The sequence below is a fragment of the Amphritea atlantica genome, assembly GCF_900111095.1.
Taxonomy (GTDB): Bacteria; Pseudomonadota; Gammaproteobacteria; order Pseudomonadales; family Balneatricaceae; genus Amphritea; species Amphritea atlantica.
This window is the reverse complement of record NZ_FOGB01000009.1, coordinates 99012-156682: the sequence shown is the minus strand read 5'-3', so window position 1 is coordinate 156682 and position 57671 is coordinate 99012. Positions and strand designations below refer to the sequence as shown.

The window sequence follows — 57671 nt, the reverse complement described above, 5'->3', positions numbered from 1 at the left end:
GCCAGCAAAGTGGCCTGCGGTGCCGCTGAAGTCATCCCCTATGTGCTGGTGACCAACCTGGCCCGCACCCTGAAAGATCTTCAACAGCGGGGAGTCTGGATTACCGGCACCGCTGGCGAAGCGGACACCCTGATCTACGATGCCGACCTGAAAGGCCCAATGGCCCTGGTGATGGGCGCCGAAGGCCAGGGGATGCGCCGCCTCACCCGTGAACACTGCGATTTCCTGGTAAAAATCGATATGGCAGGGGAGGTCTCCTCGCTGAACGTATCGGTGGCGACAGGGGTGTGTCTGTTTGAAGCGGTAAGACAAAGAAAAGCGTAGCTTTTCTTTGTCCAGAACGCTGCGCTTGCTAGTTGTTAGACGTGGCTTCGCCACTTGCCAGAACGTCACTGCGTGACTCGCTAGAAAAAGCGGGGAGGTTTTGTAGGAGGCGCGATGGCATGCCCTCTGGGTACCTCACGGCGATAAACCGCGCAGAGCGCAAGACCCGCATCGCTTGGCGATACGAGTTGTCACTTGCAAGAATATCGCTCCCTCTGGTACGTTATCGAATCAGTGAATTTTAGTGACAGGATGTCAAAAGTTGATCTCTCTTTTTTTAAAGTCTGTTTTTCAGTTTCTTGTGATTGTTGCTCTCTGCGGTCCATGGATATATACGCTATGGATGAAAATACCGGCAGATTATGATGAAAGCGACCTGGACTATAAAAACTATACGTTAATCGATATTCAGGAGGAACGTCGCCATAGAGCTGTAAATTTAGTTAAACTAAAGTTGGTTAATAGTGATGGTAATACTGTTTATCGAACTGAGTATGATCATTGGTTACCGCATAATACTATATGGAGATTGAAATATCGGCACTTGGGAGAAGAGATCCGAGTTGGTATTAATTATAGAGATCAGATCTGCAAAATAGAGACGTTAACAGATGGAAGCTATATAGAAATATTGAAGCCGTCGGAGTTAATGCTTAACTATCGAGAGGGTATCAACTATGATTATTTTTTATTAACACTTTTTCTCTTAATGTTTTTTGTTGGTGTTTATCATGTCTATATTGATTTTAAGAATAAGATTTTTATTAGTGGATATTTGGATGATATAAATGGTGATGTATTTTTGGTTAAGGCTAGTCGGATTGATTTTTTATATTTAATGGCTATGGTTTTTTTGGTGTGTGGCTTGGGATACATTTTTTTATTTAATAAGTTTGGCCTTATCTTGGCTGTAACATTTTCCCCACTGATATTTCTTGGTCTCTTAAAGACTTATAAATATGCATATAAATTAAAGTCTATTTTTAATGACATCGCTAAAGTTAGTAAAGATGGGATTATTGTTTATAAATATTCAAATGAGCCGATTAGATGGTCTGAGATAGAGCAGATTTATTTTAGCCTTAATGGGAGATTTAGTTCAGCAAAGGAACCTATTGTATTGATCATATCGGGGCGTGATAATTGTGAAATTGCCTCAGGTTCAACTCAGATAAAGACTTTAGATTTATATAATGTGCTGAAAGCGATGAAAGAAAAATATTCTTGAAATTCTTTGTGTTTATAGATCGAGTGAGAAGGCTATTCGATGCATGATTTTCCAGATGCGGTTACATCGGAAGAATGTACTCAAAGATATCAACTTAACCGAACCTTAAGAGGGCTACTGAGCAGCTTGCAAGACCATTAATCGCTTCCCTTGCTAGGAAAAAAGACGCGTCTGCGTCGCTTGCCAGAACGTCACTTCGTGACTCGCTAGGAAAAGCGGCGCGCAGAGCGTAAGACCCTATCGCTTCGCGACACTAGCTAGAACGTCACTGCGTGACTCGCTAGAAAAAGCGGGCGCAGATTTGTGGGAGACGTGTTGGCATGCCCACTGGATCCCCCGCGGCGATAAGCGACTTATTCTGTCAACTGCGCCACAGACTGTTCTCAGGTTGATCTCACTGCTATCTGTATCATTACCGGAACGACAATGCAGGCAATCCAGAATGCTAGCTTAAGGTGATGCTTGGCAGGTGAGATCAGTGTTTTATAAGTGCCCGCTATGCCGAGTAGGGCAACAGGGTAGGAGAGTATAACCGGCAGTGTGAAGATATCTCTGTCACTATCCAGATAAGCAACTGAGTAGAGTCCAAAGCAGGTCGCTGCAGGCAGGGCAACCATGATAATAAGCTTAATGACCCACTCTGGAAAGTCCGGCTTATTCACTGATCAGAACCTTTTTGATAATACGTGATCTTTTTTTGTATTCTGGCAACGAGATTATCCATTATGAATAAGTAAGGCTTTGAAAAAAGGAAAAATAATATTTCCGTAGTTTGTCGATAGTAAAGAGTACAGAGTGGAGTGTTCAACACTCGACAAGTGTGTGCCCATAAACCTTACCATAACATCTGCAGGTGTTGTGTCCTTCAACGCATCAAGCTTATTGGGAATACAGTGGTAGGTAGTAGCGTCACCTAAAAGAACGCCCCATTGCTAGCTTGCCCACCGCTATTTCAGCGAATTAGTGGAAGAATCGCGGTTTTTTGACTAAAAAGTTAATAGCCATAGTGGTAAGAACGACAATGAACTGAGAAACCGACAGGAGGTACTTCAAATGTTAGGTGAAGAGCACTCTTTAGCACATGATTTCCCTGATTATGAGGATGTTATCGATCAACTGAAAGAGTCTGACGAACGTTTTGCTAAAGAGAACCGTTATTACCAATCCCTCGATAAGCAGATCCGGGTGCTGGAGATGAATAACTCCCCTATCGATGATCTGTCAATGCATCAGCTGAAGCAGGAACGATCTGAGCTCAAGGATGCCCTCTACCGACGGCTGGTTGAAGCGCGGCATTAACGGCGATAGCGCTAAGAACGCTGCTTCGCAGCTGCCAGACCGTATCGCTTCGCGATACTCGCTAGACGTGGCTACGCCACTTGCCAGAACGTCACTTCGTGACTCGCTAGAAAAAGCGGGTGCTTTTGTACGAGCAGCGTTGGCATGCCCTCTGGGAACCTCACGGCGATTGCTCTTATTTCCTAAACCGGCTCAGCAATTGCCTTGCACAGCACTTTGTTGCACACTCAGTTTATAGAACGTTTAGCCAAGGCTAGATAAACACGCTGATCAATGAGCCTACTCATAATCAGAGACGAGAATGCAGTAGCTGCCGTTTTTATCACAGCAGAACTTGTAAAACGATCAGGCTTGCAAGCTACAGAGCGTTGTAAGGTCGTATCAATGAAGTTGTTTTGGATCTTGAGGGAACATGGTCTTTTTAACTTTCTGGGCAGTTGGCATATTATTCGTAGTCATTGGTTTTCACTTTCATTGTAAATTTTTAGCGCGCCTGAAAAATAATCACACTCAACTATATAGCGATCTCGGGAAACCTGGAGTGTTCACGAAGTATCCTATATCTACCAAATTAATTATCCGTGATCTTAGCCCAAATAACTTAGCTACGAAGTACTCTGAGTTTATGGCAAAGAAGCAATGGGAAGAGTTAAGTGATAGTGAGCTTAATAAATACGCGTCTTACAGAAGATATACGCAGTATATTCTTGGGGCTTTGTTCTTTGTCGCAATTATCAGCGCTGGAACTAAGCTATAACAAGCGTAGGCTTTCGGAACTCCTTTCTGCTCACGTCGTCCGTAGATACGGGCGTTATTTATCATAAGGACACAAAATGGTTCGATGGCCTGCGATCATTAAATACGAAGGCGACAGTGAGCTTACGTTCGTCTCTGGTTTATCAGAATGGGAATGTGATGCAGATCTTCACTTCTTCTCTTATGAAGAGGGTGATGCTCTGATCGACTCTGAAGGGGTGATATATGCCCTGGATAAAAGGGAGGCGGATTGCATCAAACCCAGGGCTACCGGCGGAAGCTTTAACAAAGAAGAGATCCTCGAAATTATTAAAGAACATTTTTCAGCCATCGGAGAGTGTTGTGTTTCTAAATTTTCTATCAGCACCATTTCTGAAGGTGTTGCTGTTGTTGGTAAGTTCGAGGAAAAGTAACAAGTGTGTTAATAAATACCCCTCTCAAGCAGTGACCAAATGCTTTCTTGCTCTTGTCTTTTCTAGCAAGGAAAACGAAGTTTTCCGTCTAGCCACTCGCTAGCCGCGAAGCGGCGGTCTAGCCACTGCTCTTTTCCATCAACCGCCGAAACTCTTCCTCCGGCACCGGCCTGGAAAACAGATACCCCTGCAGTTCCTCGCACTGTTCCTCTTTGAGAAATTGCAGTTGGTTTTCAGTTTCAACACCTTCGGCAATCACGGTCATTTTCAGGCTTTTGCCCAGGGCTATGATCGCGCGGGTGATCGCTCTGTCGTTTTCGTCGACCTCAAGATCACGAATGAATGCGCGGTCAATTTTCAGTTTGCTGATGGGGAACTGTTTCAGATAACTCAGAGAGGAGTACCCCTGTCCGAAGTCGTCAATTGACAGGCTGATGCCCATCTGATGGAGTGCCTGCAACACTTTACGTGATAGCTCCGGGTTTTCCATCAGCGCGCTTTCTGTAATTTCAAACTCGATACTGGAGGCATCGGCGTCGGAACACTGGAGTATTTCAGCCACTTCAGCCACGATCAGATCGCTGATCTGCTGCGTTGAAAAGTTAACCGCGACCTTTGGCAGGGTGTAGCCCATTGCGTGCCAGCGGCTTATATCCCGGAGGGCCTGTTCGATTACCCATCGGCCGATAGGGGCGATGAGGCCACTTTCTTCGGCGTAGGGGATGAACTGATCGGGTGCTAGTAGCCCCCTTTCTGGGTGATTCCAGCGAATCAGGGCTTCAGCCGCGACAATCCTGCCTGTTTCAGTGTTTACCTGTGGTTGATAATAGAGTTCAAACTGATCGTTTTTGAGTGCCTGATTCAGCTGCTCCAGGAGATTAAATCGCTTGGAGGCGGCTTCGGTCATCGATGAGTCGTAGAAGCAGAAGCCATTTCTGCCGTTGCGTTTTGCCTGATACATGGCTGAATCGCCATTGCGCAGAATCATGTCAGGAGTGCTGGCATCTTTAGGGAACAGGCAGATACCTATACTGGCGGTAATACGAAACGCATGTGTCTGAATCTCAAAGGGACGCTGTAGCTCACCGAGTAGTTTACGGGCGATTGTTTCAGCTTCATCATCGCGTAACAGGCCGGTAATCACGGTAAACTCGTCGCCCCCCAGTCGCGCAACCAGATCATCGCTTCGTAGCACCTGAGTGAACCGTTCAGAGACCTGGCGTAATAACTCATCGCCTGCGCTATGTCCCAGGGTATCGTTAATCTCTTTAAAATGATCAAGGTCGATAAACATCAGTGCTGCATTCAGAGGCTGCCCCTGAGATCGGTCGAGCATCTCTTTTAACTGCTGCCAGACATAGCGCCGATTCGGCAGAGCGGTGAGGTGGTCATGCAGGGTGCTGTGGCGCAGTTCTGCCGATCGCTGGTTTAGTCCGGAGATCATTTTGTTGACACTGTCACTGACCAGCCTGAACTCATTAAAGTGGATCTCTTCAGGGTTCAGGTGGGTCAGGGTGTCGACGGATCTTTCAAGGTTGGAACGGAATACCTTTAGGTTCTGTGATAGCTTGCGCATCATGAAATAGAGCAGGAAGCCAATAATGGCCATGGTGACCAGGATAATTTTCAGCGTATCGAAGACTCCCTGTTCAAACTCTTTTTTACGGGCATCAACATGCAGGGCAATCTTGTTTTTGACTGTGTCGGTGTAAAAACCGGTGCCGATGAATATTTTCCACTCATCCACTCCCAGAATGAAAGATACTTTCTCTGACTCTTCGCCGCTGTTTTTCTCCCACACATAGGTACTGAAAGTGCCTTCCGGGTGCTGCTGGGCTAATCGGGAGTTCTCCTGAACAACTTTGGTTCCCCTGGCATCGACGGTATCCCAGATGTTTTTCTGGCCAGCATGATATTCACCATTGGTGACATAAAGGTCGCCATCGTAGGAGTTTATAAAATAGTAACCCTCTTTATCCGGCCCGAAAGAGATATTGGCAATGCGTTGATAAACTTCATCTTTAAGTTGTTTTTCGTACAGTTCCAGGTAATCACCGGTTCCGATCACGAGGTTATAAGGTTTGAATAGTCTGAGATAACTGTATTTGTTCAGCGACTTCTTGCCATCGGGTAATAGCCATTGGTAACTGACAAACCCCTCTTGTTGGTTGTGTAAAAGCGTGATTATCTGTCGAATTGAATCCTGGCCCTCCTGGGGGAATGCGTCGGTGTAATGTTTTGTTTCTAAGGAGGGATCGGGTGGATAGAGATTAACCACGCCGTCAAGTGTATAGATAAAGTAGTAGCCTCTGTCCTGATTAAATCTGAGATCGCGTAGCGCCGCGTAAATCATATTCTTAATATCAGCGTCAGAGTTTTTGCCCTGCTGGCTGAGGTAGATCGATTCAGCTATTTGATAGGCCTGGTCAACTCTCTGTTGCAGTTCTGTTTTGAGTTTATTATTCGCCAGCTTGTTCTCACTCTGCAGGTAGTGTTTTATCGAGTGAACCCGGGCTTCAATCTCCTGTTTCTGCAAAGCGAGATACTCTTGCGCAAAATGTTCGCCATCCCGCTCAAGGTATTGATATTGATTGCTGATCCACAGATAACCAATAAAGCCGCAGGCCAGAATAAACACCGCAATGGTTGCAAGAAAATAGCCAACGACGCTGAATGTAATCGGTTGTCTTAAGCGGCTATTATTCAACGTCCTATCCTTAATGATTTATCAGGGAAAAACAGGAGTGCAGGGAAAACCAACGATGAAAGAAGAGATCAAATTTACACAGGCTTCCCAGATTTAAATCTACAATATCAGAGACGTTTTGTCGCTTTGGGTGTGAGCATTTTGGTGAGACTGGCGAAATGTATTTTCGCGATAAAAAAAGAGAACCAAAGGCTCTCTTTTTTACGTTTTTTCTAGCCACTAACCACTAGCAAGTTGCGAAGCAACGTCTAGCTACTATCTAACCCAACACCTCCTGTGCATGCAGGGCGATCATCGCCTCTTCATTGGTGGGAATAACCCGAACAATAACTTTAGCGCTGGCCTTGCTGATAATCGCTTCGCCCTCTTTATTGGCGCTTTTGTTGAGTTTGACTCCCAGCCACTCCAACTGATCACAGATACGCTTGCGCAGTTTGCTGTCATTTTCACCCACACCGCCAGTGAAAACCAACTGATCTAAACCCTGTAGAGCAGCGCTCAGTCGACCGATCTCCAGGGCAGCACGATAGGCGAACATGGCGATCGCCTCTTCCGCTTCCGGTTTGCCGGATTGTTCCAGCGCTATCATATCGGAGCTGATACCAGAGACTCCCAGCCAGCCGCTCTCTTTGTAGAGGAAGTTTTCCAACTGGTCGGCATCCATTCCATAGTGGCGTTGCAGATAGAGCAGTACACCGGGATCGATATTGCCGGTACGGCTGCCCATCGGCAGGCCGTCTACCGCAGTAAAGCCCATAGAGGAGGCGATCGATCTGCCCTGTTTGACAGCGCACATGCTGGCACCCGCGCCGAGATGGCAGATAATGGTGTTGTCACTTTCCGCCCCTTTGCCGATTTTCTCCAGGGTGCGCTGAATATATTCGTAGGACAGACCATGAAAACCATATCGATGGATCCCGGCTTCAGTGTATTTGCGGGGAATGGCGTAGTGGCGTTCCACCTGTGGCTGGCCGATATGGAACATGGTGTCGAAGCAGGCGATCTGTGGCAGCTCCGGCTCCAGTTGCTGACAGGCACGGATCAGTTTCAGGTTATAGGGCTGATGCAGTGGAGCCAGCGGAATCAGTTCTTCCAGTGACTTCATGATGTCTGGCGTAATCATGACCGGATCGCTGAACGCCTCTGCGCCATGGACCACCCGGTGGCCAAAAGCGCTGATCTGGCTATCGGGTAACTGTTTACGCACCCACTGTATCACCAGATCGAGGCACGCCTGATGGCGATCATCAATCTCGATGGAGGTCATGTCGGGTTCGACCTTTTCCAGTGTTTTTCCCTCACTGGAGAATACTTTCATGACCGGCGTGTTAAGGATATTCCCCAGCTTGAACTGATACAGGGGTTCCACTTTCTTTTCGTGGCGGGCAAACAGCGCGCATTTCAGGCTGGAAGAACCGCCATTAACTGTCAGAACCAGACCCATCTTATTTCACTCCTTGAGGATGCAGAACCATGTGGGATGCCAGGGCACAGGATGCCAGGCGGGCCAGAGTCCCGTCAGAACGACTGTTAAGTATGATCGGTGCACGGGCACCCAGGGCGATACCCGCAGATTTGGCATCCGCAAGGTAAATAAGCTGCTTAGCGATCATATTGGCTGATTCCAGGTCGGGTGCCAGAAGAATATCAGCGTCGCCGGATACCGGCGATGAGATATGCTTATCAATAGCGGCCTGCAGGGATATCGCATTATCAAAGGCCAGCGGACCATCAAGAATAGCGCCGGTGATCTGTCCCCGGTCGGCCATTTTGCACAGTGCGGCAGCATCGATGGTGCTCTGCATTGTCGGCTTCACTTTCTCGACTGCTGCAAGAATGGCCACTTTAGGCTCCTTCATACCCAGTGCGTGGCAGAAGTCGATTGCGTTCTGCACGATATCCCGTTTGGTCAGCAGGTCCGGGGCAACATTGATAGCCGCATCGGTAATCATCAAGGGTTTATGATAGTTGGGAACGTCCAGTACAAAGATATGGCTTTGCCGCCGTTCAGTGCGTATCCCCAGAGTTTTGTGTATCACTGCACTGAGCAGCTCTGATGTACTCAGGTCTCCCTTCATCAGGGTTTCCGCCCGGGCTTCGCGTATCAGTCCAACGGCCTGCTCTGCTGCAGCGTGGCTGTGCTCAACATCGATCAGTTCATAGTCGTCAATATTCAGTTCATACTTATCAGCAGCCGCCTGTATTTTAGCCGCAGGTCCCACCAGAATAGGTACGATCAGACCGCGTTCAGCGGCCTCGATGGCGCCCATCAGGCCGTTATGTTCAACTGGGTGTACTACGGCAGTGATGACCGGACGAGCCTTAACCGCTTCATCAATAAAGAATTCCAGTTGGTTATGGATGGGGGGCTTTTCTGAAAGAATCATTATACTGCTCCAGCTATTCGGCGGTTGGAAACCCGGGGCACCGCGCTCTAACCTATATAACAGGCGCTATCGGCCTTAGCATTTACTCTATGATAAGAGTATGAACTTCTTATGACGCAGTGCAACATGCAGGTTAGTTAAAATGAGTAGTTTTTGTGTAAATCGATGATTAACTGATATATCGTACTTGCGAAATTTAATAGGGGCTAGAACGTCGCTGCGCGACTGCTAGTGGTTAGACGGAAACTTCGTTTCCTTGCTAGAAAAATCACAGAAAAACAGCAACTGTAGTCATTATTGGGCTATTAGGATAAAGTGAAGCTCGATGGGTGGGAGTACCCGAATCGTAGTCTGTGATTTTGATTGGCTGTGTAGTTCGGCCAGGCACTCAAGACAGTTCAGGTGGATATCAAGGATGAGTACCATTGATCCTTTTTCCCTCTCTGGCAGCCCTTGTCTTTGCATACTTAGTCACATACTCCTGGTATTGACGACTTCTACGATACATATTTTACCCGTCTCTGGATTATAACGTACCTTGTAAGGTTGCAGAGCTTGCAAGCTTTAGAACCTTGCAGGGCTTACGAATAAAGTTGTTAGCCTTACAAGGTACACAGCGGGCATGGATAGATTCAAGATTGAGGTCAACAAAAAGGGACATCCAGTAAGAAGAGAATCTTTCGATCTGGAGTTCAAGCAATCCTTCCATTACGGTGATTCCCTTCATTTCTATGTGCGCTCGTTGGTTGGTATGCCAATAACTGTAGTGGTCAAGTAAAACTGGCCACCGCTTTAGAGGCTTTTTGGAAAAAGGACGAGTTAGGCTTTATGTGCTTATCTTTGCTTTTTCTAGCAAGTAAAACGAAGTTTTACGTCTAACCACTAGCAAGACACGAAGTGTCGTCTAGTGAGTCGCTCAGCGACGTTCTGTTCCCGGATACTTGCTATCCGGGAAGCGCTGCGGTGTAATTCCTGAAACGTTGATAAGATGAAGGTGGGATGATGGACTGTCTGTTTTGTAAAATTCTGAATAACGAGATTCCAGCGGATATTATCTATGAGGATGATCGGGTTATCGCTTTTAATGATATCAACCCCCAGGCACCGACCCACGCCCTGATTATTCCCCGTAAACATATCGCTACGCTGAATGATATCAACACAGAAGACTGTGACCTGGTGGGGCATATGGTGATGGTGGCCGGGAAGATTGCGCAACAGCAAGGGTTTGATACGGACGGCTATCGTACCGTGTTTAACTGTAACAGCCACGGCGGTCAGACGGTTTACCATATCCACCTGCACTTGCTGGGGGGTAAACCGATGGGCTGGCCTCCCTATCAGGAAAAGCTCAAAACGCCGGTATGACGTTATAAAAAAAACCGCTCTTAATGAGCGGTTTTATCTATCTGGGGGACGTGTCAGGCCACTTCCTCAGCATGGGGCTTTGGTGGACAGTGGCGTTCGTTGACAATCTGTCCATCAGGTGAGACTGACTCCAGGTGAACGTCAAATCCCCATAGTTGATGGAGATGTTTCAACACTTCATCGGTGTCATCCCCCAGAGGCTGTTCATTATGCATATAGTGACGCAGGGTCAGTGAGCGGTCGCCTCTGATATTAACGTTATAGATCTGAATATTGGGTTCCCTATTGCCGATGTTATAGCTGGCAGCCAGGTTCTCCCGTACTTTCTGATACCCCTCATCATCATGGATAGCGCTGATCTGCAGGGTGCTCAGGGCCGAGTTGTCAGTAATAGTAAACAGCTTCAGCTCACGGATCATATGGGGTGAAAGGTATTGCAATATAAAGCTTTCATCCTTGTAGTTGCGCATCGCATGCTGCAGTGTCTCGTTCCAGTCGCTGCCGGCGATGTCGGGAAACCATTTGCGGTCTTCGTCGGTAGGGTTTTCACAGATTCGTCTGATATCCCGCATCATGCCGTAGCCCAGTGAGTAGGGGTTGATGCCGCTGAAGTAGGGGGAGTCAAACGGTGGCTGGTAGATGACACTGGTGTGTGAATGGAGAAACTCCATAATAAACCCATCGGTGACCAGACCTTCATCGTGCAGATGGTGTAGCAGGGTGTAATGCCAGAAGCAGGCCCACCCCTCATTCATCACCTGAGTCTGACGCTGGGGGTAATAGTATTGAGCGATCTTTCTGACGATGCGGACAATCTCCCGTTGCCAGGGCTCCAGCAGCGGCGCATTCTTCTCAATAAAGTAGAGCAGGTTCTCTTCCGGGTCTTTCGGGAAGCGCGGTGTTTTCTTCTCCTTTATCTCATCTTTTTTCGGGATAGTATTCCACAGCTGGTTAAGGTGACGCTGGATATACTCTTCGCGGTCCAGTAACCGGTTTTTCTCCTCTTCAGGGGTAATCGGCTGAGGGCGCAGGTAACGGTTAACGCCATAGTTCATCAGTGCGTGGCAGGCGTCCAGCATCTGTTCTACAGCATCCACGCCGTGGCGCTCTTCACACTTGGCAATATAATTTTTGGCAAACAGCAGATAATCGATAATAGCGGAGGCATCGGTCCAGGTGCGGAACAGGTAGTTGCCTTTGAAAAACGAGTTATGTCCGTAACAGGCGTGGGCGATGACCAGAGCCTGCATGGTCATGGTATTCTCTTCCATCAGATAAGAGATGCAGGGATTTGAGTTGATAACTATCTCGTAGGCCAGCCCCATCTGGCCCCGTTTGTATTGCTGTTCCGTGGAGACAAACTGTTTACCAAACGACCAGTGATTGTAATTCAGCGGCATGCCGACAGAGGAGTAGGCATCCATCATCTGTTCAGAGGTGATGATCTCTATCTGATTAGGGTAGGTATCCAGCCCGTAATGTTCCGCCACCCGGGCGATCTCCTGGTCATATCGCTGAATCAGTTCGAAAGTCCATTCTGACCCGGTAGAGATCGGTTGATGCTTTTTCATTGGGTCACTCCTTTTTCTCAAACAGCTTTCTGAACACCGGATAGATATCGGAGGGTTCAACGATGGTCTGCATAGCAAAGGTTTCGCCAAACTTTTCCCGAATCTGCTCGTACTCCAGCCAGAGATTCTGATGTGGCCCGGTGGTGATCTCAACATAGGCAAAATACTGCACCAGAGGCAGAATGCGTTGCTCCAGAATTTCCCGGCAGACATGGGAATCACCATCCCAGTTATCACCATCAGACGCCTGGGCAACATAGATATTCCAGTCACCGGGAGGGTAGCGTTCATGAATAATATCTGCGCTCAGGTTGAGCGCACTGGAGACGATTGTGCCACCGGTTTCACGGGAATAGAAAAACTCCTCCTCATCCACCTCCTTGGCATGGGTGTGATGACGGACAAACACCACCTCAATTTTTTTGTAGCTGCGGGTGAGAAACAGGTAGAGCAGAATAAAGAAGCGTTTGGCGATATCCTTGATCGACTGGGTCATCGATCCCGAGACATCCATCACGCAAAACATCACTGCTTTAGAACTGGGCACCGGGGTACGGATCAGGTTGTTGTATTTCAGATCAAACTCATCGATAAATGGCATCCGTTTGATGCGTCTGTTGAGCGCTTTGATCTCTTCATTCAGGGCCGCTATCTGCAGCACCGCTTCCTGGTTGGGCAGCAACCCCTCCAGGGTTTTGATCTCCGCTTTCAGTTCTCGGATTTTGCGGCGCTCTTTACCCGAAAGGGCGATACGCCGGGCGTTGGCGGCTCGTAATGATCGCACCACATTGAGTTTGTCCGGTGAGCCTACACTGGTAAAGCCAGCACGACGCACCTCAAAGCTGGTGGCGTCGCGCAGCTGTTTCTTAATCATGTTGGGCAGTTCAAGGTCTTCGAACATAAAGTCGAGGAACTCTTCCTGATTAATCTGAAAGGTGAAATCATCTTCACCTTCCCCCTGATTGCTGGCCTGCCCCTGGCCGGAGCCACCGCCGCCTCCGCCTTCGGGACGTTTAATTTCGTCGCCGACGACGAACTCTTTGTTACCTGGAAAAACCCGCTGACGGATGCCGCCATCACCGTGATGAAACACCGGTTCGGAAATATCCTTGTTCGGGATACTGACCTCGCCTCCCTGATCAATATCACGGATGCTACGGGAGTTTACCGCTTCCTCAACAGCCCGCTTAATATGCTTCTTATAGCGGCGAAGAAAACGCTGCCGGTTAACGGTGCTCTTTTTTTTCGCGTTTAGGCGGCGGTCGATGATATAGCTCATACAGCGCTCTCCTGCTCTGACCCGGCATAGGCAAACCCCCTTACTGGGATTTGCGCACCCTGATGTACCATTCAGACAGTAATCGAACCTGCTTCTCGGTATAACCGCGCTCGGTCATCCGTTTCACAAACTCACTGTGTTTTTTCTGGTCCTCAGTCGATGCTTTAGGGTTGAAGGAGATAACGGGCAGAAGATCTTCTGTGTTGGAGAACATCTTTTTCTCGATCACAGTGCGCATCTTCTCATAGCTGTTCCAGGCGGGGTTTTTACCGTCATTTTCTGCCCGGGCACGCAACACAAAGTTGACGATTTCGTGGCGGAAATCTTTCGGGTTGCTGATACCCGCTGGTTTTTCGATTTTTTCCAGCTCTTCGCTGATCGCCTGGCGGTTGAGAATATCGCCGGTGTCAGGGTCACGGTACTCCTGATCCTGAATCCAGAAATCGGCATAGGTGACATAGCGGTCAAAGATGTTCTGGCCATACTCAGAATAGGATTCCAGATAGGCGGTCTGAATCTCTTTACCCAGATACTCGATATATTTCGGAGCGATATACTCCTTCAGGAAACCGATCAGTCGGTCATGGGTTTCCTGTGGGAACTGCTGCTGTTCGATCTGCTGTTCCAGCACATACATCAGATGCACAGGGTTGGCGGCAACCTCCGTGGAGTCGAAGTTGAACACTTTGGACAGAATCTTAAAGGCGAACCGGGTTGAGATTCCGACCATCCCTTCATCGACCCCGGCGTTGTCCTTATACTCCTGCATCGACTTGGCTTTCGGGTCGGTATCTTTCAGGTTTTCACCGTTGTAGATACGCATCTTAGAGTAGATGTTGGAGTTTTCCGGTTCTTTGAGTCGCGACAGCACCGTAAACTGCGCCAGCATATTGAGCGTATCAGGTGCGCAGGGTGACTGGGCAAGGGAGCTGTTTTCCAACAGTTTTTCGTAGATTTTAACCTCTTCAGAAACCCGCATGCAGTACGGAACCTTGACGATATAGACCCGGTCGATAAAGGCTTCGTTGGTTTTGTTGTTCTTGAATGTCTGCCACTCCGATTCATTTGAGTGGGCCATGATGATGCCGTCAAAGGGAATGGCTGCCATCCCTTCGGTGCTGTTGTAGTTACCCTCCTGAGTGGCGGTCAGCAATGGGTGCAGCACCTTAATCGGCGCCTTAAACATCTCGACAAACTCCATCATGCCCTGGTTGGCATGGCAGAGTGCGCCGGAGAAACTGTAAGCATCCGGGTCATGCTGTGGAAACTCTTCCAGCATGCGGATATCAACTTTACCGACCAGGCTGGAGATATCCTGATTGTTTTCGTCGCCGGGTTCCGTTTTGGCCACCGCGATCTGATTGAGAATTGAGGGATAGAGTTTCACCACCCGGAACTGAGTGATATCCCCTCCGAATTCATGCAGCCGCTTGACCGCCCAGGGGGACATCAGACCTTTAAGGTAGCGCAACGGAATATTGTACTCCTCTTCGAGAATGGCACCGTCCTCGAGGGGGTTGAACAGCCCCAGTGGTGACTCATGGATCGGAGACCCTTTAATGGCGTAGAAAGGGATATGTTCCATCAGTGCTTTCAGACGTTCAGCCAGGGAGGACTTACCACCCCCCACCGGACCCAGCAGATAGAGAATCTGTTTACGTTCTTCGAGGCCCTGAGCCGCGTGTTTAAAGTAGTCTACGATCTGTTCGATCGCATTTTCCATGCCGTAGAACTCGAAGAAAGCCGGGTAGCGACGGATCATCTTGTTGGAGAAGATTCTGCTTAGCTGAGGGTTCCGAGAGGTATCGATCAGTTCCGGCTCACCGATTGCCGCAAGCAGCCGCTCGGCAGCACTGGCATAGGCCATCGGATCGTTTTTACAAATTTCGAGGTACTCCTGCAGGGAGTATTCCTCTTCCTGTTTGGAGTCGTAACGTGCCTTATATTTTTCGAAAATACTCATATGCCACCTTCCTGCTATAACTGACCCGGTTGGGCTACCTTCGCAAATAGCCCGAAACTCACTCAGGGCTCATAACATCATCTCACTTTATTTCTTAGATTCAGTTTAGTTCATGGATAACCAGCGTGTAGCAAATCTGATAAATTTTTTATCCTCGTTCTGAGGAATAAAAAATTTATTAACTGATTGATTCCTTGGCTAAATCGTTAATGACTGCTCGCATAAATCGCGCCGCTTCGCCACCGGTTGCTGCGCGATGGTCAAAGGTCAGAGAGAGCGGCATCACCCGTCGTATGGCGATCTCTCCTGCTACGGGCATTACCTGATCGCGGATCACCCCGGCCCCCAGAATGGCTACCGTGGGTGGCACCACAATCGGGCTGGCATAGCGTCCGGCAATGGTGCCGAAGTTGCTCAGGGTAATGCTGCCCCCCTGAAGTTCTGACGGCGGAATGGTCCGCTCAATAACATCCTGTCTCAGCCTGTTGAGCCCTTCACGGATATTGTCCAGGCTGCGATTGCCTATATCGCGTAGCACTGGAACAAATAGCCCCTTCTCTGTATCCACGGCAACACCCAGGTTTATCTGAGAAAGCACTCTTCGTGCCAGTTGCTGTCCGTCAAACCAGGTGTTGAGTGCTGGTTCTGCTTTACAGCCCGCCGCAATCGCGTGTATCAGACGCATGGTGATATCTTCCCCTGCTGCCCAGCCGTTGATATCGGCATCTTCATGCAGGGTTACCGGAACCACCTCGGCATGAGCCAGGGCCATATTTCGGGCCATCTGTTTACGGACTCCCCTTAATGGTGCAGCTTTACCATGAGTACGATCTGTTTTCGCCATGCGCTCAATATCATCGCTGGTCAGTTGACCGTTACGACCACTGCCCTTAAGGTTTTCGGTATCGACATTGAGGCGGTTTGCCAGTGAGCGTACTGCGGGTGTCATTTGCTGACTGTGTGCCCGGGTACTCGGGGCTGCGCCAATAAAGAAGTCATCATCAGCAGCGCTGCTGGTTTCCCGTTTCAGCTCACCGACCACGGTGCCGCTGTCATCCTCCTCACCGGCAAACTCAAGCAACGGCTCACCTGTGTGGATAGTATCGCCGGCCTGACCAAACAGATGGGCAATCACACCATCCTGGGGCGAAGGGATCTCGATAATCGCTTTTGCGGTTTCCACGGTGGCCAGAATCTGATCAGCTTTTACCTGGTCACCTTCGTTGATTTTCCATTCAACAATTTCAGCTTCGGGTAATCCTTCCCCAAGATCGGGTAGCTTGAAATATTTCATGAGAACTCCAGTGTCGCCGTCACCGCTTCGACAATATCCGCGGTATTAGGCAGGTAGTGATTTTCCATACGGTAATAAGGCATGATGGTGTCATATCCGGTCACCCGTGCGACTGGGGCTTGCAGACTGAGCAGCCCGCGCTCGCCGAGGGTGGCTGAAATCTCTGCACCCACGGCACAACTCTTAGGGGCTTCGTGAATGATCACGCAGCGTCCGGTTTTAGCTACCGATGCCAGAATAGTTTCATGATCGATCGGGTTCAGTGTGACCACATCGATCACCTCACAGCTGACGCCCTGTTGCGCCAGCAGGTCAGCGGCTTCGAGCGTTTCTTTGATCATTGCCCCCCAACTGACCAGGGTAATATCGGCACCCTCTCGCAGGGTGTAACAGCTGTCGAGCGGCAGGGCTTCACCATTGTCTTCAACAGTCTGAGCATTAAGCCGGTAGATCCGTTTGGGTTCCATGAAGATCACCGGATCAGGGTTGCGGATCGCGGCTAACAGTAATCCATAGGCGCGTTTCGGCGAAGAGGGAATGACGACTCTCAGCCCCGGTATATGGGCAAACAGCGCTTCAGTACTTTCAGAATGGTGTTCCGGCGCATGGATTCCGCCACCAAACGGCACCCGAAGCACCATCGGGCAGTGCAGACGGCCCCGGGTACGGTGGCGCAAGCGGGCAGCGTGACAGATAATCTGTTCCATGGTGGGAAATATAAATCCCATAAACTGAATCTCAGCCACCGGTTTAAGCCCTTGCGCGGCCATACCGACCGATAGTCCGGCAATCATCGTTTCTGCCAGTGGGGTGTCGAGCACCCGTTTGATACCAAAGGTTTCCCGTAATCCGACGGTGGCACGAAACACACCTCCATTGACGCCGACATCCTCGCCCAGAACAATCACTGAGTCGTCCCGTTGCATCTCAGAGCGCAGTGCAAGGTTAACCGCTTCGACCATAGTTATTGCATCACTCATGATGGTTTCCTCCTGGCTGGGCATTGCGGATCAGCCGTTCCCGCTGCTCCTTCAATGCATCGGGTAGCTCGGCATAGAGATAATCGATCAGATCTTCGACTGGCTGAGGAGGGCGTTGCAGAAAACTGTCCAGTCCCTGTTGAATGATCTGTGCCACCTCTTTCTGCCAGGCGGTCTCCTGTACTTCATCCCACCATCCCTGCGCATGCAGGAAGGTTTGCAGCCGCTTGATCGGTTCCCGCTCCCAGGCCGCTTTCAGCTCTTCGTTGCTACGATAACGGGTGGCATCATCAGCCGTTGTATGGTCTGAAAGGCGATAACTGATCGCTTCGATCAGTGTCGGTCCTTTGCCTTCACGGGCGTGTTTCAGCGCTTCGGTGACCGACTCATGCAGGGCGATGACATCGTTGCCATCCACCTGCTCACCGCGGATACCGGCACCGATCGCTTTCTGCGCCAGGGTGGCGGCTGCGGACTGAAGCGAACGGGGGACAGAGATTGCCCACTGGTTGTTGTTCACCACAAATACCACTGGCAACTGCCAGGCTCCGGCCACGTTCAGTGCTTCCAGAAAGTCACCTTTGGACGTGGCTCCATCACCACACACCGTGACCACTGCCCGTTTTTCTCCCCGAATCCTGATCGCCGTTGCGACTCCGGCAGCATGTAATGCCTGAGTGGCGATTGGCACGGCATTGGGAAAATCTTCCGCCATTGTTGCAGAGGCACTGCCCCGCTCATCGCCGCCCCAATAGCTGAGCATATCTTCCAGTGGTAAGCCTCTGAGCATCTGCAAACCGTGGTTGCGATAATAGGGCACCAGCACATCATCGCTCAGCATCAGCTCGCCGAGCACCACTTCAATCGCTTCTGCGCCCAGTAGCGATGCATAGGTGCCCATCTGACCTGTACGTTGCAGGGCGATAATTTTGTTGTCCAACTGACGCAACTGCACCATATTCCGATAGTAACGCACCAGGATATCGGGCTTTCCTGCCCATTCGGGCAGCGCTTGCAGTGGTGCGCCTGCGTCAGAAAGAAACTGGTTATAGCTGATCTGCGCCTGAAATACGGTTTCCATAGGAGTCTCCTTATGCAGCCTGATGAGTTGCCATGCTGGCCTGACGGATAATCGCTTCGGCTCTGAGGTCGGCAATATAGTTGGTGGGGCGGTGGTCTGCTTCAGCGTGTTTATAAAGCTCCAGCAGGGCATCATAGATGGACTCAACTTTCAGCCGGATCGCCTGTTCATGGTGGCGGGCGTGCTGCAGGGCAACGAAGATCAGTCCGCCGGCATTGATCAGGTAGTCCGGAGCATAAAGAATGCCCCGCCGGGCAAGGCTGTCTCCCTGACCATCATCAGCCAGCTGATTATTCGCCGAACCGGCGACAATGGCACAATTAAGACGCTTGACTGTATCGGCGTTGATAATGGCCCCCAGGCCACAGGGGCAGAAAATATCGGCGGCAGTATCGTAGATCGCATCCGCTTCGACCGCCGTGGCATTAAACTCAGCCGTAGCTCTGGCAACTTTCTGCGCATCGATATCGGTAACGGTTAACCGGGCTCCGGCGTGGTGCAGCAGTTTTGCCAGGGCATAACCGACATGGCCAAGCCCCTGAATAGCGATATGAACATTGTGCAGGTCATGGGTGCCAAAACGAAACTGAACACTGGCCCGGATGCCGGCAAAAACCCCTTGCGCGGTAGAAGGGGAGGGATCTCCCATATCCCGGGTACAGGTAACAAAGCGGGTGTTGAGGGCGATGTTGTCCATATCACTGATCTGGGTGCCGCTATCCATTGCCGTGATATAGCGGCCGCCTAAGCTATCGACAAAATGACCAAAGCTCTGCATCAACTGGTTGCGGTCATAGAGCCCAGCGGGCTTAATGATGACTGATTTGCCGCCGCCATGGGGCAGACCTGCCAGCGCTGCTTTATAGCTCATCCCCCTGGCCAGCCTGATGGCATCGGTGATCGCGGCTGCACTGTCCGGATAGTTAATGAAGCGGCAACCGCCAATAGCCGGGCCGCGGAAAGTATCGTGGATGGCGATAATCGCCTGCAAACCGGTATCTGGATCCTGCCAGAAGTGGAGATCCTGTAAACCGGCGCTTTCCATCTGTCTAAACATGACGGGATCCTCCGTACGCGTTTCAAACCTGGAACTGCCTGAAAATCTGTATGGGAAGGCTTGTTGTTGCACTTCCGCTCTGGATTGCTGCCGACCTTTTGGATCGTACCGCAATTCGGTTAAGCCTTATTCAGCTCTGTCTTTTGGATAGCACAGCTTGGCGGAAAGTTCAGCTCGCAAGGTTGCGGCAAAACTATTTTCAGGTAACGGCGGACGAGGTTGAAGTGTTTGCTGCAGTGCATTAACTGCAATAACAGCAAGGGGTCTGCGGTGCTCGGTCCATGCCGGAGAGAAAAATGAAGGCGGCAAAAATATTTTTAAATTTTTTTTGTTCTTGAATTAGCCCGAAATGTTGCTACTCAGGTGAATACGTGTGATGAATTGCGACTAACGTCGAGGAATAATGGTAAAAAACAGGGCTATATTCAACAAAAGAGCAGAAACTCTGACATGAATCAGCGATAAACCACCCGAAATAGGCCGCCGCTGCAAGAATACAGCTGCAAAAACCAGCTTTATCGGTATAATTCGGCTAACGTTCTGAATCTGTCGTAGTTTAAGGTTAGTTGCCAGAGTTATGAAAAGCCTCCCCGATCTGACTGTAGTAAAGCCGTGTAAGAGAGCGCTATTGATCTCTTTGTGCGTATTGCTGCCGTTTAATCTTCAGGCACAGGAGAGTGATTTAAATCTGGATCAGGAATCACTGCTGCTCGCCAGTCTGGGCGATCTGCAGCAGAATCAGATGAATGGTGCCATGACTAAGCTGCGGGCACTGATAAAAGAACAACCCGATTTCAAACTGGCGCAGTTAATCTATGCCGATCTGATGGCGGCTCAGGTAGGCACTATCAGTGCCATCGGCAATAATGGTCAGACCGACCCGAAGGCGTTACAAGGGCTGATATCCGAGGCCCGGGCGCGGATGAGCGTGGACCGTTATAAACCGCAGCCGGGCACTATTCCCGGCAGTCTGTTACAGATGTCTCCCGACCAGAAGCATGTCATTGTAGTGGACACCGGGCTGTCCCGGTTATACCTGTTTGAAAACCATGATGGAGTGCCACAGCTGATCAGGGATTACTATGTTTCCTATGGTCGTGGCGGGGTTGATAAACGTGCCCGGGGTGATCTGAAAACGCCCTTAGGTGTCTATTTTACAACCGGACGCCTGACCGATGAGCAGTTGCCTCCCCGCTATGGTTCCGGTGCCTTACCGATCAACTATCCGAACGCCTGGGATCAGCGCCTTGGTCATACGGGTAGTGGTATCTGGGTGCATGGTTCCCCTAAGGATACGTTTAGCCGTCCACCACAGGCCAGCGAAGGTTGTCTTTCTCTGAGTAATAACCACTTTACCGAGCTCGACAGTATCGTTGACCTGGCTGAAACCCCGGTGCTGATCGGCACCAGCTTTGAGTGGCTTGATCAGGCTAGCTGGAAGCAGAAGCAGAAGGCTTTTGCTCAGGTGGTTGATGGCTGGCGTAAAGACTGGGAAAGCCGTAATACCGACATCTATCTGAGTCATTATTCTAAGCAGTTTAATAATGGCGACGTTGGTTTTAAGGGGTTTGCTGAACACAAACGGCGGGTTAATAGCAGTAAGTCATTTATTAATGTGGACATCGAAAACCTGAGTATCTATCAGCATCCTGATAATCCGGATATGTTTATTGCCACCTTCACCCAGAACTACAAGAGTGATAACTACAGTAACCGTAGTGTTAAACGTCAATACTGGATTAATGAAGAGGGGCGTTGGCATATCGCCTACGAGGGTGAGCCGCAAAAGGGTAAGCCATAGGCTGACAGACGTTATGAATTGATATAAAAAAACCGCCATCCGGCGGTTTTTTTATCAGAACTCTGATTCAGAACTCTTTATCAGAGCTATTTTATTATCAGCGCTACAGGGTCGATTCTGTGGCGATCTTCCAGTGACCGTTTTCCTGGGTCAGGGTCAGAGTCTTATAAACCTCATCCTGATAGGTATCGGACTGGTACTTCTGGCGGAATACAGAACGTATTGTGCCGTTACCGGCTTCTGCCACTGAGATATCGGAGATATCGACTTTAATGAACGAGGGGGCAGTGAGGCGCTGTTTGCGTCCCCATACCCACTGCTTGTGGCTGATACCCGCCTCAGGAGTATACTCAGCGGTGTAGAAATCCAGATACGCCTGGACATCCTGTGCCGCCCAGGAGGCCGCCCAGTTGCTGATCATCTGCTGAATTTCAGCCTTCAGCGGTGTGCTGAGTTTTGCCGGAATGCTGGTGTTATCTGCGACAGTCCCCTGTTCAGCAGTATCCACGGTGCTAGCCAGTCCGGTAGCGGTTTGTTTTTCCTGGCCAGTTTGCCCGTTCTTGTCGCCAGCTGTGTCGGGCTCTGCGGCTTGCTGGGCTGGAACGATCCCTTCCGATTTATCCCGCTCCTCAATAACCAGCCCTGTTTTGGGTTGTGCACTAGCGACTACCTGAGCGGCTGGCTGTGACACAGATGCAGCCGGTTTAGCCGTTGCTTCTGATGCAGCTGCAACGCTTTGCTGTGCCGGTGCTGACGCCAGCAGTGTCGAAGAGGCTGGCTGGTAAACCTGATCCAGAACCCCCAGGTTGGCCCGTGGCGCCTTGTGGCTGGTGTCCAGATCCAGTGCCCGGTTGTAGGCCTGGGTGGCGAGAGCTGCGTATACCGCTTTCAGGTTGCTCTGCACCTGAGCATAGCTTGGATGGGTTTCAAATGCCTGCAGCAGCACATCGACCGCCTTTTCATTGTCACCTTTGCGGGCATAGACTACCGCCAGGTTGTTATAGGGCTCAGGCGAGTCAGGATAGAGGCGGATCAGTTTGCTGAAAATATCCGCCGCCTCATTCAGCTTATTTTGATTGATCAGCGAGATACCATAGAGCAGCCAGCCGTTAGGATCTTTAGGGTTTGTCACCAGATAGTCATTTACCCGGTCAAAAGCACCTTCCAGATCTCCTTTGCTCTGAAGCTTTTTCGCCTGTTTCAGTTCACCGGCCAACAGCTGGGCATTGAAGCGTATTTTTTCACGAAGCTTGTCTGATTCCGGCTGATCGGGGGTCACCAGTGTCTTGCCCTGGGCCTGTTGTTCATCCGTCATCCAGCGATTCAGTTCTTTCAGTTTGGCATCAATATCGGACTGTTTGGCCTGAAAGCTCTGGGCTTTGGCACAGTCATAGCCGTTCTGTTCTCCAGCGCTCTGACAATAACTGTCCGACTGTCCGGCGGCGGCAGCTGTAACCGAACCGGTGATTAGCCCTATGGCCAGAATCAGGGTCAGTTTGTGGTTTTTAACTGAACGTATTGGAGTGATACCGTTCTTTGTCATCGGGCGTTTCCGTTTGGATTAATCAGGCACGGTTATGGCGCGTGGCTGATGATTATAACTGGAAAAAGGTTACCAAAAAGCCTGTGCAGGTCACAGCTCTCAGATAAAAGCAGTCACTGTGGGCGACTGCTTTTATCCTGACCTGAGTATTTACTGCTGTTCCCGTGCGATTGCCCGGAAAGCAATATCATCACGGTAGTAGACACCGTTCCAGTCGATCTGTTTAACCAGTTCGTAGGCTCGCTGCTGTGCTTCAGTGACACTGTTGCCCATAGCGGTAGCACAGAGCACCCGGCCACCGCTGGTGACTATCTGATTATCTTTTGTTGCAGTACCTGCGTGGAACACCTTAGTGCCTTCGGCGACCTGTTGTGGCAGGGTGATCACGTCGCCTTTGGCGTAATCACCGGGATAGCCACCTGCCGCCAGAACAACGCCGACTGCACAGCGTGGGTCCCACTCTGCAGTAGTCTGATCCAGTTTGCCATCCAGTGCGGCATCGCACAGTTCAACAATGCTGGATTTCAGTCGCAACATGATCGGCTGGGTTTCCGGATCACCGAAACGGCAGTTGTATTCGATCACTTTCGGCGTGCCGTCAGACATAATCATCAGACCGGCGTAGAGGAAACCAACATAGGTATTGCCTTCCTCTGCCATCCCCTTAACGGTGGGCAGAATCACCTCATCCATAATGCGCTGATCGATCTCAGGTGTGACAACCGGAGCGGGAGAGTAAGCGCCCATTCCGCCGGTGTTCAGTCCGGTATCGCCGTTGCCTGCCCGTTTATGATCCTGGCTGGTTGCCATTGGCAGTACGTTGGTGCCGTCAACCATAACGATAAAACTGGCTTCTTCGCCATCGAGAAACTCCTCGATGACCACTCTGTGGCCCGCTTCACCAAAGGCATTACCCGCCAGCATATCCTGCACGGCATCTTCAGCTTCCTGCAGGGTCATTGCGACGATAACACCTTTGCCCGCCGCCAGGCCGTCAGCTTTGACAACGATAGGGGCGCCTTTTTCACGCAGATAAGCCAGTGCCGGTTCAATCTCGGTAAAGTTCTGGTACTCAGCGGTAGGGATTTGCTGACGCTCAAGAAAATCTTTAGTGAACGCTTTGGACCCTTCCAGTTGAGCGGCGCCTTTTGATGGACCAAAGCAGCGCAGACCTTCGCGGGTGAAACGGTCAACAATCCCTTCAACCAATGGCGCTTCAGGTCCGATGATCGTCAGGGCGATGTTGTTTGCTTTGGCGAATGCAACCAGGGCATCCTGATCCATCACATCGATGGCAACGTTTTCCAGCTTAGGCTCGATAGCGGTACCGGCGTTACCCGGTGCAACAAAGACTTTGTTTACCCTGCTGTCTTTGGCTGCCTGCCACGCCAGTGCGTGTTCGCGGCCACCAGAGCCAATCACTAATACGTTCATATCTTTACCTTAATTCTGAATCTTGTAATAACAGAAGAGCCAGTCAGACTGGCTCTTGTACTGTTGATACTCTTAGTGGCGGAAGTGGCGCATGCCGGTGAAGACCATCGCCATGCCGTGCTCGTTGGCGGCATCGATCACTTCCTGATCGCGCATTGAGCCACCCGGCTGAATGATCGCTTTGATACCTGCAGCGGCGGCGGCATCTATACCATCACGGAAGGGGAAGAAAGCATCTGATGCCATGACTGAGCCTTTCACTTCCAGTCCTTCGTCGGCGGCTTTGATGCCGGCGATACGGGCGCTGTATACACGGCTCATCTGACCGGCGCCAATACCGATGGTCTGACCATCTCTGGCATAGACAATGGCGTTGGACTTAACAAACTTGGCCACTTCCCAGCAGAACAACAGATCGCGGATCTCCTGCTCAGAAGGTTGCAGTTCGGTCACTACTTTGAGTTCGCTGACATCTACCATACCGAGATCCTGGTCCTGAACCAGCAAACCGCCGTTGACACGTTTGTAGTCGAAACGCTTTGAACGTTCAGCAGACCATTCGCCGCATGCCAGCAGGCGTACATTGGGCTTGGCAGCAACAATATCAGAGGCTTCCTGAGTGACTGTTGGTGCGATAATGACTTCGACAAACTGTCGTTCAACAATCGCCTGTGCGGTGTCGGCATCCAGCTCACGGTTGAAGGCGATGATACCGCCAAAGGCAGATGTCGGGTCGGTCTGGAACGCTTTGTTGTAGGCTTCCAGAATGTTCTGGCCGATTGCCACGCCACATGGGTTAGCGTGCTTAACGATAACACAGGCGGGCTCATGGAATGGCTTGACGCACTCCAGAGCGGCATCCGTATCAGCGACATTATTGAATGACAGGGCTTTGCCCTGCAGCTGACGGGCAGTGGAAACACTGGCTTCAGAAGGGTTGGCCTCAATGTAGAAGGCGGCCTTCTGGTGTGGGTTCTCGCCGTAACGCATCTCCTGCGCCTTAACAAACTGAGTGTTAAAGGTGCGGGGGAAGTCTGCAGGTTCATCCTCACTGCCATCGGTGATGGCGCCAAGGTAGTTAGCGATCATACCGTCATACGCGGCGGTGTGTTCGAACGCCTGAACCGCCAGATCAAAGCGGGTAGCATGGGTCAGCCCAAGACTCTCATCCAGTTCAGCGATGATCCGGTCATAGTTGTCAGCAGCCACAACGATGGCGACATCTTTATGGTTTTTCGCCGCTGAGCGAACCATGGTCGGGCCACCGATGTCGATGTTCTCAATGGCCATAGGCAGGTCGCAGTCCGGACGGGCGATGGTCTGTTCGAACGGATAGAGGTTAACCACTACCATATCGATCGGGGTGATACCGTGCTCGTTCATGATGGCATCATCAATACCACGACGGCCGAGAATACCCCCATGTACTTTCGGGTGCAGGGTCTTAACACGACCATCCATCATTTCCGGAAAACCGGTGTAGTCAGATACTTCAATAGCCGGAATATCGTTTTCTTTCAGCAGCTTGTATGTGCCACCGGTGGAAAGGATTTCAACACCGCGCTGGCTCAGTGCCTGGGCGAATTCAACGATACCGGTTTTATCAGACACGCTGATCAGGGCGCGACGGACCGGAGTGATTTTCTGCTCTGCCATGGTTTAGTCTTCTGAATTTAAGTTAAAAAAATAATCGGTTATAGCAAGCCGTATTGTTTCAGCTTTTTGCGCAGGGTGCCCCGGTTGAGACCCAGAAGCTCAGAGGCTTTGGTCTGATTGTCCCGGGTGTAAGCCATAACAGCTTCAAACAGTGGTGCTTCAATCTCTGCCAAAACCATCTGGTAGACGTCGGTTACCGGCTGTCCGTCAAGCTGACGAAAGTAGTTATTCATAGAGAGTTGTACACTGTCACGCAGAGTGCGTTCCTGCACATCGATGTTTTCTAATTGTGTTACTTGTGTATTCACTGTTTTGTTATCCACTTGCATTAACCTAAAAATGAACCGATATTCAGGCAGCAGCCTCTGCCCTGTCCGGCGCGGTGAAAAATGTCCGGATTGCACTAAGCTGAAGTTCGGTTTCTTCTATTTGATTAAACTCATTTCTGAACATGTCTGAGTTTTTGAATCGTTCTGAACCCTGTCTGTTTTTCAGGTACCAGCCGACATGTTTGCGGGCAATTCGTATCCCGGCATAGTTCCCATAAAAAAGATACAGCGCTTGCAGATGTTCCAAAAGGGTGTCCCGAACCTCTTCAGCGGTCGGGCAGGGTAGCACTTTGCCGGTCGTAAGGTAATGACTTATCTCACGAAAAATCCATGGATTTCCCTGAGCAGGCCGTCCCAGCATAACAGCATCAGCACCGGTATAATCGAGCACCTGACGGGCTTTCCCGGCAGAGTTGATATCGCCGTTGGCGAACAGGGGGATATTGATCGCCTGGCGAATCCGGGCGATGGTATCGTACTCGGCATCACCTTTGTAGCCGCAGGCCCGGGTACGGCCATGGACAGCAAGGGCTTGAATTCCCGCATCTTCTGCAATGCGCGCAATGGTTTCACCATTGCGGTTTTGGCTATCCCAGCCGGTCCGGATCTTCAGGGTCACTGGAAGCTCAACGGCTGCCACCGTCGCCTGAAGAATATCCCTGACCAGTTGCTCATCTTTCAGCAGTGCAGACCCAGCCGCCTTATTACAGACCTTTTTTGCCGGACAACCCATATTAATATCAATAATATGGGCGCCATTCATGGCATTGACCCGTGCAGCCTCGGCCATCATCTCAGGATCACCGCCGGCGATCTGGACAACATTGAGACTGTCATTCTGGTCTTTCTTTAATCGATAGCTGGATTTTCGGGTGTGCCACAGTCGGGTATCTGCGGTGACCATCTCAGACACCACCATCCCTGCTCCCAGTCGTTTGCACAACCGGCGAAATGGCAGGTCGGTTACACCGGCCATCGGTGCCAGAATAACCTGGCTGTCAATGGTGTGCTGTCCGATTTGAAACATGGCCAACCCCGAATTTAGAGTAATAGCTGTCCGTGGCTATCAAAATGACAGCCGCTGTACTGCTGCTTGGAAGGCGGACAATAATACTCTTTCAGACGATGAGGGCCAAGGACTTTTTGATGCTTTTTTGATCATATTGTTGTTGCAAAATCTGTTACAAAATGATCAGAATCTTTGCACTTCATCGGCTGCAAAGTTCCTGCAGGGGCAGAGTGATGGAGCCCTGAGGCCTGTTATTTCTGCTTTTCTGGTGGCGTGGGAGCCTTTAGAGAGGCTTCATAGCTGAGCGCCCGACGGCCGGGGTCGAGAATGTCGAAATGTATCTCGACAGTCTGTTGAGCGGGCATCTCATCCAGGTTATCCGGCTGCAGGTAATCGCTTGGCTGAAACAGTCGTTCACTGATCAGCTTGCCCAGTCTGTCGGAGAACGCTAACAGAATGGCCGGGTAGGGCTGGGCGAACCCGGCATGGTTTTCCAGCAGCAGATTCACGCTTAACACACCCTGATAGTCGGGATGTTCCACGATGATCAGTTTTCTGGTGCTGATCTGATCAAGCATGATGGGGGCGTTCAGCTGGCAGGGGATATATTCGCATGCCAGGGCGTAGACTGGGTGTAAACGGGGATCGCTGTTCAGCTGCTGGCGATTAAACCAGAGATACTGGCCTGCCAGTAGCATGATAGCTAGTAGTGACAGTATGGCCCAGCCCAGTGGGCGCGAGCTGGGTTCTTCTATTGTGGTTCTGATCATCACCGGTTCGGCGCGAAAGCTGGTAACCGCTGGCTGTTGTGGTTCCTTAGCCGGGGATGATGTCTCTTGCTCCGTGGCGGGAGGTTCGGGGGCCGGGTTATTGTCGCTTTGAGGGCTATCAGTCCTGGGGGTGTCTTCGCTGTCCGGGGAAAGAGTATAGCCGGGCTTGGCTTCCAGCACAGTTGCAGGTTCTGTTTCAGGAGCTATGTCAGGCTCTGTTTCAGGAGCTATGTCAGGAGCTATCTCCGGTGTGGCTTCGGGGGCCGCCGCTGGGCTTTCATTATTCCCCGAGCCAGTCTCTGAAGACTGCAACCTGTCAGTGTCAATCAGATCGAACTGCTGCGGGTTTTGAGCTTGTCCGACAGGGTGTAGCAGTTCGCTCACTGGTTGGTCCAGATCGGCTGGCTCTGCAGCCGGTAAAGGGGGTTGTTCCTGAGGCGCTTCAGCTGGCGGTGCTGTGTCAGTCTCGCTGATTTCCTCAGTTGTTTGGGGTTCTGCTAACAGAGGGTCAGCCTGATAGAGAAGATCCTCTTCAGTGAGGGGTAGCCCTGTATCAGCTTCACTCTGAAGCCGTTCGCTCTGTTGACGGGTGGCTAAACCGGGCAGTTGTTCCGGTAGTTGTTGAACCTGGGGGGCGTCCGCAGGCGGTTCAATAACACTTTCCGGCAGGTGGTCCGCAGGGGCGTAACGTTTATCGATACCTTCGTGGGGGGAGGCTGGTGGGCTGAATGGGGGGATCTCGATCGAATCAAACAGCGGGTCTTTATGGCTCTGATCTGAGATAGCTGGTGCCTCTGGTGGCCGAATCATCGACTCCAGCGGATCATCAAGGTCATCACAGCGATAGACTTCAGCATTGAACACTTCAAGACATGCACCGCAACGCACCTTACCGCTGGCAATATTCAGCTGCCCCTGGGTTACCTGAAAGCGTGTGTGACAGGCAGGGCATTCGGTGATGATGTTGCGGCCCATATCAATAACCGGTTATCGTTTTATGCCGGTGATGCGAATCCAGCCCTCTTGTTCTGTCACCGTATCCAGCTCAAACTGGGGGCTATAAGCTTGCCGTAGTTCCGCTTCCTGATCTGCCAGTAAACCGGACAGAACCAACTGTCCGCCGGTTTTGCATAGCGCTGACAGTGTCGGGGCCAGCTGTACCAGGGGGCCGGCAAGGATATTGGCAACCACCAGGTCGGCCTGTTCCTGCGGTGCTCTCTCCGGGAGATAAACCTGCAGCCGCTCTTTGGGCAACTGATTGCGTTGCAGATTATCAAGGCTGGCATCCAGCGCCTGCGGATCGATATCCACCGCAGTCACATGAGTGGCGCCTAACAACAGAGCTGCTATCCCCAGAATGCCTGAGCCGCAGCCATAATCGATGACCTGTTTGCCGTCGAGATCAAGGGAGTCTAAAAACTCCAGGCACAGGGCCGTGGTTGGGTGGGTGCCGGTACCAAAGGCCAGACCGGGGTCCAGCATCAGGTTGACCGCATCCGGATCGGGCACCGCTTTCCAGCTGGGGCAGACCCACAAGCGGCTGCCGAATTTCATTGGATGGTAGTTATCCATCCACTCACGTTCCCAGTCCTTATCTTCCAGAATCTCAGTTTTCATCTTAGGGAAAGGGGTATTGGGGAAGAGCTGTGCATGGGATTCATGCAGAAATGCCTGGGTGGCATCCAGATCATGGTCGGCAGAAAACAGCCCGGTCAGAATGGTGTTACTCCACAGTGGTGTGGTTCCCAGATCGGGTTCAAAGATTGGCGTATCTTCCCGGTCCTGCAGAGTTACTGCGGCGCAGCCCGCAGCGAGTAGCAGATCTTCATACTGCTCAGCATTATCAGGCAGGACATCCAGTTTGATCTGTAACCAGGGCATGACGTTTTCCTTATAACCTTTGGTGTATATAGTCTTTATAGCAAGAGGAGCAAGCGAAAAAAAGCCTCCCAAGGGAGGCTTTTTTCTGAGGCAGCAGGCTGATCAGTCCAGACCCAGCTTCTTTTCCAGATAGTGGATGTTAACGCCACCTTTGGCAAAGTTGGAATCGCGGACGATAGTCTGATGCAGTGGGATGTTGCAGCGGATCCCCTCGATCACCATCTCATCCAGAGCGATCTCCATTCTGCGCAGCGCGGTGGCCCGATCCTCGCCATAGGTGATCAGCTTAGCGATCAGCGAGTCATAGTGTGGAGGAACCGAGTAACCGTTGTACAGGTGAGAATCAACCCGTACACCGATGCCGCCTGGTGCATGGAAGTGGTTAACAGTACCGGGGCATGGCATAAAGGTTTTCGGATCTTCAGCGTTGATCCGGCACTCAATGGAGTGGCCCAGCAGTTTTACATCTTCCTGTTTAAAGGACAGAGGCATACCCGAAGCGATACGCAGCTGCTCTTTGACAATATCTATACCGGTAACCATCTCCGACACCGGGTGTTCAACCTGAACCCGGGTGTTCATCTCGATAAAGTAGAAATGACCATCTTCGTAGAGGAACTCGAAGGTTCCGGCACCGCGATAGTTAATCGCAATACAGGCATCCACGCAGCTTTTCAGCACCTTAGCCCGTGCATCAGGGTCGATGTGTGGCGCAGGCGCCTCCTCAACAACCTTCTGGTGGCGACGCTGCATTGAACAGTCACGGTCGTACAGATGGATCGCATTGCCCTGGCCATCAGACAAAACCTGAACCTCAACATGGCGTGGGTTTTCAAGAAACTTCTCCATGTAGACGGTTTCATCACCAAACGCCGCTTTGGCTTCTGATTTGGTGACATACACTGCGTTCAGCAGGCTGGCTTCGCTGTGGACAACACGCATACCGCGACCACCGCCGCCGGCCGCTGCTTTAATAATGACCGGATAACCGATTCTGCGGGCGATCTCTAAAATGGTGTCGCCATCTTCCGGCAGTTCACCATCAGACCCGGGCACGGTTGGCACGCCCGCTTTCTGCATCGCTTCGATAGCAGCTACTTTATCACCCATGATGCGGATGGTTTCCGCTTTCGGGCCGATAAAGGCAAAGCCGCTCTTCTCCACCCGTTCTGCAAAATCAGCATTCTCAGCGAGGAATCCATAGCCAGGGTGGATACCCATAGCGTCGGTGACTTCTGCAGCGGCGATGATAGCAGGGATGTTCAGATAGCTTTGCGCAGAGGGAGGTGGTCCGATACATACGGCTTCGTCAGCAAGGCGAACATGCATCAGATCGCGGTCCGCAGTGGAGTGAATCGCAACCGTTTTGATGCCCAGTTCCTTACACGCCCGGAGAATTCGCAGTGCGATTTCGCCCCGGTTGGCAATAACAACTTTTTCTAGCATGTTGTAAACCTGTCTGGTTGATAGCTTAAACGATGATTACCAGTGGCTGATCAAACTCAACTGGCTGGCCGTCTTCTACCAATATCGCTTCGACCACACCGGATTTGTCTGCTTCGATCTGATTCATCATCTTCATCGCCTCTACGATGCAGATTGGGTCGCCCTCTTTAACGCTCTGGCCTACTTCTACAAAAGAGGCTGAGCTTGGCGATGGAGCGCGGTAGAAGGTACCGACCATCGGAGACAAAACCGCGTGACCGTTGTGTGCTGGTGCCGCTTCAGCTGGTGCAGCGGCAGGCGCGGGCGCAGCGACTGGAGCTGCAACCGGTGCTGGAGCAGCTGCAACAGGTGCAGGTGCAGCAACAACGGTTGAGCCGCGGCTGATGCGAACGGATTCTTCACCTTCATGAATCTCAATCTCGTTGATGTTTGATTCTTCCAGCAGCTCAATCAGTTTTTTTACTTTGCGAATATCCATACGAATGAAATTCTCTATAAATTCAGATGTTAAGGTTTTTCAATCCGGCTAATAGCGGACTGTAATGCAAATTCATAACCCTGGACGCCCAGGCCGCAGATAACACCCACCGCCACATCCGACAGATAGGAGTGGTGACGAAACGTTTCACGGGCGTGCACATTGGAGATGTGGATCTCTATAAAAGGGATCGCTACGCCCAGAAGCGCATCACGCAGAGCAACGCTGGTGTGAGTAAAGGCGGCTGGATTGATCAGTATAAAATCCACCTGTTCGACACGGGCCTGATGAATTCGTTCAACGAGCACATGTTCGGCATTGCTTTGCAGGCACTCAAGCTGGTGACCCGCCTGCAGAGCCAGGGTAGTTAGGCGCTGGTTAATGTCCTGCAGAGTATCGGCACCGTAGACGTCCGGCTCGCGCGTGCCGAGCAGATTCAGGTTTGGACCGTTAAGAAGCAGTAACTTAGCCATGAAAATTTTGCCTATATGACGCAGGATCGCGTCCGATGGGTATAAAAGTAGGGTAGTTTGCCGGAAAAGCGAAACAGTGTAAACAGCTTTGCTACTTATTGTGTTTTATCATCAGTTTTCCCGACGTTCTGTATGCTTTCTGATCATAGTTGGCTTTCACTCTCTGTTGTTCAGAGGTGTTGCTGGGGCGATTAGGACGATCTTTTCAGTGTCTTCTGGCTTTATTCTGCGTCCTGCATAAATTGAGTCTTATCAGTGATACTATAATGATCAACTATTTACACAGCGGTCAGCATTGACCCGCCGTTACAAATCGGACATATTGCGGTGCAATAAGCGCTTTTTCGTTAAAGGATATACCATGGAAATGTTACAGCGGTTGTGGTTCACATTCTGGGACAAACTGACAGCAGCAACAGGACGGGTGAAGCTTCTGCGGCCTGTTTTAATTTTGCTGGGGCTCTATCTGTTGGTCAGTCTGGGACTGGGAATCTGGTGGAGTCAGGAACCCGATCCTTTTGAAGTTAAGCCGGTGATGGTGCAGACCGCTCAGGGGGCGGAACAGGAGATTGTCGGTTCAGCAACGGTGTCAACGCTGATCAGAATTACTGAAACCCTGCTGCAAAAGCCCGGAGGTTATCTCTCCAATGATCGCACCCCTCCCGGGGTCTGGCTGGACAATATTCCTAATTGGGAGTTCGGTGTGCTGGTGCAGGCGCGGGATATGTCCCGGGCGATGCGCAAAGACTTCAGCCGTTCGCAATCGCAGTCGACCGAAGACGTCGATCTGAAAGAGGCAGAGCCGCTGCTGCACTTTGACAATAACAGCTGGTTGCTGCCCTCTAGTGAAGGCGAGTACAAGAAGGCGCTGAAATACCTGCGCGCCTATGAAGCCCGTTTGTCCGATCCGACCCAGCAGAACGCTCAGTTTTATGCCCGGGCCGATAATCTGCGAGGCTGGTTGGCGGATGTGTCGACCCGGCTGGGCAGTCTGTCTCAGCGACTCAGTGCCAGTGTTGGCCAGAAGCGGGTGAATACTGATCTGGCTGGTGAATCGACTGCGCGACAGTCCACCGATAACGCCGCCGAGCTGGAAGTAAAAACCGGCTGGCTGGAGATCGATGATGTATTTTATGAAGCCCGCGGAACCGCCTGGGCGCTGATCCATCTGCTGCAGGCGGTTGAAGTTGACTTCGCCGATGCTCTGGAGAAGAAAAATGCCCTGATCAGTCTGCGGCAGATTATCCGCGAGCTGGAAGCGACTCAGGGAACCGTCTGGAGTCCCATGATTATGAACGGCAATGAGTTTGGTTTGCTGGCAAATCACTCGCTGGTGATGGCTTCCTATATATCCCGGGCAAACGCTGCCATTATCGATCTGCGTACTCTGTTAGAACAGGGTTGATGCTATTCCGATATTTTTATCTTAACAGCTTGCTGTAAGTGCATACCTCAAAGGAAATTGTATGATCCGAGTTGTCTTTAATCAGAAAGGTGGTGTAGGTAAGTCCAGTATCAGTACCAACCTGGCGGCGATCAGCGCCAGCAGGGGTAATCGGACGCTGGTGGTTGATCTCGATCCGCAATGTAATACCAGCCACTATCTGCTGGGCGACCTTGTTAACGATACCGTGGGTGATATTAAAGATTTTTTTGAACAGACTCTGAGCTTTCAGGTGCGTCCCAAAGAGATTACCGATTTCATCCACCCCACCGTGTATGAAAACCTCGACCTGTTGCCTTCCAGCCCTGAGCTGGGTGATCTGCACGCCAAGCTGGAAGCGAAGCACAAGATCTACAAGTTGCGCGATGCGTTGCTCAATCTGGATCAATATGATGCGATCTATATTGATACCCCTCCGGCATTTAACTTTTACACCCTCTCAGCACTCTGTACCGCGGATAGCTGCCTGATTCCATTCGACTGTGATGAGTTTTCACGCCAGGCGCTCTACAGCCTGATGTATAACGTGCAGGAAACCCAGCAGGACCATAATGACAAACTGGCTATCGAAGGGATCGTGGTGAATCAGTACCAGCCCCGTGCCAACGCTTCGAAAACCATCGTCGAGACCCTGAAAGCGGATGATTTGCCGGTTTTGGACGCTAAGATTTCATCGTCTGTGAAGATGAAAGAGTCGCATAATGAGTGTATGCCGCTGATCTACTTTGCGCCAAAGCATAAGCTGACACTGGAATATCTGGCGCTGTATGACGAATTGCATGGCTAACCGGGTCAGGCATCTGAGTATTCGAATCTCACTGGCAGTTTACCGACAGTGTGATTCGGCTATTACATCTGAAACGCACTTTTGAAGTGCGTTTTTTTTGGTTTGTAGCGGGAGATGCAAGACCGTATCAGCGGATCGATTTTTCTGACTCTGGTCTAAGACTTTCTGCCTAGCTCGGGGTATCATGTTTTAAATTTTAGGGCTTAGTCCGCTGGCAGCTATCAGCAACAAGGTATTAGTGAGCTGCCAACGGTTGAGGCTTCAGTTCACCGGTGCTTTAAGAGAGATTCCCTGATGCAGATTCATGAGATCAACCACCCTTTAGTAAAACACAAAATCAGCCTGATGCGGGCTGCTGATATCAGCACCCGGGCATTCCGGCAACTGGCGGCAGAGGTTGGCGCGCTGCTGACCTATGAAGCAACTAAGGATCTGAAAACTGAAGTCTATCAGTTTGAGGGCTGGTGCGGTGAGATGACCGGTGAGCAGATCAAGGGCAAAAAGGTGACGGTGGTGCCGATTTTGCGTGCCGGCATCGGCATGCTGGACGGCGTGCTTGATCTGATTCCCAGCGCCAAGATCAGTGTGGTGGGGCTGTATCGTGATGAAGAGACACTGGAGCCAGTGACCTATTTTGAACGGCTGACCAGTGATATGGAAGAGCGTCTGGCGCTGGTGATCGATCCGATGCTGGCCACCGGGGGGTCAATGAATGCTACCATCGATATGTTAAAAAAATCCGGCTGTAATGATATTAAGGCGCTGGTGCTGGTGGCTGCCCCTGAAGGGATCAAAGCGGTCAATGAGGCGCATCCCGATGTTGAGTTGTATGCTGCAGCGGTCGATAGCCATCTCAATGAGAATGGCTATATCATTCCGGGGCTGGGTGATGCCGGCGATAAGATCTTTGGCACTAAATAAGGGGTAGATGATGTCAGATATGAATGAGGTTCTGGACGGCACCGAACCGGTATGGCGAACCGTTCTGGCGGGTTCTCAGATGCTGTTTGTTGCCTTTGGTGCGCTGGTACTGATGCCGCTGCTCACCGGCATGGACCCAAGCGTCGCCCTGTTTACTGCAGGTGTTGGCACCCTGTTGTTCCAGTTTGTCACCCGACGGCAGGTGCCGGTGTTTCTGGCGTCCTCCTTTGCTTTTATCGCGCCGATTATTTACAGCACCCAAACCTGGGGCATGCCGGCGACCCTGGGAGCGCTGTTCTGTGCCGGACTGGTGTATATGCTGCTGGCACTGGGGGTGAAACTGCGCGGTGTGGGTTTCCTCCACCGGTTGCTGCCTCCGGTGGTGGTCGGTCCGGTGATTATGGTGATCGGTCTCGGTCTGGCACCCGTTGCCGTAAATATGGCGATGGGTAAAGCCGGGGATGGCAGTGTTGAGCTGTTCCCTTACCTCGATTCGATGGTTGTATCGATGTCGGCGCTGCTGACAACATTGATGGTCGCAACGTTCGGCAAAGGGATCTTTCGTCTGTTGCCGATTATGGCTGGGGTCGTGGTGGGTTATATCATCGCCAACTTTTACGGCATGGTGAACTATCAGATTATCGCCGATACTGCGTTTATTGCTGTTCCCTCTTTTGTTTTCCCCGAGCTCAACTGGCAGGCAATTTTGTTCATGGTGCCGGTGGCCATCGCCCCTGCGGTCGAACATGTGGGTGATGTGTTGGCGATTGGTCATGTCACTGGCAAAGACTACATTAAAAAGCCCGGCCTGCACCGCACCCTGTTCGGTGATGGTCTGGCGACCTCTGCTGCTGCGCTATTTGGCGGCCCACCGAATACAACCTATTCTGAGGTTACCGGTGCGGTGATGCTGACCCGCTCCTTTAATCCGATGATCATGGTATGGGCGGCGGTGTTTGCGATTCTGCTGGCGTTTGTGGCCAAGTTTGGCATTCTGTTGCAAACCATTCCTGCACCGGTGATGGGAGGGATTCTTATTCTGCTGTTCGGTTCAATTGCTGCAGTGGGTCTGAATACCCTGATCAAAGCGAAAGTAGATCTGGCGGAACAGCGCAACTTAGTGATCGTTGCTACCACCCTGGTATTTGGTATCGGTGGCATGATGATTGGCAGTGGTGAATTCAAAATGCAGGGTGTCAGTCTGTGTGGCGTGGTTGCGATAGTACTGAACCTGTTACTGCCGGGGGTTAAACCCGCTTATGATCTGCATGAAGAGCAGGCAGTGGTGGATGATCTGGTCGATCACGCCAAATAACCGATCTGGACTTTAACGATATTGACTAAAACCGGCTCAGGCCGGTTTTATTGTGTCTGGAGCAGGCGAAAGTGATGTAAGGGTATACCCGTATTTTTTGTTGAATTTATCGGTCAATAATGGAACACTGTCGTCTGATTTGAAGAGGATTAGCTGAAATGACGATTAATAGCTTTGGAGTGGTGGGTGCAGGTCAGATGGGCGGTGGTATCGCTCAGGTGGCGGCAGTCTCCGGTTTTGATGTGATACTTTATGATCTCAATGATGCAGCGCTGACGCGGGGTGTTGGGGCTATCAGTGCCAGTCTGGCGCGGATGGTAAAGAAAGAAAAACTGACGCAGAGCGACGCAGATCAGGCGCTGGCGCGCATCCGGCAAACCACCGATATGGCCGCGATGGCTGCGGCGGATATCGTAGTCGAAGCGGCCAGTGAAGATGAAGAGATTAAGAAAAACATCTTCCGCAAACTCGATGAAGTCTGCAAACCCGATGCAATTCTGGCCACCAATACCTCATCGATCTCCATCACCCGGTTAGCGGCGGTCACCTCCCGTCCCGGTAAAGTGATCGGCATGCACTTTATGAACCCGGTACCGATGATGCAGCTGGTGGAGATTATCCGCGCCCTGCAAACCGATGATGCCGTGTTTGATGCGGTTAAACAGCTGTCGCTGGATATGGCTAAAGTTCCGGTGGATGTGAATGATGCGCCGGGGTTTGTCTCCAACCGCATTCTGATGCCGATGATCAACGAAGCGGTGTTCTGTCGCTATGAAAACCTGGCGTCAGCGGAAGAGATCGATACCGTGATGAAGCTCGGTATGAGCCACCCGATGGGGCCGCTGGCGCTGGCAGATCTGATCGGTCTGGATACCTGTCTGAGCATTATGGAAGTGCTCTACGATAACTTCAAAGATTCTAAATACCGCCCCTGTCCGCTGCTGGTACAGATGGTCGATGCCGGCTATCTGGGCCGCAAGAGTGGACGCGGTTTTTATCAGTATGACAGCTGAACGCTAAAGGTTGCTGGCTTGATAAAAGCGTCCGCTCAGGGCGCTTTTTCATTTAACCTCATATCCTTCATAACAGATCCTTTCACAGGCATCGTTATCTGAATGTTACCGACCTCTTTTCCTGAGTTATCCCCATTTTGTTTTCTCCCTGTGTCTCTTGGTATTGATCGGGCCCGTTTCTTGCTGTTGCTAAGGTTACTGAATTAACAGGTAACGACTGAAACGCTGTTTTGTTATGGCTGAAATGAACAGTCTGACGGCCAGCGAGTGTCTGCTGCGGCTGGGCTATTGGCTAATAACAGCTTGAGTTTCAGATAGTTATAGGTGGGGGGGAACTATCGGCGAAATAAAACAATTGTGAATTCTTAACCAACAGCGTTTGTCTGAGGAGAAACCGTTTACTGGATTATCTGTCCGGTAGGGTTGGCTGTGGCCAAAAAATCAGAGCTATAGCGGCAACTCTGTTCCTCATTCAATGATGCCCGTGATTGACAGCTTGGCTGAATGCCTGAGCGGGTTTTTTGCGCCCTGAAGAAATGGATAACTGCCTGTTTAAAATAGGCGGCCCGGGGTTTTATTGCCTGAAAAAGGAGTAAGAGCATGATTATAAACAGTAGTTATATAAACATGAGTGTTGAACATGAGAAATCAGAGTTCCGGGGGATTACCCGCAGTCTGGATGACAGAGGGCAGGGCAGCCAGTTTGTTGCACAACTGGAAGCGCTGATAGCCCGGTCGCAGATGGTAGGAGACGGAGCAGCAACGGACACGGACTCAGCGAACCGGTTGTCGTTCGGATCAGCATCACCGATAAACCCCTTTCGTGGTTTTTTTCAGACAGTGGAGGGTGATGATTATCAGAACCAGGAGAATATTACTCAGGCACGGCTCTGGCAAAGTCTGCTAAAGGCGATTCAGCCTGACTTTCCGTCACAGCCTCTGCCTCAGCTTTTGCCGCAGCCTTTATCACAGATGGATTCCGCAGCGTTCAGGTTTGCAGAGCTATCCGGGGATAGCCCCTCTGTCGAGCTAAAGCCCCGGATGTTAAGGTTGCAGCTCAATGTCAGCGAAACGGTTGAAGAGTATGAGTGCACCCGCTTCAACAGCTGCGGCACCGTAAACACCGCTGATGGCCAGTCAATTGACTTTAATCTCAGTCTGGAGATGGAGCGTAGTTATAGTGCTACCCGGGAATATAAAGAGACTCAGGAGTTAGTATTCACAGACCCGCTAATCCTCAATTTTGAAGGTAACTATGCGGATCTCAGCAATGACAAATTTGAGTTCGATCTGGATGCCGATGGCGATAAAGAGCTGATCAGTTATCTCACCGGAAACAGCGGCATGCTGGCGCTGGATCGCAACAGTGATGGCATCATCAATGATGGATTAGAGCTGTTTGGCGCCCGCACCGGTGATGGCTTTGCCGAACTGGCCGACTACGATGAGGATGGTAATGGCTATATCGACGAAGCCGACTCAATCTTTGATCAGCTACTGATCTGGAATAAAACAGCGGATACGGACTCTCTGGAAACGCTGAAAGAGCGGGATATCGGTGCAATCTATCTGGGGGCCAGCGCGACCCCTTTTGATATCAAAGGGGAGGACAATCAGCACAACGGCACCGTCAGAAACAGTGGTGTCTATTTCAGTGAAAACGGCGAGGTCGGCACATTGCAGCAGATCGATATGGTTGTTTGAACAAAAGGTTATTCAGGGCGAACGGCCCTGAATAACCCAGACCGCGGCTTCGCCGCTCGCTAGCCGCTAGAACGTCGCTTCGCGACTTGTTAGAAAAAGCGAAAAGCGATAGCCAACAAAAGCCTTTCAGCTATCAAAGGGGTTTTCAGAAAACAGGATTCAGTTCATCCCTCTGAACTGTTGCCCTAATGACTCTTTTCAGTCGGGCAATTCTATGTGATGATCAACGAATTCAGGACTGAATAACCGCTGCATTAGGGATTGTAAATGCAAATAATTCTTAACAATGACCATTTTGTCGTATTTATCCAAATCCACTGTCGTATATTTAACTGTTATGACTATTGAGCCAAAATTAGTCGCAAGATGGGGCCTGATTTTAACTGGGCTAAGTTGTCCCGTTTGGTTGCCTTTAATGGAGGGCTATCTGTTTAGCATCTATAAGGACTTCATTACGAAACCTAGTGTCAGTACTGTCGAATCAACCAATTTACTTGTTGTCGTCACGGCCTTCATTTTGGGTAATATTTCTGCACAGAAATGTTGTGGGGACTCGTTGATCGCTACAGTTATAACGTTCTTCGCGTATTCCGCAGTGGCCGTTATTGTTCTATTTTTTACTGGCTGGTTAGCATTGCTAATGGTTGGGTATGGCCACTAGCTATGGGGTCAGTCATAACACATATGAGCCGTCTCGGAGTCAATAGAAAATAACGCTCTTATCTGGCCGCGAAGCGGTCAGTTTTTTAATGAATCAGTCAGCCAGTTTTCTTCGTCTGTCATTGTCGTTGCCAAAACGAGTTTGCAACAAACACATATTGAGACTCTCTTACCCCGTGCTCAACGGGTGCCTACCAATACATCATCCCTGCCGGTAATAATGGTGATATATCTTTCAATGAATAGATGCGCTCACAAATTGGGATTCTTAAGTAATCTGGCCTGTTCTGAGATTATCCCTGCCAGCTGTAGATTATGCGGTAAGTCGGTGGTTCGGAAACATCCTACGCCTGGGTTGTTGGGGGCAGGGATTTTTGTCGCAATGGGGATACCCTATCTGGCGCTGGTGGTGCTTTTATTCCAGTATCTTCCATGGCTCGTTCTGGTGACTGTTCTTCTGTTTCTGGGTGCGTATATCAGGGATACGGTAAAAATACAGCTGTCTCAACATACAGAAGAAGATAGAGCTAACTATAAAGATGCGTCTAGAAAACAGCTCCTTGGTCTGTTTGTTTTAATGGTGATAATGTTCATTTTGGTTATCTATTTAAGGTAATGGAGGGGATTTAAGCCTTCTACTCTGGCTTTTATCTCGGTGCCCTCAGTGTTCTCTGTGGTGCATACGCTCTTAAAGCTAATGGAATCGCTAGGATCAGACTAGTTGATTTAGCAAAACAATAAGGAAGCAGATATATTTCTTCAGACCGTCCGGATCTGTGTGGGGTTGCTTCGGTAACGGGGCGCTCAACCACGACGGCGATAGTCAAAGCAGGCAATAATTTTCCGTAATCAGGCAACTTATTGCCGCAATATATTTAAACCAAATAATCGATTTTAGGTGTTAAAGGACGCCCGTATTTCATCTCATGAACCTCCCCCATTGTAGGCGCATTTTCCGAAGAATATTTTCTTATACTAAGGGATCCTCCATATTTATTTTTAAAGATATTCAGAATCTCAGTTTCAGATAGGTTCTGCCCAAACACATCGTCATTACTGAACACTGTCTTCCAGCCATTATCACCAAAAGCAGCCAGAATCTCACCATTGCTCTCTATAACAGTCGTTTGAGGTATTGAATTTTGATAGTCTATCTGAGCTTGCCTTTCTTCTGGCGTAGGAAGAGTTGGAAGCTTAATACTTAGTTGTTCCTGAATTTCTGTAGGGAGGTCATTTTTTGATAGTCGATTCTTGGGATTTAAGGGGATTGCAATTGCATCGTTGATGTTAATAGAGGCCATTTATCTTCATCCATAAAAGTTTATGCCTTCAATCTAAAGCAATTTATACACCATATTTACAGTGTGGTTGAACAATCGCCTGACAAGCAACTTATGTGGGACTACTAATCAATAGGACCAGAGCAACTGATTTAGCAGAACAATAAGTAAGAAGTAAGCAAATATATTTCCCTTCCCCAATAAACCTTCTACTCTTTCTTTTACCTCGGTGCCCTCTGTGTTCTCTGTGGTGCATAAGCTCTTTCACTCAACAGCCTCACACGGCCTACTCCACAAACACCCCTTTAATCTTCTCCTGATCAACAAATCGTCCATAGTTATTCACGCTTGCTCTGACTTTTTTGTCTGACAGGATATCCTGTATGGCGACTTTGCCGATCATCTCGAAGGCATTTTTCAGGGCCTGTGGGTCTGTCTTAAGGGCGGCTTTTGCTTCGTTGGGGCAGTCCTCAGAAAACAGTCGGGTGATCAGATTGCCAACGGTCTTATCGGAGTTCTGCCGATCGCCTCGGGATATATTGGCGTAGGATTCCAGTTCCGGATGCGCGGACATTGAAAAGTAGATCCACTTAACCAACTCTTTGCGCTCTTTACCGGTGAGGGAATCGATAAAACAGGTGCTCAGGTCGCGAAAGGCTTTGACGGCAGAGCCGGTTGATAAATCCTGAGCACTGGCCTGTAGTGGCAGGGAGAGCATGGTGGCGAAGCCGATGGATAGCAGAAAAGTTGTGGTGGTGTTTTTCAATGGGTGGCTCCTTCGGGGTTCATCTATAGCAAAGCGGCTCTGCTCAGTGTTGCATAACACCGGGTCAGGCCGGTTACTTTGACAGATAGCGAATGCCATCCTCCAGCCCCTCAAGGGTCAGGGGGTACATCTTGTTATCCATAATATTTTTTATCATCTGGGTGCTGGCGGTGTAGTCCCAGTAGCGCGGGTGGCTGGGGTTGAGCCAGATCGCTTTGTCCCAGGTGTCCAGAATGCGTTGCATCCAGACACTGCCCGGTTCTGGGTTGCGGTGTTCAACACTGCCATAGCGCTCGGAGACTTCGTAGGGGGCCATCGCCGCATCGCCGACAAAGATAACCCGGTAGTCCCGGCCATAGGTGTGCAGCAGGTCGAAGGTGTCGATATGTTCATTCCAGCGGCGCTTATTATCTTTCCACACCCGTTCGTAAACACAGTTATGGAAGTAGAAGTATTCCAGATGTTTGAACTCGGTGCGGGCAGCGGAGAACAGCTGCTCACACTGGCGGATATATGGGTCCATTGAGCCGCCGACATCGAAGAACAGCAGGACTTTGGCGGCGTTATGCCGTTCTGGCACCATCTTCAGATCCAGCAGTCCGGCATTATTGGCGGTGGAGCGGATGGTGTCATCCAGATCCAGTTCGTCGGCGGCACCGGTGCGGGCGAATTTACGCAGTTTGCGCAGGGCAACTTTAAGATTACGGGTGCCCAGCTCGACACTGTCATCGAGATCGCGGAACTGGCGTTTCTCCCACACTTTCACCGCGCGTTTATGTTTGCTTTCACCGCCGATACGCACCCCTTCCGGGTTGTAACCGCTATGACCGAACGGTGAGGTGCCGCCGGTGCCGATCCATTTGCTGCCCCCTGCGTGGCGCTTTTTCTGCTCTTCAAAGCGTTTGGCCAGGGTCTCCATCAGTTTATCCAGACCGCCGAGTTTTTCGATCTCAGCTTTCTCTTCGTCAGTCAGGTTTTTGATAAAGTCAGATTCCAGCCACTGTTCCGGAACAACGTTGTCGAACGGGTCAGGCAGTTCGGCCAGCCCTTTAAAGTAGTAGCCGAAAGCCAGATCAAAACGGTCGAAATATTTCTCATCTTTCACCAGACAGGTGCGGGCCAGCAGATAGAAATCATCCCAGCTGGCAAAGGCGAGATGATTTTCCAGTGCTTCCAGCAGGGTCAGCAGCTCTTTGATTGAGACCGGCACCTGTGCCTTGCGCAGGGTGTAGAAGAAATCAACTAGCATCAGTGACTCCGGTTTAGCGGCTTTCGCGGCGGGCCATAAATGCCAGTCGTTGCAGCATATGCACATCCTGCTCATTCTTCAGTAGGGCGCCATACAGCGGCGGAATCGCTTCGCCGGGATTACGGTTTTGCAGCAGATCAACGGGGATGTTGTCCGCCAGCAGCAGCTTTAGCCAGTCGATCAGCTCTGAGGTTGATGGCTTCTTTTTCAGGCCGTTGATCTCACGCACCTGGAAGAAGATCTCCAGCGCTTCATTAACCAGATCTTTCTGAATGTTCGGGAAGTGAACATCGACGATCTGCTTCATGGTTTCCGCATTGGGGAAGTTGATATAGTGGAAAAAGCAGCGGCGCAGAAAGGCATCGGGCAGCTCTTTTTCGTTGTTGCTGGTGATAATAATAATCGGACGATGTTTAGCGACCACCGTTTCACCGGTCTCGTAAACGCTGAACTCCATCTTATCCAGCTCGACCAGCAGGTCATTGGGAAACTCGATATCCGCTTTATCGATCTCATCAATCAGCAGCACTACCTGCTCATCGGCATCGAACGCTTCCCACAGCATCCCTTTGCGGATGTAGTTGTTAATATCGTGTACCCGGTCATCACCCAGCTGGGAATCCCGCAGCCGGGAAACCGCATCGTATTCATACAGGCCCTGCTGAGCTTTAGTGGTTGATTTGATATGCCAGCGCAGCAGCTTTTTACCAAACGCCAGCGCCACCTCATCGGCGAGCATGGTTTTGCCGGTACCCGGTTCACCTTTGATCAGCAGGGGGCGTTGCAGTGTTGCGGCAGCGTTGACCGCCATCCGCAGATCATCAGTCGCAACATAGCGCTCGGTACCTTCAAACTTCATCTGAGTTAACCTCTGTGGAAACTGTTACCAAAGATGATCATATTAGCAGAAAAGTGGTATCGGGATATGTGCGCCGCTTAACTAATTAGGACAATCTGACTATCTATCTGCCACTCTGGCTTGTTGTGGATAACGGCCATCACGCTGCACCAGTAGCATGGCGATCAGCACCAACACAATGCCGGGTAACAGCTGCCACTGGAACACCGCCGAACCGAGTAACAGGTTGAGAAGCACGACAAAGATTGGCGTCAGGAAACCATAAGCGGCCACCTGCGTTGCCCCCAGTGTGATGGTGCCTAACTGCAGCAAAAAGAAGCTGACCAGGGTGGTGAAGACGGCGAGATAGAGCACGCCCAGATAGACGTTGATGTCGACTTCAGTCCATGCAATCTGTCCCAGGTTTGGCATAGACAGCAGCAACAGCCAGACGGCACCGAAGCTGATCACCCAGAATGTCATCATCTCCATCGGCTCACCGGCATAGAATTTTCTGATCAGCGGATTGTAGGTGCCCATAAACAGACAGCCGATCATAAACAGCAGATCACCGCGATTAATATCCAGCTGTAACAGGCTGTTAAGGTCGCCACGGAATACAATCCACAGGGCGCCCAGGGTGCCCAGCAGCAGTCCGCTGGCCCGGCGCTTTCCCGTTGTTTCCCGGTTGATAAAAAACACATAGAACGCCGTAATGGCAGGCACGGTGGTGTAGATTGCGCCGGTATTCAGAGCGCTGGTATAGCGCAGTGCCTCAAACATACACCAGAAAAAAACGACTAACGGAATACTTAAAATGGCATAGACCAGCAATCGTCGGGCTGATGGCAGGTGCCAGCCATTTTTAATAAACACATAGGGGGCAAACAGTAGCGCGGCTAACACAAAACGAATCAGCATCATCACTTCAGGTGGCAGCCCTTCGGTGATCAGCGCGCCAACAGGAAAGGAGCTGGCGACAAGCGCCACCATCAGTAGCATCAGCAGATGAATCAGTGCGCGTGAATATTGTGGGGGCTGGTTGTTCATAGTGTTCTCTTAATGCTTTTTATTAGTGCTTTTTATTAGTGCTTTGGAGCGATGGAGTGCAGATTAACCCGTTTTCAATTGACTGATAATCCCTGTTTTTGGAGAATGACTGTTGAGTTAAAGTAAACAGTGAGGGTTGTATGGATACGATGGGTGCAATTCCGGTGTTTGTTGCCGTGGTGCAGTATGGTGGTTTTTCGCCGGCGGCCCGCTTTCTGGGCATCTCTAAATCCGCGGTGAGTAAGCGGATATCGCAGTTAGAGCAGCAGCTCGGCGTTAAGTTGTTGCACCGGACGACCCGCAAGCTGAGTCTGACTGAAGCGGGGGAGCACTATTTCGAGCATGCTTTGAAGGCCAACCTGGCAGCCCGGGATGCCGAGGATGCGGTGGCTCAGTTGCAGGGTGAACCTCAGGGACGGCTGCGTATCAACACCCCGATGTCCTTTGGTCGTTTGCATATGGCCCCGATGATCCCCGAATTTCTGAAAAAATATCCCAGGATCCGTATCGACTTGGTGATGGACGATAAACGACTCGATCTGGTCAGTGGTGGCTTTGATATTGCGATCCGTGGCGGAGCGCTGCCGGATTCGACGCTGGTGGCCCGTAGGCTGGCGACTCTGAACAGCGTGCTCTGTGCCTCTCCAGACTATCTTGATCGTCATGGTTATCCGCAACAGCTGGATGACCTGTTGCAGCATAACTGTCTCTCATTCAGCTACTCAAATGATGTGAAAGAGTGGAGTTTCACTCAGGGTAATCAGCGCCACTCAGTGGTGGTGTCAGGCAGCTATCAGGTGAATAACAGTGAAGCGTTGCTGGAAGCGGTGCGCCAGGGGCTTGGAATCGCGCGCTTACCCACTTTTGTTGCGGGGCCTGATATCCGCGCGGGGAAGCTGGTGGTACTGTTTCCCGAGTATAAGATGCCGGAGCTGGATATAAATGCGGTGCTGATAGAACGTCAGTATATGCCAGCCAAGGTTCGCGCCTTTCTGGATTTTGCTATTGAATATTTTGGCAGTGAAACCCCCTATTGGGAGCAGGGGATCGAAATATAGTGCTGTTCACTGTTCGTTTTTGCTCAACATTATTTTGATAAAAAAGGGGATTATCGGTCAATAATAAACAATTTAACCTGTTGGTCATGGTCTGACAGAGCCTTTGGTGATCTGTTCAGTCCCATTAAACCGATGAACAGTTAAGGATTTATTATGGACCTTTTTACAGCCATTGAAGCGCGCCGCGCGATTAAGCATTACTCCAGCAACGAAACGGTCAGCGAGGCTGATTTCGAGCGCATTATGCAAGCGGTGCTGCTGTCACCCACCTCCTACAATATTCAACACTGGCGATTTGTCAGGGTGACCGACCCGCAGCAGCGTAGCAGAATTCAGGAGGCGGCCTGGGGACAGACCCAGATAACCGAAGCGGCAGAACTGATAATTCTTTGTGCAGATACCCAGGCCTGGAGTGATGACCCACAGCGTTACTGGGCCAATACCAATGCCGAGGTTCAGTCAGTGATGCTGCCGATGCTGCAAGCCTTCTATGAGGGTAAAGGCCAACTGCAACGGGATGAAGCGTTGCGCTCCAGTGGTATGGCGGCGCAGACGCTGATGCTGGCCGCTAAAGCACTGGGGTATGATACCTGCCCTATGATTGGCTTCGACAGTGAGCAGGTTGCCAGGATTATTAATCTGCCTGCGGGCCATCTGATCAGTATGATCATCACCCTGGGCAAGGCGGACAGACCCGCTAATCCAAGGGCCGGGCAGTTGCCTTTAGAGGAGGTGCTATTGGAAAACAGCTACTGATGTCGTTTCCTTTTTTAATTTCAGCGCTTAGTTCTGAGTTATAAAGCCACTTATTATAAAGCCACTTACTATAAAGCCGCTTAAAGAGGATTATAAAACGCCGCGTAGACAGCGAAACCTGCCCAGCTTAGCAGCAATAACCCCCAGCTCAAGCGACTCTGTACATAGACAGTCTCTGTTACAGCTTCAGTTGTTGTTTGCTGGGCATCCTGTTTTTGCGCTTGCTGCAGTTTTCGCTTCTGTTTGTCCAGCTCCCGGGATTTTTCCTTATGGCGCTTTTTATACTCCTCAATCCCTTTCTGGATGCCCTGAGCGATCAGTTTGGTCTGCTCTTTGGTCTGTCCTGGTCGCTGAGTGGCTTTGGCAACCTGCATCGCTTCTGCCACCACTTCGTTGGATACTTTTGCTCTCTTTGCCATGATCTCTGTTAACACTCCCGTTGCTGAGGCTCTCTCCCAGAGCTACTTTGCTAAGCAGTCTCTACCCGGATAGTGGTTTTATTATCACATGGATAACCGGTCGGTTGGCCTGAAATAAGAAATTTTTGCTCTGTGACAGACAATCATCGCCATAATTGAGTATCCTCTGCAAAAGAGAGAACACCTCAGGAAATAGTCGTTTAAAAGGACCGGAACATGGCAGGCTCAAGCCTTCTTGCATTAATTGATGATATCGCGACACTGCTGGATGATGTTGCCAGTATGACCAAAGTGGCAGCGGGCAAAACCGCCGGAGTACTGGGGGATGATCTGGCACTGAATGCCGAGCAGGTATCGGGGGTGCGGGCTGACCGGGAACTTCCGGTGGTGTGGGCGGTGGCTAAAGGCTCACTGGTGAACAAGATGATACTGGTGCCGGGGGCGATGGCGATCAGTTATTTTATCCCCTGGCTGATTATCCCGCTGTTGATGCTGGGTGGGCTCTATCTCTGTTTTGAAGGGTTTGAAAAGGTCGCCCACCAGTTTTTCCATTCCGCTGATGATGAAGGTAAGCATCATGCTGAGCTGACCTCTGCGGTGGCCAGTGGCGACATTAACATCGTTGAATTTGAAAAGCAGAAGATTAAAGGGGCGATTCGTACTGACTTCATCCTGTCGGCTGAGATTATCGTGCTGACGCTGGGGACGGTCGCGGCAGAGACGCTGCCGGTACAGCTGGGGGTGATGCTGGGGATCGCGCTATTGGTAACGGTCGGGGTTTATGGACTGGTGGCGGGAATCGTCAAGCTGGACGATCTGGGCCTCTATATGGTGCGTAAGCCAGAAGCTGGTCATCTGACCAGAAGAGTGGGGCGGGGAATCGTTCTGGCGGCCCCCAGGTTGATGAAGATTTTGTCGGTTGTCGGCACTATCGCCATGTTTCTGGTGGGCGGCGGTATCCTGGTGCATGGTTTACCGTTTCTGCATCACTTTGTGGAAAGTCTGATCGTCGATATGAATGCGGTGTTGCACTGGCTGGTGCCGGTGTTGCTGGATGCCGTGGTGGGGCTGATTGCCGGGGCGGTGGTGCTGGCAATCGTGACAACGGGGAAGAAGTTGTTTCGCTAAACCCTGTGGGTCGTTTTAAATGGCCACAAAAAAAGGCCGGAGTATTACGCTCCGGCCTTTTTTAATGTCGCCTCTCAGCGGATTACTTAGCGGCTTCGTAAGCTTTCTGAGCTTCAACGATAGCGGCTTTAGCGGCTTCAGCGCCTTCCCAGCCTTCCACTTTAACCCACTTGCCCTCTTCCAGACCTTTGTAGTTCTCGAAGAAGTGCTTGATGCGGGCCAGCAGTAGTTCTGGCAGATCAGTCACGTCATTAACGTTTTTATAGGCTTTGCTCAGCTTGTCGTGGGGAACAGCAACCAGCTTGGCATCTTCACCGGCTTCGTCGGTCATGTTGAGTACGCCAACCGGACGGCAGCGGATAACAGAACCCGGTACAACCGGGTATGGAGTCACAACCAGTACGTCCAGAGCATCGCCGTCGTCGGCCAGAGTGTTGTTGATATAACCGTAGTTCGCAGGGTAGAACATAGGCGCGGCCATGAAACGGTCAACGAAGATTGCTCCGGAATCTTTGTCGATCTCATATTTAACCGGATCGCTGTCCGCTGGAATCTCGATGATTACATTGATGTCATTTGGCAGATCATTGCCAGCAGGGACTTTTTCAAAGCTCATGTATCGCCTTCCTGTTTAAGTGTGAAATCTGTTTGAAATCCAAAGGCCGCATTATATACAGCCCTTGGTTAAAATTTGAATACGACTTAAAGATCATAAACTGAAGATTCAGTTAGTCCTTAGCGTGATATTTCATCATGGTTTCTACTTCTGCTTTAGAACCCAGACCGACAGAGACCCGCTGGTGGATCTTTTCGGGTTCCACGTCCATGATGTGGCCGTAACAGGTGGTGCTCAGACCGCCTGCCTGTTCAACCAGAAAACTCATCGGATTGCCTTCATACATCAGCCGCAGTTTGCCGGGCTTGGCCGGATCCCGGCTATCCCATGGGTACATGAAAATACCACCACGGGTGAGAATGCGGTGTACTTCGGCCACCATGGAGGCAACCCAGCGCATATTGTAGCGCTTACCCAGCGGTCCCTCTTCGCCCTGTAACAGATCTGCTACATAGGATTGCATCTCGGGTTCCCAGAAGCGCTGGTTGGACATATTGATACCAAACTCCTGAGTATATTCAGGAATTTTCACATTCTCTTCGGTAAGAATGAAGTCGCCACCATGACTCAGGGTAAACATATGTACGCCGTTACCGGTAGTCAGCACCAGAACCGCACAGGGGCCGTACAGAACATAACCGGATGCTATCTGCTTACGGCCACACTGCATAAAGGCTGCATCAGTGCCGCCATCCAGCCCTTCAGGCTTTTCCAGAATGGAAAAGATAGTGCCGACAGAGACGTTAACATCGATATTGGATGAGCCATCCAGTGGATCGAAGGTGACCAGATATTTACCTTCGGGGTTGCCGGCGACCGGGTGGTCCTCCTCTTCTGAGGCCAGACCCGCAACCGTGGGGTTATCCAGCAGTACCGCTTTCAGAATATCGTTGGAGATGATATCGAGTTTCTTTTGGGTTTCCCCCTGAACATTAATGCCTTCAGAGGTGCCTAATACACCCGCCAGAGCACCTTCGCGCAGTTTAATTGCGATCTCTTTGCAGGACAGCATCAGACTGTCAATCAGGTCAATAAGATCATCGGGAGTGTCGTGGTGCTTGAGGTACTGGTTTAGCAGTCGCATGTGGCCAAAAAACCTATGGGTTCAGGAGTTAAAAAATTGTCATAATTTTACGCTGATTAACGGGGTAATTACACCGTAACATCGATAATTAACTCAAAAAAACGGCAATAGCGTCGATTGATTTTAATCCTCTGGCAGCAAGCGTTGGGTTTCGTTTATATGTTCAGCTTTTTTGTGATGATGTTAATGGCTGAAAAAGGGCTAAACGGAGTCGGCTTAACTGTTATCATAGGGCGATATTTTTGCGATAGAAGCTGATCTGGAGAACTTATCCGTGCACGTTCATATACTGGGAATCTGTGGCACTTTTATGGGCAGCCTTGCGGTCTTGGCGAAAGAGCTGGGACACCAGGTCAGCGGCTCAGATGCCAATGTTTATCCGCCGATGAGTACTCAGCTGGAACAGCAGGGGATCAGTCTGATCGAGGGGTACGATCCGGCGCAGCTTGACCCGGCCCCGGATATGATTATCGTTGGCAATGCTATGACCCGGGGAAACCCCTGTGTTGAATTTATGCTGGAGCGTGGGCTGCCCTACACCTCGGGACCGCAGTGGTTGTCGGATAATCTGTTGCGGGATAAATGGGTATTGGCGGTGGCCGGTACCCACGGAAAAACTACCACGGCAACGATGCTGGCCTGGCTGCTGCAACATGCCGGCATGGCGCCTGGGTTTCTTATTGGCGGGGTGCCGAAAAATTTCGACCGTTCTGCCCGGGTGGGGGAGAGCCCCTTTTTCGTTATCGAAGCGGATGAGTATGATACCGCCTTCTTCGATAAGCGCTCTAAGTTTGTCCATTACCACCCCCGCACCCTGATTCTGAATAATCTGGAGTTCGACCACGGCGATATATTCGATGATCTGGCTGCGATTCAGCGGCAGTTCCATCATGTGGTCAGAATTGTGCCGGCTAACGGTCAGGTGATTATGCCTGCGGGCGTTGAATCACTGGAGCAGGTGATCGCACAGGGGTGTTGGACACCGGTGGTAAAAACATCGGTCAGCGATGAAGCGCTGTTGAATAGTGACGCTGAGTGGCAGGCGCGGCTGATTAAAGCTGATGGTTCCGAATTTGCAGTACTGCATCGGGGTGAAGAGGTGGGAATTGTACGCTGGAATATGACCGGCCTGCACTCGGTTAATAATGGTTTGATGGCGCTGGTGGCGGCGCGTCATGTGGGTGTGCAGGTCGCGCATGCCATTGAGGGGTTGTGTAACTTTGGCGGTGTAAAACGGCGTATGGAGCTGATCGGCGAAGTAGCCGGGATCCGGGTTTATGATGATTTTGCCCATCACCCCACCGCGATCGAGACCACTCTGCAGGGAGTGCGTGCGCAGGTGGGGGATGCCCCCGTCATTGCCGTGATTGAACCGCGTTCCAATACCATGCGGATGGGGATACATCGACAACAACTGGCACAATCAGCAGGGCTGGCGGATAGAGTGTTCTGGTATCAGCCTGCCGGGCTCGACTGGTCACTGCAGGATGTGGTGGATAGTTGTGTTAATCCGGCCGTGCTGGCACGGAAAACGGACGACATTATCGACGAGCTGGTTGCCAGTGCTCAACCTGGAAGCCATATTGTGATTATGAGTAATGGTGGTTTTGATGGTATTCACACCCGCCTGGTTAAGGCGTTGCAACAGAAGTGGGGTTGAAGGTGACAGATTCCTATAAAGAGAGAATTACACTGGCGATCACCGGAGCCTCGGGTGCGCAGTATGGTTTGCGTCTGCTGGAATGTCTGGTGGCTGCCCGCTGTCAGGTGCTGGTAATGATCTCCAAAGCCGCGCAGGTGGTGATCGCTACGGAAACCGATGAAGCACTGCCGGGTTCTGCAAAAGAGCAGGAGGTCTGGCTGACTCAGCGCTTTTCCGCGACGGTTGGGCAGATTCGGGTGTTCGGCCGGGAGCAGTGGATGGCCCCGGTGGCCTCCGGTTCCGGTGCGCCGGGAAAGATGGTGGTGTGTCCCTGTTCAACCGGCGCATTGTCTGCCATCGCCACGGGCGCCAGTAATAACCTGATTGAGAGGGCTGCGGATGTCGCCCTGAAAGAGCGGCGTCAGTTGATTCTGGTGCCCCGCGAAGCCCCTTATTCTGAGATCCATCTGGAGCATATGCTGAAGCTCACACGGATGGGATGCGTGGTGATCCCCGCCAGTCCCGGGTTTTATAATCGTCCCCAAACCATTGAGGATATGATCGACTTTGTGGTGGCACGGATTCTGAATCAGTTACAGATCGAACAAAACCTGTTGCCGCGCTGGGGTGAGGATAGCCTTTGCTGATCATAGCGCTTAAAATGCAGCGCTTTTCCAAGGTTCACAGCTGAACCTGCTTTTTTATAGATAGCGGATACTACAGATGACCAAAATTCTTGCCCTGGATACATCAACGGATGCCTGTTCAGTGGCTCTGTCGATTGATGGTGTTATTCAGGAAGATTTTCGTGTGATTCCCCGTCAGCATACCCGTCAGTTATTACCGATGGTGGACCAGATGTTGTCCTCCGCCGGGCTGCAGGTTAAGCAGCTGGATGCGATTGCGTTTGGACGGGGGCCCGGCTCTTTCGCCGGTATCCGTATTGCTACCGGCACTGCCCAGGGGCTTGCCTTCGCGGCTGACCTGCCGTTGTTGCCGGTGTCCACATTGGCGGCGATCGCCCTTAAAGCATCAAGGGAACATAACGCCGAACGTATTGTCAGCACTCTGGATGCGCGAATGAATGAGTTGTATTGCTGCGCTTATGAGATGCGCGATGGCCTGCCCCAGGCGCTGGATAAAGAGATCGTCAGTTCGCCGGAGAATATTGTTCTGCCCGAGGGGGATAACTGGTTTGCCGCCGGGCGTGGCTGGATCTATCTCGATAGCATGTCAGCCGCAGTGCAGCAGGCAGTCTGTACTCCGGAGCTGGATATCTATCCTGCGGCAGGGATGATGTGTGAGTTAGCCGTTGCTGCTTATGTCCAGGGCGAGGGTGTCTCTGCTGAGCAGGCTCAGCCGGTTTATCTGCGCGATGAAGTGTCCTGGAAAAAGGTCGCTGACCAGAAAAAGAAAGGGCAGTGATACGGATCTCTGTGAGTCCGGCCTGAACATCTGTTGGTCATAGAAAGCCAGTAACATCGCATCAGGTGTGGCGCCTAATGTCAGTTTGTATATGTGAAGTATTAAATTGAGGATAAGTTCAGCATGGATTGGTTCCAGGTAGTTTTTTTAGCGTTATTGCAGGGCCTTACTGAGTTTTTACCTATTTCAAGTTCGGCGCACCTGATACTGCCTTCGCAGCTGTTTGGCTGGGTTGATCAGGGGCTGGCTTTTGATGTTGGTGTGCATATCGGTTCGCTGACGGCGGTGATGATCTATTTCCGTCAGGATATCTGGCGAATGATTGTTGCCTGGACCAGCAGTCTGGTTGGCCGCGGCAGCAGTACGGATTCCCGGCTGGCCTGGTATGTTATCTGGGCGACGTTGCCGGCGGTTGTCGCGGGGTTTATCTTTGAGTCTGCTGTTGATCACTATGGCCGCAGTATTCTGGTGATCGCCGGGGCCACGCTGGTGTTTGGTGCGTTGCTGTGGTGGGCTGACTTCAGTCGTACCGAAGTACGGCCACTGGAAAAAATCACCCTGAAAGATGTCATTATCATCGGTCTGGCGCAGGCGGTTGCCCTGATTCCTGGTACCTCCCGTTCAGGTATTACCATTACGGCAGGTTTGATGCTGGGACTTAATCGTCAGTCAGCAGCCCGCTTCTCCTTTCTGTTGTCGATTCCGGTGATCCTCGGCGCTGGCTTGCTCAAAGGCCTGGAACTGATGAAGACCGGTACGGCGGACGAGTGGACTATGGTTTTAAGCGGTACGGTACTGGCCGCAATCAGCGCGTATGCCTGTATCCACCTGTTTCTGAAATGGCTGGACAAAGTCGGTATGTTGCCGTTTGTTATCTACCGCATGCTGTTGGGATTTGTTCTGCTCGGCGTGTATTTTATTATCTGACTAGAATTGTCTGACTAGATTAGCGCAGCCGCGAAGGAACTATCTTGATACAGCAAACCACCCTTGCCACTGAGATTGCTGTCTGTTTTGCCGATGAGGCGGGTAGGCAGGATGCGCTGCAGCTGTCCGTTCGTTTAGGTCTGCCCTTACTGGAACAGTATGACCTGCGAGACGAACAGTACGCTCAGTTGCTGATCTGTGAATCCGGCAGTCGGCGTTTGCAGCAGACTGGCCGTAAAGCGCCGGGGCCGGTGCTGGCGGATTTCGTCTCGGGTGCTGTGGCTCACCGGCGTAAGTTTGGTGGAGGCAAAGGGCAGATGATCGCTAAAGCGGTCGGTATTAAAGGTTCGGTGCGGCCGCAGATAGCCGATGTTACCGCCGGTCTGGGACGGGATAGCTTCGTTCTGGCGACGTTAGGCTGTGATGTGCAGATGGTGGAACGCTCTCCAATTATTCATGCGTTGCTGGAAAGTGGATTGCAACAGGCTCAGGCGGATCCGGAAGTGGCCGATATTGCCGCCCGGATGACGCTGGTTAATGCTGACAGTATCAACTGGCTGGCAGAGCAGCAAACCTCTGATCAGAGGCCCCAGGTGATCTATGTTGATCCAATGTTTCCGCATACCGATAAGTCAGCGCTGGTGAAAAAAGAGATGCGCGTGTTTCGTGATGTGGTAGGGGATGATCAGGACTCTGCGGCTTTGCTTGAGGCCGCCCTGCAGCTGGCTGAATACCGTGTGGTGGTCAAGCGGCCCCGCAAAGCACCGGCCATCGAAGGGCATGCGCCCAGCTATCAGCTCAATGGTAAATCCAGTCGTTACGATATCTACACGCTGAAAAGCCTGCTATAAGCAGGCCCTCTGGTGCTGGACGATCAGTAGTGCGGTGGTGGAACATCATCTTCTGCGGTGCTGATCTGGTCAGGTGCTATCTGCTTAACCTGCTGATGAAGAATCTTAATGATCTGAGTCAGTCGGGCAATTTCGGCACCCTGCTTTGCCATCTCTGCGCTCATTTTATCCAGCGCGTCTTCCTGAAATGCGATCCGTGATTCCAGATCCTCGAGTAGCGGTTGTTGCTTCATAGACCCTTTTGTACCCTTCACTGTGTTTTAGCATTTAAGTTGTTAATTGGTCGCAATTATACCCTATTACGGAGCTGTATCAGTGTTTGAACGGCTAAGCGATTGAAAAAAAGCATAAAAGTCGGTATATAGAGTGGTCTGGGTTCTTTTTTCTATGAGCCCTGTTTTTTATTCAATAACTTTAATTAATTATAAGAGATCTATATGAGTGTTAATCAACTTATACGTAGTGTAGTTGTCAGCGCACTGGCTACCGCAGTCATTCTGTTTTTGCAGGGTGCATTGCCGGGCGAGGGCGGGTTGCCGTTTTTTGATATTGGTGTTGTGTTTGTGGTTGTATTGGTTAGCTGTGTTATTGCCGGCTTGGGATCTGCCAGCGAAGAGGAAACCGATGAGAATGATGACCGTGAGTTAGGTACGGTAAAGTGGTTTAATGTGTCAAAGGGGTTTGGCTTTATTACCCGTGAAAATGGCGACGATGTGTTTGTTCATTTTCGCAATATCCGTGGCCGGGGGCATCGTTCACTAACCGAGGGGCAAAGTGTTCGCTTCACTGTGAAAGAGAGTGATAAAGGATTACAGGCAGAAGATGTGTCTGTGGCCCGTTCCTAGTTGGTCCCTGATTGAAAAACGGGAGCCTTGTCTCCCGTTTTTTATGCCCGGAAAATGAACTGCTTAGATCAGTTCCAGGCTGGCGCAACGCTGCAATAGCTGGTCCCGGCTGCAGTAACCAGCGCAGATCACCTGAATGCCTTTCTTAGTTTCCAGCCCTAGAAACGGAAATCCCTGAATGCCGTGTTGCAGACAAAAGTCCAGGTCTTCAAACAGGGTCTGTGCGGTTTTTTCGCTATACATCTGGCTGGAGAAACGTTTACGGTTTAAACCGATCTCTTCGGCCAGATCGGTCAGCACAGAAAGGTCGGAAGGGTTGCGGGCTTCCTGATAATAGGCGGTCTGAATGGCTTCGGCCATCAGCATACCGCTGCCGCTGCTGATCAGATCCGCACTGATTACCGCACGGCAGGCTGGGTAAGTCGACCTGCGTGGCTGACACTGTTTCCAGAACTCATGGTTAAAAGGGGTTCCGGTGCGTTGTTCTATCTCATGCCAGGTTTGTGCAATTGCCTGCTGCATCTCGTCTGCCATCGGTTTATCGTTATCCGGTGCGAGTCCCCCCATATAGCAAAATATCCGGATCCCAGGGCGCAACCGGCTAATCATATCCCTGAGGTGCGGCTGAAAGGCATAACACCAGCTGCACATGGGATCCATTACGTAAATCAGTGACATACACAACTCCGTTCAGAACGCCTTCTGGTAGTTTAGTTATATCAGATCAGATTGAGTAATTAATTGAAAAGATTATTTATTTTCATTGCTTTTGTTGAATTGTAACAGTAATATGCCTGCCACGTTGATGCGGGGTGGAGCAGCCTGGTAGCTCGTCGGGCTCATAACCCGAAGGTCGTCAGTTCAAATCTGGCCCCCGCTACCACAACGGAAAGATAAGCTAATCGAAAGATTGGCTTTTTTTTCGTCTGAAATTTGAGATTAGGCGTCGGCTCGGCTCTTTATAAGCGCTCGGGAAGGTCGTCGGTTCAGGTCTGGCCCCGCTACCACAACGGAAAGATAAGCTAATCGAAAGATTGGCTTTTTTTTCGTCTGAAATTCGGTGGTTTTAAGCTAGCATAGAAAGGGTCGGGCTCGGCTCTTAATAAGCGCTCGGGAAGGTCGTCGGTTTAGATCTGGCCCCCGCTACCACAACGGAAAACAAGACTAGCCGAAAGGTTGGCCTTTTTTTTGTCTGAAATCTGAGATCAGGCGTCGGGCTCGGCTCTTAATAAGGGCAGGAAGGTCGTCGGTTTAGATCTGGCCCCGCTACTACAACGGAAAACAAGACTAGCCGGAAGGTTGGTCTTTTTTTGTCTGAAATTTGAGATCAGGCGTCGGGCTCAGCTCTTAATAAGGGCAGGAGGGT

52 protein-coding genes and 1 tRNA gene (1 of these 53 only partly in view) are annotated in these 57671 nt (G+C 50.8%); 22 read left to right on the top strand and 31 right to left on the bottom strand.

Annotated features, from left to right (window positions below; translation table 11 throughout):
* Both rlmB and BMY09_RS15080 read left to right on the top strand, forming a co-directional pair.
* Positions 1 to 324 carry the end of a 23S rRNA (guanosine(2251)-2'-O)-methyltransferase RlmB gene (gene rlmB, locus BMY09_RS15085; protein ID WP_091359997.1) on the top strand. Its footprint begins 417 nt before the window's first position, so the window shows 324 of its 741 coding nt (coding positions 418-741); its start codon lies beyond the left edge, outside the window; the stop codon is at positions 322 to 324.
* A gap of 262 nt (positions 325 to 586) precedes the next feature.
* The gene (locus BMY09_RS15080; RefSeq protein WP_091359995.1) at positions 587 to 1552 is read left to right on the top strand and encodes a hypothetical protein; all 966 of its coding nucleotides are present in this window, start codon (positions 587 to 589) and stop codon (positions 1550 to 1552) included.
* 383 nt (positions 1553 to 1935) lie between these two features.
* Here BMY09_RS15080 and BMY09_RS15075 read toward each other — a convergent pair whose 3' ends face one another.
* Positions 1936 to 2214 (bottom strand): hypothetical protein, encoded by a 279-nt coding sequence (locus BMY09_RS15075; protein ID WP_091359994.1) that lies wholly within the window; start codon positions 2212 to 2214, stop codon positions 1936 to 1938.
* Between the two features lie 391 nt (positions 2215 to 2605).
* On the opposite strand from BMY09_RS15075, the gene BMY09_RS15070 reads away from it, so the two are divergent.
* Both BMY09_RS15070 and BMY09_RS15060 read left to right on the top strand, forming a co-directional pair.
* Positions 2606 to 2851 carry an HP1242/YdcH family protein gene (locus BMY09_RS15070; RefSeq protein ID WP_091359992.1) on the top strand — a complete coding sequence of 82 codons (246 nt, stop codon included), beginning with the start codon at positions 2606 to 2608 and terminating at the stop codon, positions 2849 to 2851.
* An 833-nt stretch (positions 2852 to 3684) separates the two neighbouring features.
* On the top strand, positions 3685 to 4020 hold the full coding sequence (locus tag BMY09_RS15060; RefSeq protein ID WP_091359989.1) for a DUF4144 family protein: 336 nt from the start codon (positions 3685 to 3687) through the stop codon (positions 4018 to 4020).
* Positions 4021 to 4138: 118 nt separating this feature from the next.
* Here BMY09_RS15060 and BMY09_RS15055 read toward each other — a convergent pair whose 3' ends face one another.
* The 3 genes from BMY09_RS15055 to BMY09_RS15045 form a co-directional block, all read right to left on the bottom strand.
* Positions 4139 to 6727, bottom strand: coding sequence for a bifunctional diguanylate cyclase/phosphodiesterase (locus BMY09_RS15055; RefSeq protein WP_091359987.1), 2589 nt, complete (start codon positions 6725 to 6727; stop codon positions 4139 to 4141).
* Between the two features lie 259 nt (positions 6728 to 6986).
* The gene (locus BMY09_RS15050; protein WP_091359986.1) at positions 6987 to 8171 is read right to left on the bottom strand and encodes an acetate/propionate family kinase; all 1185 of its coding nucleotides are present in this window, start codon (positions 8169 to 8171) and stop codon (positions 6987 to 6989) included.
* Position 8172: 1 nt separating this feature from the next.
* Positions 8173 to 9114, bottom strand: coding sequence for a bifunctional enoyl-CoA hydratase/phosphate acetyltransferase (locus tag BMY09_RS15045; protein WP_091359984.1), 942 nt, complete (start codon positions 9112 to 9114; stop codon positions 8173 to 8175).
* A 1002-nt stretch (positions 9115 to 10116) separates the two neighbouring features.
* Between BMY09_RS15045 and BMY09_RS15040 the strand changes: the two genes are divergently transcribed.
* Positions 10117 to 10482 (top strand): histidine triad nucleotide-binding protein, encoded by a 366-nt coding sequence (locus tag BMY09_RS15040; protein ID WP_217647452.1) that lies wholly within the window; start codon positions 10117 to 10119, stop codon positions 10480 to 10482.
* Between the two features lie 53 nt (positions 10483 to 10535).
* On the opposite strand, the gene BMY09_RS15035 is transcribed toward BMY09_RS15040, so the two are convergent.
* From BMY09_RS15035 to BMY09_RS15005, 7 genes are all read right to left on the bottom strand, one after another.
* The gene (locus tag BMY09_RS15035) at positions 10536 to 12053 is read right to left on the bottom strand and encodes a SpoVR family protein (RefSeq protein WP_091359981.1); all 1518 of its coding nucleotides are present in this window, start codon (positions 12051 to 12053) and stop codon (positions 10536 to 10538) included.
* Between the two features lie 4 nt (positions 12054 to 12057).
* Positions 12058 to 13332 carry a YeaH/YhbH family protein gene (locus BMY09_RS15030; protein WP_091359980.1) on the bottom strand — a complete coding sequence of 425 codons (1275 nt, stop codon included), beginning with the start codon at positions 13330 to 13332 and terminating at the stop codon, positions 12058 to 12060.
* 40 nt (positions 13333 to 13372) lie between these two features.
* Positions 13373 to 15295, bottom strand: coding sequence for a PrkA family serine protein kinase (locus BMY09_RS15025; protein WP_091359978.1), 1923 nt, complete (start codon positions 15293 to 15295; stop codon positions 13373 to 13375).
* Positions 15296 to 15473: 178 nt separating this feature from the next.
* Positions 15474 to 16589 (bottom strand): dihydrolipoamide acetyltransferase family protein, encoded by a 1116-nt coding sequence (locus BMY09_RS15020; RefSeq protein WP_091359976.1) that lies wholly within the window; start codon positions 16587 to 16589, stop codon positions 15474 to 15476.
* A complete protein-coding gene (locus BMY09_RS15015; protein WP_091359975.1) occupies positions 16586 to 17569 on the bottom strand; it encodes an alpha-ketoacid dehydrogenase subunit beta in 984 nt (327 codons plus the stop codon). The genes BMY09_RS15020 and BMY09_RS15015 overlap by 4 nt, the downstream gene beginning before the upstream one ends.
* Positions 17562 to 18650, bottom strand: a complete 1089-nt coding sequence (gene pdhA, locus BMY09_RS15010) for a pyruvate dehydrogenase (acetyl-transferring) E1 component subunit alpha (RefSeq protein ID WP_091359974.1) — start codon at positions 18648 to 18650, stop codon at positions 17562 to 17564. The genes BMY09_RS15015 and pdhA overlap by 8 nt, the downstream gene beginning before the upstream one ends.
* 10 nt (positions 18651 to 18660) lie before the next feature.
* Complete coding sequence (locus BMY09_RS15005) at positions 18661 to 19707, bottom strand: Leu/Phe/Val dehydrogenase (protein WP_091359972.1); 1047 nt, start codon at positions 19705 to 19707, stop codon at positions 18661 to 18663.
* Positions 19708 to 20335: 628 nt separating this feature from the next.
* Between BMY09_RS15005 and BMY09_RS14995 the strand changes: the two genes are divergently transcribed.
* Positions 20336 to 21508, top strand: coding sequence for a L,D-transpeptidase family protein (locus tag BMY09_RS14995; RefSeq protein WP_245756601.1), 1173 nt, complete (start codon positions 20336 to 20338; stop codon positions 21506 to 21508).
* A 103-nt stretch (positions 21509 to 21611) separates the two neighbouring features.
* Here the strand turns inward: BMY09_RS14995 and BMY09_RS14990 are convergent, their stop codons facing one another.
* The 10 genes from BMY09_RS14990 to aroQ form a co-directional block, all read right to left on the bottom strand.
* The gene (locus BMY09_RS14990; RefSeq protein ID WP_091359968.1) at positions 21612 to 23051 is read right to left on the bottom strand and encodes a L,D-transpeptidase Cds6 family protein; all 1440 of its coding nucleotides are present in this window, start codon (positions 23049 to 23051) and stop codon (positions 21612 to 21614) included.
* A 150-nt stretch (positions 23052 to 23201) separates the two neighbouring features.
* A complete protein-coding gene (gene purD / locus BMY09_RS14985) occupies positions 23202 to 24485 on the bottom strand; it encodes a phosphoribosylamine--glycine ligase (protein WP_091359967.1) in 1284 nt (427 codons plus the stop codon).
* 72 nt (positions 24486 to 24557) lie between these two features.
* Entirely contained in the window at positions 24558 to 26141 is a 1584-nt protein-coding gene (gene purH, locus BMY09_RS14980) for a bifunctional phosphoribosylaminoimidazolecarboxamide formyltransferase/IMP cyclohydrolase (RefSeq protein ID WP_091359965.1), read from the bottom strand.
* A gap of 38 nt (positions 26142 to 26179) precedes the next feature.
* The gene (gene fis, locus BMY09_RS14975; RefSeq protein ID WP_091359963.1) at positions 26180 to 26470 is read right to left on the bottom strand and encodes a DNA-binding transcriptional regulator Fis; all 291 of its coding nucleotides are present in this window, start codon (positions 26468 to 26470) and stop codon (positions 26180 to 26182) included.
* A 22-nt stretch (positions 26471 to 26492) separates the two neighbouring features.
* Positions 26493 to 27497 (bottom strand): tRNA dihydrouridine synthase DusB, encoded by a 1005-nt coding sequence (gene dusB, locus BMY09_RS14970; RefSeq protein ID WP_217647451.1) that lies wholly within the window; start codon positions 27495 to 27497, stop codon positions 26493 to 26495.
* A 233-nt stretch (positions 27498 to 27730) separates the two neighbouring features.
* Positions 27731 to 29224 (bottom strand): DUF3426 domain-containing protein, encoded by a 1494-nt coding sequence (locus BMY09_RS14965; RefSeq protein ID WP_091359959.1) that lies wholly within the window; start codon positions 29222 to 29224, stop codon positions 27731 to 27733.
* 12 nt (positions 29225 to 29236) lie between these two features.
* Positions 29237 to 30130, bottom strand: coding sequence for a 50S ribosomal protein L11 methyltransferase (gene prmA, locus BMY09_RS14960; protein ID WP_091359957.1), 894 nt, complete (start codon positions 30128 to 30130; stop codon positions 29237 to 29239).
* A 102-nt stretch (positions 30131 to 30232) separates the two neighbouring features.
* Positions 30233 to 31576: an acetyl-CoA carboxylase biotin carboxylase subunit gene (accC, locus tag BMY09_RS14955; RefSeq protein WP_091359956.1), complete on the bottom strand. Its 1344-nt coding sequence runs from the start codon at positions 31574 to 31576 to the stop codon at positions 30233 to 30235.
* A gap of 25 nt (positions 31577 to 31601) precedes the next feature.
* On the bottom strand, positions 31602 to 32054 hold the full coding sequence (accB, locus tag BMY09_RS14950; RefSeq protein WP_091359954.1) for an acetyl-CoA carboxylase biotin carboxyl carrier protein: 453 nt from the start codon (positions 32052 to 32054) through the stop codon (positions 31602 to 31604).
* A 29-nt stretch (positions 32055 to 32083) separates the two neighbouring features.
* Positions 32084 to 32527, bottom strand: coding sequence for a type II 3-dehydroquinate dehydratase (aroQ, locus tag BMY09_RS14945; protein ID WP_091359951.1), 444 nt, complete (start codon positions 32525 to 32527; stop codon positions 32084 to 32086).
* A 361-nt stretch (positions 32528 to 32888) separates the two neighbouring features.
* Between aroQ and BMY09_RS14940 the strand changes: the two genes are divergently transcribed.
* From BMY09_RS14940 to BMY09_RS14915, 6 genes are all read left to right on the top strand, one after another.
* On the top strand, positions 32889 to 33932 hold the full coding sequence (locus tag BMY09_RS14940; protein ID WP_091359950.1) for a DUF2333 family protein: 1044 nt from the start codon (positions 32889 to 32891) through the stop codon (positions 33930 to 33932).
* Between the two features lie 61 nt (positions 33933 to 33993).
* On the top strand, positions 33994 to 34758 hold the full coding sequence (locus tag BMY09_RS14935; protein ID WP_091359947.1) for a ParA family protein: 765 nt from the start codon (positions 33994 to 33996) through the stop codon (positions 34756 to 34758).
* 294 nt (positions 34759 to 35052) lie between these two features.
* Positions 35053 to 35679: a uracil phosphoribosyltransferase gene (upp, locus tag BMY09_RS14930; protein ID WP_091359944.1), complete on the top strand. Its 627-nt coding sequence runs from the start codon at positions 35053 to 35055 to the stop codon at positions 35677 to 35679.
* A gap of 10 nt (positions 35680 to 35689) precedes the next feature.
* Entirely contained in the window at positions 35690 to 36994 is a 1305-nt protein-coding gene (locus tag BMY09_RS14925) for a uracil-xanthine permease family protein (protein ID WP_376787861.1), read from the top strand.
* Positions 36995 to 37152: 158 nt separating this feature from the next.
* Positions 37153 to 38007 (top strand): 3-hydroxybutyryl-CoA dehydrogenase, encoded by an 855-nt coding sequence (locus BMY09_RS14920; protein WP_091359940.1) that lies wholly within the window; start codon positions 37153 to 37155, stop codon positions 38005 to 38007.
* 600 nt (positions 38008 to 38607) lie between these two features.
* On the top strand, positions 38608 to 39711 hold the full coding sequence (locus BMY09_RS14915) for a copper resistance protein NlpE N-terminal domain-containing protein (protein ID WP_091359935.1): 1104 nt from the start codon (positions 38608 to 38610) through the stop codon (positions 39709 to 39711).
* Between the two features lie 1535 nt (positions 39712 to 41246).
* Here the strand turns inward: BMY09_RS14915 and BMY09_RS14900 are convergent.
* From BMY09_RS14900 to BMY09_RS14880, 5 genes are all read right to left on the bottom strand, one after another.
* On the bottom strand, positions 41247 to 41672 hold the full coding sequence (locus BMY09_RS14900; RefSeq protein WP_091359929.1) for a hypothetical protein: 426 nt from the start codon (positions 41670 to 41672) through the stop codon (positions 41247 to 41249).
* Between the two features lie 265 nt (positions 41673 to 41937).
* The gene (locus BMY09_RS14895; RefSeq protein ID WP_091359927.1) at positions 41938 to 42417 is read right to left on the bottom strand and encodes a hypothetical protein; all 480 of its coding nucleotides are present in this window, start codon (positions 42415 to 42417) and stop codon (positions 41938 to 41940) included.
* A gap of 73 nt (positions 42418 to 42490) precedes the next feature.
* Positions 42491 to 43666, bottom strand: a complete 1176-nt coding sequence (locus BMY09_RS14890) for a vWA domain-containing protein (protein ID WP_091359926.1) — start codon at positions 43664 to 43666, stop codon at positions 42491 to 42493.
* A gap of 13 nt (positions 43667 to 43679) precedes the next feature.
* Positions 43680 to 44525, bottom strand: coding sequence for an AAA family ATPase (locus BMY09_RS14885; RefSeq protein ID WP_091359923.1), 846 nt, complete (start codon positions 44523 to 44525; stop codon positions 43680 to 43682).
* Between the two features lie 99 nt (positions 44526 to 44624).
* Positions 44625 to 45554, bottom strand: coding sequence for a DMT family transporter (locus BMY09_RS14880; protein ID WP_091359922.1), 930 nt, complete (start codon positions 45552 to 45554; stop codon positions 44625 to 44627).
* A gap of 140 nt (positions 45555 to 45694) precedes the next feature.
* Between BMY09_RS14880 and BMY09_RS14875 the strand changes: the two genes are divergently transcribed.
* Both BMY09_RS14875 and BMY09_RS14870 read left to right on the top strand, forming a co-directional pair.
* Positions 45695 to 46612 (top strand): LysR family transcriptional regulator, encoded by a 918-nt coding sequence (locus BMY09_RS14875; RefSeq protein WP_091359920.1) that lies wholly within the window; start codon positions 45695 to 45697, stop codon positions 46610 to 46612.
* A gap of 153 nt (positions 46613 to 46765) precedes the next feature.
* Positions 46766 to 47368, top strand: coding sequence for a nitroreductase family protein (locus BMY09_RS14870; protein WP_091359917.1), 603 nt, complete (start codon positions 46766 to 46768; stop codon positions 47366 to 47368).
* An 80-nt stretch (positions 47369 to 47448) separates the two neighbouring features.
* Here the strand turns inward: BMY09_RS14870 and BMY09_RS14865 are convergent, their stop codons facing one another.
* Complete coding sequence (locus BMY09_RS14865; RefSeq protein ID WP_091359914.1) at positions 47449 to 47787, bottom strand: DUF2956 family protein; 339 nt, start codon at positions 47785 to 47787, stop codon at positions 47449 to 47451.
* 216 nt (positions 47788 to 48003) lie between these two features.
* Between BMY09_RS14865 and BMY09_RS14860 the strand changes: the two genes are divergently transcribed.
* Positions 48004 to 48915, top strand: a complete 912-nt coding sequence (locus BMY09_RS14860; RefSeq protein ID WP_091359911.1) for a DUF808 domain-containing protein — start codon at positions 48004 to 48006, stop codon at positions 48913 to 48915.
* 82 nt (positions 48916 to 48997) lie between these two features.
* Here the strand turns inward: BMY09_RS14860 and ppa are convergent, their stop codons facing one another.
* Together ppa and BMY09_RS14850 are read right to left on the bottom strand one after the other, a co-directional pair.
* Entirely contained in the window at positions 48998 to 49531 is a 534-nt protein-coding gene (gene ppa / locus BMY09_RS14855; RefSeq protein ID WP_091359908.1) for an inorganic diphosphatase, read from the bottom strand.
* A gap of 112 nt (positions 49532 to 49643) precedes the next feature.
* Positions 49644 to 50615 carry a class 1 fructose-bisphosphatase gene (locus BMY09_RS14850; RefSeq protein WP_091359905.1) on the bottom strand — a complete coding sequence of 324 codons (972 nt, stop codon included), beginning with the start codon at positions 50613 to 50615 and terminating at the stop codon, positions 49644 to 49646.
* 274 nt (positions 50616 to 50889) lie between these two features.
* Here BMY09_RS14850 and mpl point away from each other — a divergent pair, with 274 nt between their 5' ends.
* From mpl to BMY09_RS14825, 5 genes are all read left to right on the top strand, one after another.
* A complete protein-coding gene (gene mpl, locus BMY09_RS14845) occupies positions 50890 to 52275 on the top strand; it encodes a UDP-N-acetylmuramate:L-alanyl-gamma-D-glutamyl-meso-diaminopimelate ligase (protein ID WP_091359901.1) in 1386 nt (461 codons plus the stop codon).
* Positions 52276 to 52277: 2 nt separating this feature from the next.
* Complete coding sequence (locus BMY09_RS14840) at positions 52278 to 52904, top strand: flavin prenyltransferase UbiX (RefSeq protein ID WP_175483557.1); 627 nt, start codon at positions 52278 to 52280, stop codon at positions 52902 to 52904.
* A gap of 76 nt (positions 52905 to 52980) precedes the next feature.
* Positions 52981 to 53682 (top strand): tRNA (adenosine(37)-N6)-threonylcarbamoyltransferase complex dimerization subunit type 1 TsaB, encoded by a 702-nt coding sequence (gene tsaB, locus BMY09_RS14835; protein WP_091359896.1) that lies wholly within the window; start codon positions 52981 to 52983, stop codon positions 53680 to 53682.
* A 123-nt stretch (positions 53683 to 53805) separates the two neighbouring features.
* Positions 53806 to 54609, top strand: a complete 804-nt coding sequence (locus BMY09_RS14830; protein ID WP_091359893.1) for an undecaprenyl-diphosphate phosphatase — start codon at positions 53806 to 53808, stop codon at positions 54607 to 54609.
* Between the two features lie 47 nt (positions 54610 to 54656).
* Positions 54657 to 55460 carry a class I SAM-dependent methyltransferase gene (locus BMY09_RS14825; protein ID WP_245756604.1) on the top strand — a complete coding sequence of 268 codons (804 nt, stop codon included), beginning with the start codon at positions 54657 to 54659 and terminating at the stop codon, positions 55458 to 55460.
* Positions 55461 to 55483: 23 nt separating this feature from the next.
* Here the strand turns inward: BMY09_RS14825 and BMY09_RS14820 are convergent, their stop codons facing one another.
* Positions 55484 to 55693, bottom strand: coding sequence for a SlyX family protein (locus BMY09_RS14820; RefSeq protein ID WP_091359891.1), 210 nt, complete (start codon positions 55691 to 55693; stop codon positions 55484 to 55486).
* 204 nt (positions 55694 to 55897) lie between these two features.
* On the opposite strand from BMY09_RS14820, the gene BMY09_RS22445 reads away from it, so the two are divergent.
* Positions 55898 to 56305, top strand: coding sequence for a cold-shock protein (locus BMY09_RS22445; protein ID WP_091359889.1), 408 nt, complete (start codon positions 55898 to 55900; stop codon positions 56303 to 56305).
* Positions 56306 to 56368: 63 nt separating this feature from the next.
* On the opposite strand, the gene BMY09_RS14810 is transcribed toward BMY09_RS22445, so the two are convergent.
* Positions 56369 to 56983, bottom strand: a complete 615-nt coding sequence (locus BMY09_RS14810; RefSeq protein ID WP_091359886.1) for a DsbA family protein — start codon at positions 56981 to 56983, stop codon at positions 56369 to 56371.
* Between the two features lie 128 nt (positions 56984 to 57111).
* Here BMY09_RS14810 and BMY09_RS14805 point away from each other — a divergent pair.
* Positions 57112 to 57188 (top strand) — tRNA-Met (locus BMY09_RS14805).
* Positions 57189 to 57671: the final 483 nt, after the last annotated feature.

Excerpts from the sequence above, each read along its gene's own strand:
- accC (WP_091359956.1), bottom strand. The coding sequence starts at position 31,576 with ATGCTAGAAAAAGTTGTTATTGCCAACCGGGGCGAAATCGCACTGCGA.
- BMY09_RS14935 (WP_091359947.1), top strand. The coding sequence starts at position 33,994 with ATGATCCGAGTTGTCTTTAATCAGAAAGGTGGTGTAGGTAAGTCCAGT.
- BMY09_RS14880 (WP_091359922.1), bottom strand. The coding sequence starts at position 45,554 with ATGAACAACCAGCCCCCACAATATTCACGCGCACTGATTCATCTGCTG.
- aroQ (WP_091359951.1), bottom strand. The coding sequence starts at position 32,527 with ATGGCTAAGTTACTGCTTCTTAACGGTCCAAACCTGAATCTGCTCGGC.
- BMY09_RS15060 (WP_091359989.1), top strand. The coding sequence starts at position 3,685 with ATGGTTCGATGGCCTGCGATCATTAAATACGAAGGCGACAGTGAGCTT.
- BMY09_RS14925 (WP_376787861.1), top strand. The coding sequence starts at position 35,690 with ATGTCAGATATGAATGAGGTTCTGGACGGCACCGAACCGGTATGGCGA.
- fis (WP_091359963.1), bottom strand. The coding sequence starts at position 26,470 with ATGCAAGTGGATAACAAAACAGTGAATACACAAGTAACACAATTAGAA.
- BMY09_RS14890 (WP_091359926.1), bottom strand. The coding sequence starts at position 43,666 with ATGCTAGTTGATTTCTTCTACACCCTGCGCAAGGCACAGGTGCCGGTC.
- BMY09_RS14920 (WP_091359940.1), top strand. The coding sequence starts at position 37,153 with ATGACGATTAATAGCTTTGGAGTGGTGGGTGCAGGTCAGATGGGCGGT.
- BMY09_RS14990 (WP_091359968.1), bottom strand. The coding sequence starts at position 23,051 with ATGACAAAGAACGGTATCACTCCAATACGTTCAGTTAAAAACCACAAA.
- BMY09_RS14865 (WP_091359914.1), bottom strand. The coding sequence starts at position 47,787 with ATGGCAAAGAGAGCAAAAGTATCCAACGAAGTGGTGGCAGAAGCGATG.
- prmA (WP_091359957.1), bottom strand. The coding sequence starts at position 30,130 with ATGCCCTGGTTACAGATCAAACTGGATGTCCTGCCTGATAATGCTGAG.
- BMY09_RS22445 (WP_091359889.1), top strand. The coding sequence starts at position 55,898 with ATGAGTGTTAATCAACTTATACGTAGTGTAGTTGTCAGCGCACTGGCT.
- BMY09_RS14885 (WP_091359923.1), bottom strand. The coding sequence starts at position 44,525 with ATGAAGTTTGAAGGTACCGAGCGCTATGTTGCGACTGATGATCTGCGG.
- BMY09_RS14940 (WP_091359950.1), top strand. The coding sequence starts at position 32,889 with ATGGAAATGTTACAGCGGTTGTGGTTCACATTCTGGGACAAACTGACA.
- upp (WP_091359944.1), top strand. The coding sequence starts at position 35,053 with ATGCAGATTCATGAGATCAACCACCCTTTAGTAAAACACAAAATCAGC.
- dusB (WP_217647451.1), bottom strand. The coding sequence starts at position 27,497 with ATGTTTCAAATCGGACAGCACACCATTGACAGCCAGGTTATTCTGGCA.
- BMY09_RS14810 (WP_091359886.1), bottom strand. The coding sequence starts at position 56,983 with ATGTCACTGATTTACGTAATGGATCCCATGTGCAGCTGGTGTTATGCC.
- BMY09_RS15050 (WP_091359986.1), bottom strand. The coding sequence starts at position 8,171 with ATGGGTCTGGTTCTGACAGTTAATGGCGGTTCTTCCAGCCTGAAATGC.
- BMY09_RS14860 (WP_091359911.1), top strand. The coding sequence starts at position 48,004 with ATGGCAGGCTCAAGCCTTCTTGCATTAATTGATGATATCGCGACACTG.
- BMY09_RS14870 (WP_091359917.1), top strand. The coding sequence starts at position 46,766 with ATGGACCTTTTTACAGCCATTGAAGCGCGCCGCGCGATTAAGCATTAC.
- BMY09_RS14875 (WP_091359920.1), top strand. The coding sequence starts at position 45,695 with ATGGATACGATGGGTGCAATTCCGGTGTTTGTTGCCGTGGTGCAGTAT.
- BMY09_RS15045 (WP_091359984.1), bottom strand. The coding sequence starts at position 9,114 with ATGATTCTTTCAGAAAAGCCCCCCATCCATAACCAACTGGAATTCTTT.
- BMY09_RS15035 (WP_091359981.1), bottom strand. The coding sequence starts at position 12,053 with ATGAAAAAGCATCAACCGATCTCTACCGGGTCAGAATGGACTTTCGAA.
- ppa (WP_091359908.1), bottom strand. The coding sequence starts at position 49,531 with ATGAGCTTTGAAAAAGTCCCTGCTGGCAATGATCTGCCAAATGACATC.
- BMY09_RS14965 (WP_091359959.1), bottom strand. The coding sequence starts at position 29,224 with ATGGGCCGCAACATCATCACCGAATGCCCTGCCTGTCACACACGCTTT.
- purD (WP_091359967.1), bottom strand. The coding sequence starts at position 24,485 with ATGAACGTATTAGTGATTGGCTCTGGTGGCCGCGAACACGCACTGGCG.
- pdhA (WP_091359974.1), bottom strand. The coding sequence starts at position 18,650 with ATGGAAACCGTATTTCAGGCGCAGATCAGCTATAACCAGTTTCTTTCT.
- BMY09_RS14900 (WP_091359929.1), bottom strand. The coding sequence starts at position 41,672 with ATGGCCTCTATTAACATCAACGATGCAATTGCAATCCCCTTAAATCCC.
- BMY09_RS15005 (WP_091359972.1), bottom strand. The coding sequence starts at position 19,707 with ATGTTTAGACAGATGGAAAGCGCCGGTTTACAGGATCTCCACTTCTGG.
- BMY09_RS14830 (WP_091359893.1), top strand. The coding sequence starts at position 53,806 with ATGGATTGGTTCCAGGTAGTTTTTTTAGCGTTATTGCAGGGCCTTACT.
- tsaB (WP_091359896.1), top strand. The coding sequence starts at position 52,981 with ATGACCAAAATTCTTGCCCTGGATACATCAACGGATGCCTGTTCAGTG.
- BMY09_RS15030 (WP_091359980.1), bottom strand. The coding sequence starts at position 13,332 with ATGAGCTATATCATCGACCGCCGCCTAAACGCGAAAAAAAAGAGCACC.
- BMY09_RS14820 (WP_091359891.1), bottom strand. The coding sequence starts at position 55,693 with ATGAAGCAACAACCGCTACTCGAGGATCTGGAATCACGGATCGCATTT.
- BMY09_RS14915 (WP_091359935.1), top strand. The coding sequence starts at position 38,608 with ATGATTATAAACAGTAGTTATATAAACATGAGTGTTGAACATGAGAAA.
- BMY09_RS15020 (WP_091359976.1), bottom strand. The coding sequence starts at position 16,589 with ATGAAATATTTCAAGCTACCCGATCTTGGGGAAGGATTACCCGAAGCT.
- BMY09_RS15025 (WP_091359978.1), bottom strand. The coding sequence starts at position 15,295 with ATGAGTATTTTCGAAAAATATAAGGCACGTTACGACTCCAAACAGGAA.
- BMY09_RS15040 (WP_217647452.1), top strand. The coding sequence starts at position 10,117 with ATGGACTGTCTGTTTTGTAAAATTCTGAATAACGAGATTCCAGCGGAT.
- accB (WP_091359954.1), bottom strand. The coding sequence starts at position 32,054 with ATGGATATTCGCAAAGTAAAAAAACTGATTGAGCTGCTGGAAGAATCA.
- purH (WP_091359965.1), bottom strand. The coding sequence starts at position 26,141 with ATGGCAGAGCAGAAAATCACTCCGGTCCGTCGCGCCCTGATCAGCGTG.
- BMY09_RS15070 (WP_091359992.1), top strand. The coding sequence starts at position 2,606 with ATGTTAGGTGAAGAGCACTCTTTAGCACATGATTTCCCTGATTATGAG.
- BMY09_RS15015 (WP_091359975.1), bottom strand. The coding sequence starts at position 17,569 with ATGAGTGATGCAATAACTATGGTCGAAGCGGTTAACCTTGCACTGCGC.
- BMY09_RS14850 (WP_091359905.1), bottom strand. The coding sequence starts at position 50,615 with ATGCGACTGCTAAACCAGTACCTCAAGCACCACGACACTCCCGATGAT.